General features: G+C 66.9%; 55 protein-coding genes (2 of these 55 cut by a window edge). 38 read left to right on the forward strand and 17 right to left on the reverse strand.

Annotation, left to right across the window (positions count from 1 at the left end):
* The 4 genes from SB771_RS22525 to SB771_RS22540 all read left to right on the forward strand — a co-directional run.
* Nucleotides 1-1,755, forward strand: the 3' portion of a protein-coding gene (locus SB771_RS22525; protein WP_175660077.1) for an acyl-CoA synthetase. The gene continues 216 nt to the left of window position 1, outside the view; the window shows 1,755 of its 1,971 coding nt (coding positions 217-1,971); its start codon lies beyond the left edge, outside the window; it ends in the stop codon at nt 1,753-1,755.
* A 139-nt stretch (nt 1,756-1,894) separates the two neighbouring features.
* Nucleotides 1,895-2,632: an OmpW/AlkL family protein gene (locus SB771_RS22530; protein WP_175660076.1), complete on the forward strand. Its 738-nt coding sequence runs from the start codon at nt 1,895-1,897 to the stop codon at nt 2,630-2,632.
* Between the two features lie 54 nt (nt 2,633-2,686).
* Nucleotides 2,687-5,665, forward strand: coding sequence for a molybdopterin-dependent oxidoreductase (locus tag SB771_RS22535; protein ID WP_175660075.1), 2,979 nt, complete (start codon nt 2,687-2,689; stop codon nt 5,663-5,665).
* A gap of 10 nt (nt 5,666-5,675) precedes the next feature.
* Complete coding sequence (locus tag SB771_RS22540; RefSeq protein WP_175660074.1) at nt 5,676-6,542, forward strand: 4Fe-4S dicluster domain-containing protein; 867 nt, start codon at nt 5,676-5,678, stop codon at nt 6,540-6,542.
* Nucleotides 6,543-6,635: 93 nt separating this feature from the next.
* Here the strand turns inward: SB771_RS22540 and SB771_RS22545 are convergent, their stop codons facing one another.
* Nucleotides 6,636-7,556, reverse strand: a complete 921-nt coding sequence (locus SB771_RS22545) for a LysR family transcriptional regulator (protein WP_175660073.1) — start codon at nt 7,554-7,556, stop codon at nt 6,636-6,638.
* A 110-nt stretch (nt 7,557-7,666) separates the two neighbouring features.
* Between SB771_RS22545 and SB771_RS22550 the strand changes: the two genes are divergently transcribed.
* The 6 genes from SB771_RS22550 to SB771_RS22575 all read left to right on the forward strand — a co-directional run bounded on the left by SB771_RS22550 (nt 7,667) and on the right by SB771_RS22575 (nt 13,327).
* Nucleotides 7,667-8,404: an SDR family oxidoreductase gene (locus SB771_RS22550; RefSeq protein WP_175660072.1), complete on the forward strand. Its 738-nt coding sequence runs from the start codon at nt 7,667-7,669 to the stop codon at nt 8,402-8,404.
* Between the two features lie 56 nt (nt 8,405-8,460).
* Complete coding sequence (locus SB771_RS22555) at nt 8,461-9,543, forward strand: alkene reductase (RefSeq protein ID WP_175660071.1); 1,083 nt, start codon at nt 8,461-8,463, stop codon at nt 9,541-9,543.
* 362 nt (nt 9,544-9,905) lie between these two features.
* Nucleotides 9,906-10,742, forward strand: coding sequence for an alpha/beta fold hydrolase (locus tag SB771_RS22560; RefSeq protein ID WP_175660070.1), 837 nt, complete (start codon nt 9,906-9,908; stop codon nt 10,740-10,742).
* A gap of 259 nt (nt 10,743-11,001) precedes the next feature.
* Nucleotides 11,002-11,640 (forward strand): TetR/AcrR family transcriptional regulator, encoded by a 639-nt coding sequence (locus tag SB771_RS22565; RefSeq protein WP_175660069.1) that lies wholly within the window; start codon nt 11,002-11,004, stop codon nt 11,638-11,640.
* Nucleotides 11,641-11,685: 45 nt separating this feature from the next.
* The gene (locus tag SB771_RS22570) at nt 11,686-12,669 is read left to right on the forward strand and encodes an MDR family oxidoreductase (protein WP_175660068.1); all 984 of its coding nucleotides are present in this window, start codon (nt 11,686-11,688) and stop codon (nt 12,667-12,669) included.
* A 79-nt stretch (nt 12,670-12,748) separates the two neighbouring features.
* The gene (locus SB771_RS22575) at nt 12,749-13,327 is read left to right on the forward strand and encodes a peroxidase-related enzyme (protein WP_175660067.1); all 579 of its coding nucleotides are present in this window, start codon (nt 12,749-12,751) and stop codon (nt 13,325-13,327) included.
* A 133-nt stretch (nt 13,328-13,460) separates the two neighbouring features.
* Here SB771_RS22575 and SB771_RS22580 read toward each other — a convergent pair whose 3' ends face one another.
* Nucleotides 13,461-14,342 (reverse strand): SDR family NAD(P)-dependent oxidoreductase, encoded by an 882-nt coding sequence (locus SB771_RS22580; RefSeq protein ID WP_175660066.1) that lies wholly within the window; start codon nt 14,340-14,342, stop codon nt 13,461-13,463.
* A gap of 174 nt (nt 14,343-14,516) precedes the next feature.
* Nucleotides 14,517-15,095, reverse strand: coding sequence for a TetR/AcrR family transcriptional regulator (locus SB771_RS22585; RefSeq protein WP_175660065.1), 579 nt, complete (start codon nt 15,093-15,095; stop codon nt 14,517-14,519).
* Between the two features lie 203 nt (nt 15,096-15,298).
* Here SB771_RS22585 and zwf point away from each other — a divergent pair, with 203 nt between their 5' ends.
* The gene (zwf, locus tag SB771_RS22590; protein ID WP_011659703.1) at nt 15,299-16,774 is read left to right on the forward strand and encodes a glucose-6-phosphate dehydrogenase; all 1,476 of its coding nucleotides are present in this window, start codon (nt 15,299-15,301) and stop codon (nt 16,772-16,774) included.
* Between the two features lie 121 nt (nt 16,775-16,895).
* Here the strand turns inward: zwf and SB771_RS22595 are convergent, their stop codons facing one another.
* Nucleotides 16,896-17,840: a LysR family transcriptional regulator gene (locus SB771_RS22595; protein WP_126226153.1), complete on the reverse strand. Its 945-nt coding sequence runs from the start codon at nt 17,838-17,840 to the stop codon at nt 16,896-16,898.
* A 112-nt stretch (nt 17,841-17,952) separates the two neighbouring features.
* Here SB771_RS22595 and SB771_RS22600 point away from each other — a divergent pair, with 112 nt between their 5' ends.
* From SB771_RS22600 to SB771_RS22630, 7 genes are all read left to right on the forward strand, one after another.
* Nucleotides 17,953-19,155, forward strand: coding sequence for an MFS transporter (locus tag SB771_RS22600; protein WP_175660064.1), 1,203 nt, complete (start codon nt 17,953-17,955; stop codon nt 19,153-19,155).
* 29 nt (nt 19,156-19,184) lie between these two features.
* On the forward strand, nt 19,185-19,508 hold the full coding sequence (locus tag SB771_RS22605; protein WP_175660063.1) for a MoaF-related domain-containing protein: 324 nt from the start codon (nt 19,185-19,187) through the stop codon (nt 19,506-19,508).
* 16 nt (nt 19,509-19,524) lie between these two features.
* On the forward strand, nt 19,525-20,475 hold the full coding sequence (locus SB771_RS22610; protein WP_011659706.1) for an LLM class oxidoreductase: 951 nt from the start codon (nt 19,525-19,527) through the stop codon (nt 20,473-20,475).
* Between the two features lie 153 nt (nt 20,476-20,628).
* Complete coding sequence (gene dkgB / locus SB771_RS22615) at nt 20,629-21,435, forward strand: 2,5-didehydrogluconate reductase DkgB (RefSeq protein WP_105830535.1); 807 nt, start codon at nt 20,629-20,631, stop codon at nt 21,433-21,435.
* A gap of 65 nt (nt 21,436-21,500) precedes the next feature.
* Entirely contained in the window at nt 21,501-22,616 is a 1,116-nt protein-coding gene (locus SB771_RS22620) for an alkene reductase (protein WP_175660062.1), read from the forward strand.
* A gap of 31 nt (nt 22,617-22,647) precedes the next feature.
* Nucleotides 22,648-23,652: an aldo/keto reductase gene (locus tag SB771_RS22625; protein ID WP_175660061.1), complete on the forward strand. Its 1,005-nt coding sequence runs from the start codon at nt 22,648-22,650 to the stop codon at nt 23,650-23,652.
* A gap of 190 nt (nt 23,653-23,842) precedes the next feature.
* Complete coding sequence (locus SB771_RS22630) at nt 23,843-24,379, forward strand: DUF3455 domain-containing protein (RefSeq protein ID WP_175660060.1); 537 nt, start codon at nt 23,843-23,845, stop codon at nt 24,377-24,379.
* 106 nt (nt 24,380-24,485) lie between these two features.
* Here the strand turns inward: SB771_RS22630 and SB771_RS22635 are convergent, their stop codons facing one another.
* Nucleotides 24,486-25,151, reverse strand: a complete 666-nt coding sequence (locus SB771_RS22635) for an O-methyltransferase (RefSeq protein ID WP_175660059.1) — start codon at nt 25,149-25,151, stop codon at nt 24,486-24,488.
* 93 nt (nt 25,152-25,244) lie between these two features.
* Here SB771_RS22635 and SB771_RS22640 point away from each other — a divergent pair, with 93 nt between their 5' ends.
* From SB771_RS22640 to SB771_RS22650, 3 genes are all read left to right on the forward strand, one after another.
* Entirely contained in the window at nt 25,245-25,877 is a 633-nt protein-coding gene (locus SB771_RS22640; protein ID WP_233410206.1) for a TetR family transcriptional regulator, read from the forward strand.
* Nucleotides 25,878-26,430: 553 nt separating this feature from the next.
* Nucleotides 26,431-27,819 carry an NCS2 family permease gene (locus SB771_RS22645; RefSeq protein ID WP_175660057.1) on the forward strand — a complete coding sequence of 463 codons (1,389 nt, stop codon included), beginning with the start codon at nt 26,431-26,433 and terminating at the stop codon, nt 27,817-27,819.
* A gap of 238 nt (nt 27,820-28,057) precedes the next feature.
* Entirely contained in the window at nt 28,058-28,651 is a 594-nt protein-coding gene (locus tag SB771_RS22650) for a hypothetical protein (protein WP_175660056.1), read from the forward strand.
* Nucleotides 28,652-28,661: 10 nt separating this feature from the next.
* On the opposite strand, the gene SB771_RS22655 is transcribed toward SB771_RS22650, so the two are convergent.
* Entirely contained in the window at nt 28,662-29,063 is a 402-nt protein-coding gene (locus SB771_RS22655; RefSeq protein WP_175660055.1) for a CopD family protein, read from the reverse strand.
* On the reverse strand, nt 29,060-29,368 hold the full coding sequence (locus tag SB771_RS22660; protein WP_175660054.1) for a DUF3817 domain-containing protein: 309 nt from the start codon (nt 29,366-29,368) through the stop codon (nt 29,060-29,062). Before SB771_RS22660 ends, SB771_RS22655 begins: the two co-directional genes overlap by 4 nt.
* A gap of 109 nt (nt 29,369-29,477) precedes the next feature.
* Between SB771_RS22660 and SB771_RS22665 the strand changes: the two genes are divergently transcribed.
* The 4 genes from SB771_RS22665 to SB771_RS22680 all read left to right on the forward strand — a co-directional run bounded on the left by SB771_RS22665 (nt 29,478) and on the right by SB771_RS22680 (nt 33,785).
* Nucleotides 29,478-30,425: a GlxA family transcriptional regulator gene (locus tag SB771_RS22665; protein ID WP_175660053.1), complete on the forward strand. Its 948-nt coding sequence runs from the start codon at nt 29,478-29,480 to the stop codon at nt 30,423-30,425.
* Between the two features lie 56 nt (nt 30,426-30,481).
* Nucleotides 30,482-31,402: a LysR family transcriptional regulator gene (locus tag SB771_RS22670; protein WP_175660052.1), complete on the forward strand. Its 921-nt coding sequence runs from the start codon at nt 30,482-30,484 to the stop codon at nt 31,400-31,402.
* A 226-nt stretch (nt 31,403-31,628) separates the two neighbouring features.
* A complete protein-coding gene (locus tag SB771_RS22675; protein ID WP_138849625.1) occupies nt 31,629-32,411 on the forward strand; it encodes an ABC transporter substrate-binding protein in 783 nt (260 codons plus the stop codon).
* 258 nt (nt 32,412-32,669) lie between these two features.
* Nucleotides 32,670-33,785: a succinylglutamate desuccinylase/aspartoacylase family protein gene (locus SB771_RS22680; RefSeq protein ID WP_175660051.1), complete on the forward strand. Its 1,116-nt coding sequence runs from the start codon at nt 32,670-32,672 to the stop codon at nt 33,783-33,785.
* Nucleotides 33,786-33,975: 190 nt separating this feature from the next.
* Here the strand turns inward: SB771_RS22680 and SB771_RS22685 are convergent, their stop codons facing one another.
* A complete protein-coding gene (locus tag SB771_RS22685; protein WP_011659720.1) occupies nt 33,976-34,782 on the reverse strand; it encodes a MetQ/NlpA family ABC transporter substrate-binding protein in 807 nt (268 codons plus the stop codon).
* A 307-nt stretch (nt 34,783-35,089) separates the two neighbouring features.
* Between SB771_RS22685 and SB771_RS22690 the strand changes: the two genes are divergently transcribed.
* The 10 genes from SB771_RS22690 (at nt 35,090) to SB771_RS22735 (ending at nt 44,545) form a co-directional block, all read left to right on the forward strand.
* Nucleotides 35,090-36,244 (forward strand): porin, encoded by a 1,155-nt coding sequence (locus SB771_RS22690; RefSeq protein WP_175660050.1) that lies wholly within the window; start codon nt 35,090-35,092, stop codon nt 36,242-36,244.
* A 208-nt stretch (nt 36,245-36,452) separates the two neighbouring features.
* Nucleotides 36,453-36,713, forward strand: a complete 261-nt coding sequence (locus SB771_RS22695) for a DUF2866 domain-containing protein (protein ID WP_006754283.1) — start codon at nt 36,453-36,455, stop codon at nt 36,711-36,713.
* A gap of 123 nt (nt 36,714-36,836) precedes the next feature.
* Entirely contained in the window at nt 36,837-37,220 is a 384-nt protein-coding gene (locus SB771_RS22700) for a DUF6232 family protein (protein ID WP_105830547.1), read from the forward strand.
* Between the two features lie 71 nt (nt 37,221-37,291).
* On the forward strand, nt 37,292-37,519 hold the full coding sequence (locus tag SB771_RS22705; RefSeq protein WP_006754285.1) for a hypothetical protein: 228 nt from the start codon (nt 37,292-37,294) through the stop codon (nt 37,517-37,519).
* 233 nt (nt 37,520-37,752) lie between these two features.
* Nucleotides 37,753-40,062: a TonB-dependent hemoglobin/transferrin/lactoferrin family receptor gene (locus SB771_RS22710; RefSeq protein ID WP_175660049.1), complete on the forward strand. Its 2,310-nt coding sequence runs from the start codon at nt 37,753-37,755 to the stop codon at nt 40,060-40,062.
* A gap of 49 nt (nt 40,063-40,111) precedes the next feature.
* A complete protein-coding gene (locus SB771_RS22715) occupies nt 40,112-41,203 on the forward strand; it encodes a hemin-degrading factor (RefSeq protein WP_175660048.1) in 1,092 nt (363 codons plus the stop codon).
* A complete protein-coding gene (locus SB771_RS22720; RefSeq protein WP_175660047.1) occupies nt 41,200-42,108 on the forward strand; it encodes a hemin ABC transporter substrate-binding protein in 909 nt (302 codons plus the stop codon). The genes SB771_RS22715 and SB771_RS22720 overlap by 4 nt, the downstream gene beginning before the upstream one ends.
* Before the next feature lie 15 nt (nt 42,109-42,123).
* Nucleotides 42,124-43,221 carry a FecCD family ABC transporter permease gene (locus SB771_RS22725; RefSeq protein WP_175660046.1) on the forward strand — a complete coding sequence of 366 codons (1,098 nt, stop codon included), beginning with the start codon at nt 42,124-42,126 and terminating at the stop codon, nt 43,219-43,221.
* Nucleotides 43,222-43,240: 19 nt separating this feature from the next.
* On the forward strand, nt 43,241-44,071 hold the full coding sequence (locus SB771_RS22730; RefSeq protein ID WP_175660045.1) for a heme ABC transporter ATP-binding protein: 831 nt from the start codon (nt 43,241-43,243) through the stop codon (nt 44,069-44,071).
* A gap of 90 nt (nt 44,072-44,161) precedes the next feature.
* On the forward strand, nt 44,162-44,545 hold the full coding sequence (locus tag SB771_RS22735; RefSeq protein ID WP_175660044.1) for a VOC family protein: 384 nt from the start codon (nt 44,162-44,164) through the stop codon (nt 44,543-44,545).
* A 31-nt stretch (nt 44,546-44,576) separates the two neighbouring features.
* Here SB771_RS22735 and SB771_RS22740 read toward each other — a convergent pair whose 3' ends face one another.
* Together SB771_RS22740 and SB771_RS22745 are read right to left on the reverse strand one after the other, a co-directional pair.
* Nucleotides 44,577-45,188 (reverse strand): trimeric intracellular cation channel family protein, encoded by a 612-nt coding sequence (locus tag SB771_RS22740; protein ID WP_175660043.1) that lies wholly within the window; start codon nt 45,186-45,188, stop codon nt 44,577-44,579.
* 8 nt (nt 45,189-45,196) lie between these two features.
* Nucleotides 45,197-47,323: a penicillin-binding protein 1A gene (locus SB771_RS22745; RefSeq protein WP_175660042.1), complete on the reverse strand. Its 2,127-nt coding sequence runs from the start codon at nt 47,321-47,323 to the stop codon at nt 45,197-45,199.
* A 215-nt stretch (nt 47,324-47,538) separates the two neighbouring features.
* Here SB771_RS22745 and SB771_RS22750 point away from each other — a divergent pair, with 215 nt between their 5' ends.
* Nucleotides 47,539-48,333 (forward strand): aminoglycoside phosphotransferase family protein, encoded by a 795-nt coding sequence (locus tag SB771_RS22750; protein ID WP_175660041.1) that lies wholly within the window; start codon nt 47,539-47,541, stop codon nt 48,331-48,333.
* A 277-nt stretch (nt 48,334-48,610) separates the two neighbouring features.
* The gene (locus SB771_RS22755) at nt 48,611-49,561 is read left to right on the forward strand and encodes a protein NO VEIN domain-containing protein (RefSeq protein ID WP_175660040.1); all 951 of its coding nucleotides are present in this window, start codon (nt 48,611-48,613) and stop codon (nt 49,559-49,561) included.
* Nucleotides 49,562-49,722: 161 nt separating this feature from the next.
* On the opposite strand, the gene SB771_RS22760 is transcribed toward SB771_RS22755, so the two are convergent.
* From SB771_RS22760 to SB771_RS22780, 5 genes are all read right to left on the reverse strand, one after another.
* A complete protein-coding gene (locus SB771_RS22760; protein ID WP_175660039.1) occupies nt 49,723-50,559 on the reverse strand; it encodes a bifunctional allantoicase/(S)-ureidoglycine aminohydrolase in 837 nt (278 codons plus the stop codon).
* A 697-nt stretch (nt 50,560-51,256) separates the two neighbouring features.
* Nucleotides 51,257-51,694, reverse strand: coding sequence for a hypothetical protein (locus tag SB771_RS22765; protein WP_011659738.1), 438 nt, complete (start codon nt 51,692-51,694; stop codon nt 51,257-51,259).
* 368 nt (nt 51,695-52,062) lie between these two features.
* The gene (locus SB771_RS22770; protein WP_175660038.1) at nt 52,063-52,722 is read right to left on the reverse strand and encodes a methyltransferase family protein; all 660 of its coding nucleotides are present in this window, start codon (nt 52,720-52,722) and stop codon (nt 52,063-52,065) included.
* A gap of 175 nt (nt 52,723-52,897) precedes the next feature.
* Nucleotides 52,898-53,062: a hypothetical protein gene (locus SB771_RS22775; RefSeq protein ID WP_175660037.1), complete on the reverse strand. Its 165-nt coding sequence runs from the start codon at nt 53,060-53,062 to the stop codon at nt 52,898-52,900.
* Between the two features lie 233 nt (nt 53,063-53,295).
* Complete coding sequence (locus SB771_RS22780) at nt 53,296-53,715, reverse strand: HIT family protein (protein WP_006760790.1); 420 nt, start codon at nt 53,713-53,715, stop codon at nt 53,296-53,298.
* Nucleotides 53,716-53,990: 275 nt separating this feature from the next.
* On the opposite strand from SB771_RS22780, the gene SB771_RS22785 reads away from it, so the two are divergent.
* A complete protein-coding gene (locus SB771_RS22785; protein WP_175660036.1) occupies nt 53,991-55,394 on the forward strand; it encodes a serine hydrolase domain-containing protein in 1,404 nt (467 codons plus the stop codon).
* 69 nt (nt 55,395-55,463) lie between these two features.
* Here the strand turns inward: SB771_RS22785 and SB771_RS22790 are convergent, their stop codons facing one another.
* Nucleotides 55,464-56,087 (reverse strand): glutathione S-transferase family protein, encoded by a 624-nt coding sequence (locus SB771_RS22790; RefSeq protein WP_138849639.1) that lies wholly within the window; start codon nt 56,085-56,087, stop codon nt 55,464-55,466.
* Nucleotides 56,088-56,227: 140 nt separating this feature from the next.
* Nucleotides 56,228-56,514, reverse strand: partial view of a DUF2269 family protein gene (locus SB771_RS22795; RefSeq protein WP_175660035.1) — the 3' portion only. The gene runs 184 nt beyond the window's last position; 287 of the gene's 471 nt are visible here — the last part of the coding sequence; its start codon lies beyond the right edge, outside the window; the stop codon is at nt 56,228-56,230.

Consider the following 56,514-nt stretch of genomic DNA (forward strand, 5'->3'; position numbering starts at 1 on the left):
CTGTTCACGCGCCTCGGCGTGAGCTCGCGTTCAGTGATCGCTTATGTGCTGCCCAATCTTCCCGAAACCCATTTCGTGCTGTGGGGCGGGCAGGCGGCCGGCATCGTATGTGCGATCAATCCGCTGCTCGAAGGCGAAGCGATCGGCAATCTGCTCAAATCGGCCGGCGCCAGCGTACTCGTGACGCTCGCGCCATTTCCCGGGACCGATCTCTGGCAGAAAGTCGCGGCGATCCTTCACCAGGTCGAGTCGCTGCAGCATCTCGTGCTGGTCGATCCGGCCGATCGTGTGCGGGGCACCGCGCAAGCAGCGGCCCGCATGCTCCAGCGTGACGCGTGCCATACGCTGCACGGCGACGATGGTTTGCGCGGCGCGGTGCCCGCGCCTATCCAGATCCACGACTTCGGGACGGAAATGGCGCGGGAATCCGGTACGGCGCTCGACACCGTGCGCCGCATTCAACCGGGCGACATGTCCTCGTTCTTCTGTACCGGGGGAACCACCGGGTTGCCGAAAATCGCGATGCGCAGCCACGGCAACGAAGTGGCGAATGCATGGAGCGCCGGCCGGTTCTTCGGCGACAGCATCGGCCCCGGCAAAACGACTTTCTGCGGATTGCCGCTCTTTCACGTCAATGCCGCGATGGTGACCGGCCTGCTGCCATTTTCCCGCGGCGCCCATGTCGTGCTCGGCACACCGCAAGGTTACCGAGGTGACGGTGTCGTCAAACGTTTCTGGGAAATCGTCGAACATCATCACATCAATTTCTTCAGCGGCGTCCCGACACTTTACGCGTCGCTGCTCGACATTCCTGTCGACGGTCATGTTATCGACTCGCTCGAATATGGCCTGTGCGGTGCGGCGCCGATGCCGGTCGGCGTCTTCAGGGCCTTCCAGGAAAAAACCGGCATCCGGATTCTCGAAGGCTACGGTCTGACCGAGGGAACCTGCGTGAGCAGCGTCAACCCGCCGACCGGCGAGCGCCGGCTCGGATCGATCGGGCTTCGCATCCCCTTCCAGGCGATGAAAGCCGTCGTCGTGGACGACGCGGGACGGTATCTGCGCGATTGCGCGGTGAACGAAGAGGGGCTGCTCGTCATCTCCGGGCCGAACGTTTTCAACGGCTACCTGCGTGCCGATCAGAACAGGGCGCTGTGGCTCGATCTCGGCGACGGCAAGCGCTGGCTCAACACCGGCGACCTCGGCCGCTGCGACGTCGACGGTTACTTTTGGCTGACCGGCCGCAAGAAGGAATTGATCATTCGCGGCGGGCACAACATCGACCCCGCGGCGATCGAGGAACCGCTTCATCGACATCCGGCGGTCCAGCTCGCCGCGGCAATCGGGCGTCCCGATGCGCATGCCGGTGAGCTGCCGGTCGCATATGTTCAGCTCAAGCCGGGGATGAGCGCGACCGAGCACGATCTGACGGCGTTCATGCAACAGGAGATCGCTGAGCGCGCCGCACTGCCCAAGCACGTCCGAATCGTAGACGCTATCCCGCTCACGGGCGTCGGCAAGATCTTCAAACCGGAACTCAAGCGCCGCGAGACGGGTGACGCGCTGCGCGCGGCATTGGCCCAGGGCGGCGCCCCCGGTGCATCGATCGACGTCACGACCGATCAATCGGGCGGAATGTCCGTGTCGGTCGAGCTGAGCGACCCCGGGCTCGAGCCTGCGGCGCGCGTGGTGCTGGGGCGTTTTCCGTTTGCGTTCTCGATCTCGATCGCCGCGCAGCCGACACGGTCATCCTGACCGACAGCAACAGATCCGCGGCGATGGAGGAGCGCGGCTAGCCTGGATCGCACCAACATCGGAAGCAGATCGCCGCATTCAATAAGGTATCCAAATTAGTTTTTATTCATGAGACGGATCGAGACAGAGGAGACACAAGATGAATTTCAGGCGGACGACGCGTTTCGCAGGCATGGCGGTTTGTATCGGCTCGGCTTTTCTTGGCGACGATGCGCAGGCCCAGTCGGCCGGAAGCATCACGACATCGGTAGGATGGCTACACATCGCCCCACAGGGAAGCGCAACGCCCCTGGTCGTGCAAAGTGTCGGCGGCGTCACGGTGAATCACGAACTGTCCGGTAGCAGCGCCCATGCCAGTTCGACGGATACGCTCGGCATTACCAACGAGTACTACGTCACCGACAACTTCGGCGTCGCGATGCTTTTTGGCATGCCGCTGAAAGTCAATCTGATTGGCGACGGGACGTTGCAGAAGTACGGCACGCTCGGCACGACAAGGCCGATGCCGCCGGCGATCGAACTTCGATACCACCTGTTTTCTGCCACATCGAAATTCCGGCCGTTCCTGGGCATTGGCGCGAACTATACGTGGTTCACCCAGGTTCGAGCCACCAACAGCCGGTTCGTCTCCGACAGCTTCGGGCCGGGCGGCTCGGCGCGCGCGACACTCAGCGCTTCGTGGAACCCCGTGTTCGAGATCGGGGCGAATTACGCGGTGACCAGACACTGGTCTGTCGGAACCTCCGTCGGCTACATGCCGGTGAAGACCCACCTCACGTTATACGGACAGACCGCGACGGGGACGCAGATCGTTTCCAAATCGACGCTCCGGCTCAATCCCGTCAGCGTTTTCCTGAACGTCGCCTATACGTTCTGACGAGCACGCCCGGATGCCAGCCCCCCGCATCAAAGCAACACATAGGATCGAACGATGAAACGACAGGTTCTCAAGACCATTCTGTTTGCATTGCCCAAGGTTCTGGACCTGACGGCGCGCCGCTTCCCCGCCTACCGGGAACGTCTCAAGGAGCGCAATCTCGTCGCGTGGATCGGGCTCATGGATCAAAGCATGGGTCGCGTCATCGAGTTCAGGAATGGCCGCATTCGGTCGCGCGCCGGCAAGCACCCGCGGCCCGACGTGCGCATGGCCTTCAAGGATGTCGCCACCGCGCTGAAGTTTCTTTCCCCCAGCCCGGACCAAGGCGAAATCATCCACGCCGCCAAGAACTTCAAGGTCGTCACGGAGGGCGAGGACGAACTGCTGGTCTGGCTCATGCAAACCCTGAGCATGATGCGCACCGTCGGTCTGCCGATGGGCACGCCCATGCGCGACGGCACCCGACGCTACACCACCTGTACCAATGGCGGGCCGCTGTTCGTCTACGTCAAGGATGACCGCATCGTCCGCGTGACCCCGATCGAGCTGGACGATACGGATGCGTCGAGCTGGGTGATCGACGCACGTGGGCGCCGCTTCAGCCCGCCACGGCGGGGCTTGGTCGCGCCGCACGCGTTGACGCTCAAGTCGCTGGTCTACTCCGACAAGCGCATCCTTCACCCGATGAAACGGGTCGACTTCGACCCCGACGGCGAGCGCAATCCGCAGAACCGCGGCAAGTCCGGCTATGTGCGCATCAGCTGGGACGAGGCCCTGGACATCGTCGCCAAGGAGATCAACCGGCAGAAGCGCGTTCACGGCCCCGGCTCCATCACGTTCCCGATGTCGTCTCACCATCAGTGGGGCAACGTGGGCTACTACCTCAGCGCGCTGACGCGCTTCGCCAACCTGATCGGCTTCACGCGGGTCGCCGCGAATCCGGACAGCTGGGAAGGCTGGTACTGGGGCGCCATGCATCATTTCGGCAACTCGATGCGCGTCGGCGTGCCCTCCGGCTATGGCGGACTCGAGGACGCTCTCAAGGAAGCCGAAATGATCGTCTTCTGGTCGTGCGACCCCGAAAGTACCAACGGGGCCTACGCGGGATTCGAGGGAACGCCGCGCCGTCTGTGGGCCAAGGAGCTCGGTATCGAGTTCGTTCATATCGACCCGCACTGCAATCCGACCGCGCAGCTGCTGGGCGGCCGCTGGATCCCGGTGCGGCCGCAAACCGATGCCGCGCTGGCTACCGCGATCATGTACGTATGGGCCGTGGAGGGCCTGTACGACAAGGATTACGTCGCGGCGCGCACGACCGGTTTCGACGATTGGAAAGCCTACCTTCTGGGCGAAACCGACGGTACGCCCAAGACGCCCGAGTGGCAGGAGAGCGAGACCGGCGTGCCGGCCAAGGACGTCCGCGCGCTGGCGCGCCTGTGGGGAAACAAAAAGGTTCATCTCGCCGTCGGGATGACCGGCGCGGGATTCGGTGGCGCGGGCCGCGGGGCGACCGGCGCGCAATGGGCGCGCTGCATGATCATGATGATGGCCATGCAGGGCTGGGGCAAGCCGGGGGTGAATTTCGGCTGCCTCGAAATCGGCGTCCCGCATGATCTCCAGTTCTACTTCCCCGGCTACGCGGACGGCGGCATTTCAGGCGACCTGGCGTGGACCGCCAACGCGGTGGACAACTACCAGCGCATGCCGCACATCCTCACCATGAATCCGGTCAAGCAGATGGTGCCGCGACAGCAGCTGCCCGATGCGATCCTCAACGGTCACGCCACCGGTTATCTGTGGGACGGCATGTCCCAGGAAGCGCAGTTCGCGCCGTTCACCTACCCGATGCCCGGCTATTCGCCGATCCACATGATCTATCGCTATGGCGGATCGTCGTTCAGTACCGTGACGAATTCCGGACGCTGGACCGAGGCCTACCGGCACTCGAGCATCGAGTTCGTGGTCAATCAGTCGATCTGGATGGAAGGCGAGGCCCAGTTCGCCGACATCATCCTGCCCGCGTGCACGTCGCTGGAGCGTTGGGACATCGGGGAATGGGCGAATTCGGGCGGCTACGCGCACCACGGGTATGGCACGGTCAACCATCGCATGCTGACGATGCAGCACAAGTGCATCGAGCCTTTGGGCGAGTCCCGCTCCGACTACGACATCTTCACCGCCATCCTGATCCGGTTGGGCCTCGGTGGCATCTTCACCGAAGGCTGCAGCGATCTCGACTGGGTCAAGCGCGTGTTCGACTCGTCGGATCTGCCCGGTCACATTTCGTGGCGCGAATTCTGCCGCAAGGGCTATTTCGTCGTGCCGCCCGAAAAGCCCGAGCTTCGCCATCCCGTGGACATGCGTTGGTATGCGGAAGACCGGAAGAAGGACCTGCCGGAACCCCATCCGCTGCCGTCGCAGTTCTCGGAAAAGTTCGGCAAGGGCCTGCAAACGCCAAGCGGCAAGCTGGAGTTCGTGCCCGAGTTGCTGAAGCGGCACACGGCGGACAATCCCGAGCGGCCGCCGCTCAACCGATATATCCCCTCCTGGGAGGGTCTGCGCTCGGACCTGGCCCGGCGCTATCCGCTGCAATTGATCGCCACCCACAGCCGCTACAGCTTTCATACCCATTGTGACGGCAAGAACTCCGCGGTGAACGGCATCGACGATCATCGCGCGCTGATCGCGGGGCACCGCTTCTGGCTGCTGAGACTCAATCCGGCCGACGCCGCCGCTCGACGCATTGCCCATCGCGATCTCGTCAAGGTGCACAACGACCGCGGCGCCGTGATCTGTGCGGCCGATGTCTCGCCGCTCGTGAACGCCGGCGTGGTGAAGTCCTACGAGGCGAGCGCCGAATTTCAGTTGATCGAAATCGACGGCGAGCAAGTCGAGATTGGCGGTTGCATGAACATGCTCACCCCTGACCGGCCGCAGACCGCCGGCACCAGCAGCATGAGCCCGAATTCCTGCCTGGTGCAGGTCGAGAAATGGCGCGGTGCCGAAGCGTTCATGCTCGGTCGCGCAGCGTGAGGAGTTTCAAATGAGCAAGTGGAACCTGATTATCAAGGTCGGACGTTGCGAGAACTGCCAGAACTGCGTGATCGCCACGCGGGACGAACACGTCGGCAACGACTTTCCCGGTTACGCCGCGCCGGCCTCGGCCAACGCCGAGAGCCCGATCCGCATCCTGCGTCGCGTACAGGGCGCCGCGCATATGGTCCAGACCACTTATTTACCGGTCATGTGCAATCACTGCGACGACGCGCCCTGCATGCGTGTCGGCGGCGGCGCCGTTCGCAAGCGTGCCGACGGCATCGTCATCATCGATCCGGACAAGGCACGAGGCCGCAAGGACATCGTCAAGGCCTGCCCTTACAAGGCAATCGTCTGGAACGAAGCGTTGCAACTGCCGCAGATCTGGATCTTCGATGCGCATTTGCTCGACCAGGGTTGGCCCCGCCCGCGTTGTCAGCAGTCGTGCCCCACCGATGTCTTCGAGGCGGTCAAGCTCGATGACACGGCGATGGCCGAGAAGGCCCGACGGGAGGGACTCAAGGTATTGCGAGCCGACCTAGGCACGAAGCCCCGCGTGTGGTACAGCGGCCTCGAGCGCTGGGAAACCTGCTTCATCGGCGGAAGTATCAGTGTCCAGGCAGGAGACGCGGTCGAGTGCGTCACGGATGCGGTCGTCGCGTTGTACTACGCTAATCTGCAGGTCGCCGAAACGGTGTCCAACGGATTCGGTGATTTCCGCTTCGATGGTCTTGCCAAGGGCAGCGGCCCCTACAAAGTCAAAATCCGGCACGCGCTCGGCACCGCCTGGCGCGAGTGCGAATTGGGCGAGAGCGTGTACCTCGGAGAAATCAGGCTCAGTCGGTCGAAAAGCGCCGTGGCGATCGAGTGCTGATGATCCGGGGAAGGCTGAACGCTGCGGGGCTCGCACTGATTTCCGGCACGCCGCCTTCCCGCGGCGAGCCACCCGAACATCATCGGACAGGCGTCACTTATCGGCCGCATACGAAGCAAACACCTTCGTCAGGTGTGCAACGAATGCTTTGACATTCGGGCTGCTGCGCCGGCTCTCCGGCCACAGCGCCGTGATCGTGGAGCGCGGTTCGACGAACTCGGTGAGGACCTGCACCAGCTCCCCGCGCTTGACGTAGGACGCGGCCACATAGGCCGGTGTAATGCCGACGCCTCCGCCCGCGACCATCACGGCGGCGACGGCATCGCTGGTATCGACCACGATGCCGGCGTCCGGTATCAGGTCGAGCGATCCGTCACCGGTGACAAAATTCCAGCGAAAGACCTGTCCTGAACTCTGAAATCGGAAATTCACGCAATCGTGATCCACGAGGTCGTCGGGGTGTTTGGGGACACCGCGCCGGGCCAGGTAGTCCGGGGATGCGTAGGCGCCGATATGGTGAGGGGAAAGCTGGCGCGAGATCAAACGGGAACCGCTTAGATCTCCTACTCGAATGGCCACATCGACGCCTTCACCGACCAGATCGACGAAATGGTCGCCCAGGCGCAGGTCGATGGACAGCTTGGGGAAACGCTTCCGAAACGCAGGTAGCGCAGGCGCGATCAGATGAATCCCGATCGGGAGCGGCGCGGTGACTTTCAGGGTGCCGGCCGGCTCGGATCGCGCCGAGACCGCGGCCTGCTCGATCGCCTCCATTTCCGCAAGCAAGCGCAACGTGCGTTCATGCAGCTCGCGCCCCTCCTGGGTCAGCGTCAATGATCGGGTGGTCCGGTTGAACAGTTTCAGCTCGAAGTGCTGCTCGAGACGCTGGATGCTCTTGCTCACGGCCGACGGTGTGACGCCAAGCGCCCGAGCGGCGGCCGAATAACTCCCTAACGACGCCGCACGGCTGAATGCGATGAGACCCGTCAGGCGGTCCAGGCTGATTTGTTCCATAGCGGAATGATTGAAGAGAGTTTGGCGCTGATTATCAATATCAATTGGCAAGTATAGAGTGCTGTCCAAGACGCCGCACTGGGTTGCGTCAGCCGACAGGACCTACTTTCATGACTACCGATTTCGCCGCCCGTTCACTCGATAACAAGTCCGTCCTCATCATTGGCGGAACCTCCGGCATTGGCCTTTCCGCGGCCAAACAAGCGAAGGCCGCCGGGGCGAACGTCACCGTGATCGGCTTCAACGCGGAGGGCGCTGAACGCGTCGCCACCGAGAATGGTTTTGCGGGTTGGCGCGCCGCCGACGTGACCAAGCCTGAGACCCTCACCGCGGCGCTGGCCGACATCGCACACGTCGACCATCTCGTCCTCCTCGCCGGGACCTTCGTGGCAGGCAAGGTGCTGGAAGCGGATGTCGACTATCTGCGTCGTGCGTTCGACGAACGTGTGTGGGCATCCGTGCACACGTTGCGCACGCTCGGTGATCGCCTGGCCGCCGATGGATCCATCACGTTCATTTCGGGTGTGCTGGCCGACCGACCCAATGCCTACGGCACGGCCATTCTTGCGTCGGCGTCCGCCGCGATGGAAGCGCTGGCCCGGGGCTTGGTGCTTGAACTGGCGCCGCGCCGCGTCAACACCGTCTCGCCCGGCACCACCGACACGCCGCTGCTTGCCCGCACGCTCGGCGACGGTCGCGACGCATACGTGAACGCATTGAAAGAAAAATTGCCGCTGCATCGTTTGGGTACCGCCGACGAAGTGGGCGCCGCGGTGGTGTTCCTGATGAGCAACGGTTTCATGAACGGCGAGACGATCCACATCGACGGCGGTGCCCGTCTCGTGTGATGTGGGCTGAAGGGCTCCCGGTATTTCAAGCTGACAAGGAACAAGAAGGAGGTTTGGTGCCTACGCTGTTTGATCCCATTCGACTGGGCGCGATCGAAGCGCCCAACCGTATCCTGATGGCGCCCATGACACGTGCCCGGGGAACACGCGAGCACGTACCCACCGCGATGATGGCCGACTATTACAGTCAACGCGCATCCGCAGGTCTCATCATCTCGGAGGCCATTGGCATTTCCCGGCAGGGGTTGGGTTGGCCCTACGCGACCGGCCTGTGGACGCCTGCCCAGGTGGCCGGCTGGCGAAAAGTGACCGACGCCGTGCACGAAGCGGGCGGCCGCATCATTGCCCAGCTGTGGCACATGGGCCGCGTGGTGCATCCGAGCTTTCTCGATGGCGCGCAGCCTGTGTCGTCGTCCATGACGACGGCACCGGGCCATGCCCATACTTATGAAGGAAAGCAGTCCTACGCGCCGGCGCGCGCACTGGCGACGCACGAAATTCCCGCCGTGATCGAACAGTTCGCCGCCGCTGCACGTAACGCACTGCAGGCCGGCTTCGACGGCGTGCAGTTGCATGCGTCGAACGGTTATCTGATCGACCAATTCCTGCGAGACAGCGCCAACTTCCGCGGCGACGCGTATGGCGGCTCGATCTCCAATCGGCTCCGGCTTCTGATCGAGGTAACCGAGGCTGTCGCGGATGTCGTGGGCGCCGATCGCACCAGCGTTCGCCTGTCTCCCAACGGCGAAACCCTGGGCGTGCGTGATAGCGATCCGTTGCCGCTGTTCATCGCGGCCGCCGAGGCGCTATCCACGGTCGGGATCGCGTTCCTGGAACTACGTGAACCGCCACTGAACGGCAGTTTCGGCGTCGGCTATCTCGATCCGCTCGCGGCGCGGATCCGCCCGGCTTTCAAAGGACCGCTGGTGCTCAACTCGGATTTCGACGCGGCCCGAGCCCAGGCTGAACTCGATGCCGGTATTGGCGATGCCGTGGCTTTCGGGCGCCCTTTCATCTCGAATCCGGACTACCCGCGCCGTCTAGCCAATTCGATTCCGCTTGCGTCGGACGACCCGACAACGTGGTTCACGCAAGGCGCGGACGGTTACGTCGATTACCCGGGCGCGACGTCGGCTTGACGACACGCTGCGTGACGGGGCTCAAGAGCGAACGGCGCCATCGGAAACGACGCACTGGTCGATCCGGCCGCGTTCGTTGACGGTCACTCGCGGACGCGGAATCTCATGCTCACGGTGGTATCCGCGGCGATCGTGCCGCGCATGTCTACATTCACCTCGTCGGTATCACCGTGCGAAAGCCGTGGCCTTGGTCGCATTTTTTTGACGCCACCCATCGCGAAGCCGAGCTGCCGTGCGCGCCCATCACGCGAGCTTCTTTTCGTCTGCATCCCGCATTGCCGACACAACGACCGCTCTAGGTTGCGACGGCTCCATTCGCAGCAACCGTTACTTCCCTGCAACCGTACGAAAGGAAAACCATCATGTCATTCGTTACCACGCAAGACGGCGTCCAGATTTTTTACAAGGACTGGGGCCCGAAAGACGCGCAGCCGATCGTCTTCCATCACGGCTGGCCGCTCTCGTCGGATGACTGGGATGCCCAAATGTTGTTTTTCCTGTCGAACGGGTATCGCGTCATTGCCCACGACCGGCGCGGACATGGGCGCTCCGCGCAAGTCGCCGAAGGTCACGACATGGACCATTACGCAGCCGATGCGTTCGCCGTTGTCGAAGCGCTGGATCTTCGGGATGCAGTGCATATCGGTCACTCCACCGGCGGCGGCGAAGCCGCCCGCTATGTCGCGACGCACGGCGAGCCGGCCGGGCGTGTCGCCAAAGTGATACTGGTCAGCGCGGTGACACCGCTGATGCTGAAGACGGAGGCCAACCCGGACGGCGTGCCGATCGAGGTATTCGACGGGTTGCGGGCCGGCACGGCGGCCAATCGCGCTCAGTTCTTTCTCGATGTGCCGAGCGGCCCGTTTTACGGATTCAATCGAACCGGCGCGAAGATCGATCAAGGCGTGATTCGGAACTGGTGGCGCCAGGCCATGATGGGCAGCGCCAACGCGCATTACGAGGGCATCAAGGCGTTCTCCGAGACGGACCAGACCGACGATCTCAAGGCGATCAGCGTGCCGACGCTTGTGCTACATGGCGAAGACGACCAGATCGTCCCCTATGAGAATGCTGCGCTGAAGGCCATCAAACTGCTCGAGAACGGCACATTGAAGACCTATCCGGGCTACGGCCACGGCATGCTGACGGTCAATGCCGATGTGCTCAATGCAAATCTGCTGACCTTCGTGAAGGCTTGAAGATTCTCGTATCGATTCGTTATCCGATGTTTCAGCGTGACGATCGTGACGAGGCCGGGGAAGCGCATTCCCGATGACGGGTCGCTTCCCGGTCAACGATCACCGACAGCCACGCGTTCGGGAAAGCGGTCGGCTACCGGGACCGTGGCCGCATTGCCAACCCGTGGCCTGGTGACATCCCGTCGACGATCCGACACGTTATCGGCCAGGTCGTCGACCGAGCTATTGATTTTTGAGACGAACGGTCTATTATTCGCCCATGGACGTTCGAACTGATCCGCCTCGCCGCCGCGGCAGGCCACCGAAGCAGCACGAAGACCTCGTCGCGACGCGCGACATGCTGTTGCGCACCGGGCTGGAAGTGCTCACCGAGAAGGGCTTTTCGGCTACCGGGCTCGACGAGATCCTCGGGCGCGCCGGCGTGCCCAAGGGCTCGTTCTATCACTACTTCGACAGCAAGGAGGCGTTCGGCCTCGAACTGATCGATCGCTACGCGGACTTCTTCGCCCGCAAGCTGGACCGTCATTTCAGCCAGCCCGAGCCGTCGCCGCTGGCACGCGTGCGCGCGTTCGTCGACGATGCACGCGACGGCATGGCGCGCCATGCATACAACCGCGGCTGCCTGATCGGCAACCTCGGCCAGGAAATGGGCGCACTGCCGGAGAGTTTCCGTGCGCGTCTGCGCGCGACGTTCGAGGACTGGCAACGCCGGCTGGCCGCGTGCCTCACCGCCGCCCAGCAAGCCGGCGAGCTCGCCGAGTCGGCAGACCCCGCCGAGCTGGCCGCGTGCTTCTGGATCGGCTGGGAAGGCGCCGTGCTGCGCGCGAAGCTCGAACGCAGCGACGTGCCGCTTGCGCTGTTCGCGCAGTTTTTCTTCAATGGATTACCTCGCCGCTGAATTTTTTTGCCATTAACTAGACGATCGGTCTAAAAAGGAGGACGCATGTTCCAGGGCATCGTGATCGACAAGGACGACACCGGCCAGCACGCGCGGCTGCAGACGCTGGACGACGCGCAGTTGCCCGCGGGCAACGTGACGATCCGGGTTGGCTATTCGACGTTGAACTACAAGGACGGGCTGGCGATCACGGGCAAGAGCCCGGTGGTGCGCAAGTTTCCGATGGTGCCGGGCATCGATCTGGTCGGCGAGGTCGAGCACAGCACGCATCCTGATTACCGCGCGGGCGATCGGGTCGTGCTCAACGGCTGGGGCGTCGGCGAAACGCACTGGGGCGGCCTGGCCCAGAAGGCACGCGTCGACGGCGACTGGCTGGTGCCGCTGCCGTCCGCGTTTTCGCCGCAACAGGCGATGGCCATCGGCACGGCGGGCTACACCGCGATGCTGTGCGTGATGGCGCTGGAACGGCATGGCGTGCGCCCGGACGACGGCGAGATCGTCGTGACCGGCGCGGCAGGTGGCGTCGGCAGCGTCGCCATCGCCCTGCTCGCGCGGCTCGGCTATCGCGTCGTCGCCGTGACCGGCCGCCCGGCCGATGCCGACTACCTGCGGCAGCTCGGCGCGGCGGAGATTCTCGACCGCTCGCAATTCGGCGCACCGGGCAAGCCGCTCGGCAAGGAACGCTGGGCCGGCGCGGTCGATGTCGCGGGCAGTCACGTGCTCGCCAACGTGTGTGCGACCACGCGCTATCGTGGCGTGGTGACGGCCTGCGGCCTGGCCGCCGGCATGGACTTTCCCGCCACCGTCGCACCGTTCATCCTGCGCGGCGTGACGCTCGTCGGCATCGACAGCGTGATGTGCCCGCGCGCCGAACGGCTGGAGGCATGGCGCCGGCTCGCGTCCGATCTCGATGTCGAGAAGCTGGGCGCGATCGGTCATCAGGTCGGCCTGGGCAACGCCATACCGCTTGCCGAGGAACTGATCACCGGCAAGATACGCGGCCGCATCGTCGTGGACGTCAACGCATGACGCCGGCAACCCGTCGTTTCATGTCCGGCCGGCGGCTCGCGTGTCGCGTTCGCTCGTGCCACTTTATCCAGGGGACCTCATGACCGCTGCACACAATGCGCCCGTCAGCCGCTTTCCGGTGCCGGCGCTCGACGACCTGCCCGACGACATTCGCGCACGGATCGCTGCCGTCCAGGAAAAGTCGGGCTTCATCCCGAACGTATTCCTCACGCTCGCGCATCGCCCGGACGAGTTTCGCGCGTTCATGGCGTACCACGACGCGCTGATGGACAAGCCGGGCAACCTCACCAAGGCCGAACGGGAAATGATCGTCGTGGCCACCAGCGCCGTGAACCAGTGCCAGTACTGCGTGATCGCGCACGGCGCGATCCTGCGCATTCGCGCGAAGGATCCGCTGATCGCCGACCAGGTCGCGACCAACTACCGCAAGGCCGACATCACCGTCCGGCAGAAGGCGATGCTCGACTTCGCGATGAAGGTGTCGCAGACCGCGCATCGGGTGGGCGAAGCGGACTTCGACACGCTGAAGTCGCATGGCTTCACCGAAGAGGACGTCTGGGACATCGCGGCGATCTCGGCGTTCTTCGGGATGTCGAATCGCATCGCTAACGTGACGAACATGCGGCCCAACGCGGAGTTCTACGCGCTCGGGCGCTGAGGGCGTGCCGGCCGCGCGCGGTCGGCGCAGCATGATCCGCCGAGCCGGACGCGGGGAACAGCGCGACACCGAACTGGATGTCCCGGTTCCGACGCGCCGGCTCACGGCAAGCAGGAGTAGGAGCAGGGGCGGATCAGCGCTCGGTCCACTCCTTCAACGCCTCCAACCCGTCCGGCAGCGGCGCGTCCGGGAACACCGTCGACAACGTCGCGTCCCGCCACCGTGCCGCCTCCTCCGCGCGCTGCGTTTCCGCCTGCTCGCACACGAACAGCGCATCGCTGCCGAGCAGCAGCCGCATCGGCACGTCGTCGCGACGCGACAGCTCGACGATCAGCGCCGCGATCCGTGCGGGATCGCCGACCTCGTGGCCGCCATACGAACCGAGCAGTTCGAGAATCTTCCCGACCGACGGCTGATAGTCGGGCAGCAGGCCGTCGACGTGGCGCTTCGCCTGCGCGGCCCATTCGGTGCGCATCCCGCCCGGCTCGAGCGTGCACACGCGCACGCCGAACGGCGCGACTTCCTTCGACAGCACGTCGCTGAACCCGCCAACCGCCCACTTCGCGGCCTGATACGCGGACAGGCCGGCCGTCGCCGTGCGCCCGCCGACCGACGACACCTGGAAGATGTGCCCCGCGCGTTGCGCCCGCATCGTCGGCAGCACCGCGCGCGTCAGGTTGACCACGCCGAACAGGTTCGTTTCGATCTGGTCGCGGAAGTCGTCGGCGCCCATCTGCTCGAACGGCGCCGTATGACCGTAGCCCGCGTTGTTCACCAGCACGTCGATGCGTCCGAACGCGTCGCGGGCGGCGGCCACGGCATGCGCGGCCGCCGCCGCGTCGGTCACGTCGAGCTCGATCGGCAGCAGCCGGTCGCCGTACCGCGCTTCCAGATCGGCGAGCCGCGCCGGATCGCGCGCGCCGGCTACCAGCCGGTCGCCCGCCGCCAGCACCGCTTCCGAGATTGCACGCCCCAGGCCGCGTGCGGCCCCTGTCACCAGCCAGACTTTCGACATTTCCATTTCTCCGTAAAGTTGAAACCGTCAAAAATGAATGATTACTCACTCATTAATATGGGCGCTGAACCGGTCGTTTTGACCGTGCATCGCCCTGCCTGAAACCGCCTTCCATCGTCGCGGCGACGCCCGAACCAAACGCGCCGCCGCTCATCCCTCTACAACTTTCCGCTATCACACCGCGTGCAACACGGCCCACAGCGCGCGAAACCCGGCTTCCCGGTACGCATCGGCGCGCGCCGGATCGCGTGCGATCGACTCCATCGCCGTTTCCGCGATCGACGTGAACAGCGCCGTGCAGAACGCATGCGCGTTGTCGGCGTCGAGCCCGCCCGCGGCGGCACTCTGCGCGCGCAGCAGCGCGGTGATCGCGCCGAAGCCTTCGGTGCCGGCAGCACGATGCGCGTCGTCGATGCGGCCGCTCACGTCGAGCTGTCGCAGCGCGCGCTGCCCGTGCGGATCCGCGACGCCCCACGACACATAGCTGTTCCACACATGCCGCATGGCCTGCTCGGCCGGCGCATTCTCCGGAAACCCGGTGATCATCGCGTCGCGCAGGTCGGCCTTCAGGCTCAGGTACAGCGCGTTCAGCAGCGCATCCTTGGTCTCGAAATAGGTGAACACCGTGCCTTCCGCGACGCCGGCGAGCCGCGCGATGCGCGCGGTGGTCGCACTCGCGCCGTCCTCCGCGAGCGCGCGGGCAGCCGCGGCGAGGATGGCGTCGTGCTTGTCGGGACTGCGCGGTCGGGCCACGTTCGATTCCTTAAATGAGTGAGCGCTCAATCATAATCGCGTCGACGGCTGGACTGCAAGCCCTGTTACATACGGGGGAACCCATCCGCAATCGGTCAAAAGCGTGCACTATTAGCGTTTCCACGTACTGGCGCGCCAACGCACCGGCGGCCGGCACTTCGATGTTCGTTCCACGCTCACCCGTTTCAGACCGCGATCCACTCATGACGAATCAGCCCAACCAGACCGAAGCCGACCAGCCCGTCGACATGATCATCTTCGGCGGCGGCGGCGACCTGGCCGCCCGCAAGCTGTTGCCCGCGCTGTATATGGCGCACCTGCACTGCAACCTGCCGCCGCAGACGCGCATCATCGCGGTCGGCCGGCGCGACTGGGGCATCGACGGCTACCGCAAGTTCATGGACGAGCAGTCGCGCCCGTTCATCGACGAGAAGGCGTTCGACGCCGACGCGTGGGCCCGTTTCCTCGACCTGTTCAAGTACGTGCTGATCGACGTGAACGCGCCGGAAGACTACGCGCGCCTCGCCGAAGCGGCGCGCCCCGACGCGATCCACGTGTTCTACCTGTCGACGTCGCCGGAGCTGTTCACGACGATCTGCGACAACCTGTCGGCCGCGCACCTCGTCGATGCGCGCTCGCGCGTCGTGCTCGAAAAGCCGCTCGGCCACGATCTCGCGTCGGCGCAGGCGATCAACGATGCGGTCGGCCGGCATTTCGCGGAATCGCAGATCTACCGGATCGACCATTACCTCGGCAAGGAAACCGTGCAGAACCTGATGGTGCTGCGCTTCGGCAACCCGATCTTCGGGCCGCTGTGGCAGGCGCCGAGCATCCGCAGCGTGCAGATCACGGTGGCGGAGACGGTCGGCGTCGGCAGCCGCGCGGGCTTCTACGACCATACCGGCGCGCTGCGCGACATGGTGCAGAACCACCTGCTGCAACTGCTGTGCATCGTCGCGATGGAGCCGCCGGTGTCCCTCGACCCGGACGCGGTGCGCGACGAGAAGCTGAAGGTGCTGCGCTCGCTGCGGCCGATGGCGCTGTCGGATGTCGCGCGCGATACCGTGCGCGGCCAGTACACGGCCGGCGCGGTCGACGGCCAGCCGGTCAAGGGCTATCTCGAAGAAGACAACGTGCCGGCGGACAGCCACGCGGAAACCTTCGTCGCGCTGCGCGCGCACATCAACAACTGGCGCTGGGCGAACGTGCCGTTCTTCCTGCGCACCGGCAAGCGGCTGCAGCGCCGCCAGTCGGAAATCGTGATCGAGTTCGCGGACATGCCGTTCTCGATCATCCCGACCGGCCCGCGCCACTACAGCAACCGCCTCGTGATCCAGCTGCAGCCGGAAGAATCGATCCAGCTGCAGATGCTTGCGAAGGAGCCGGGCAGCGGGATGAAGATGGTGCCGGTGAGCCTGAACCTCGATCTGCAGCAGGCGATTCCGGAACGGCGCGCGGAAGCCTACGAGCGGCTGCTGATCGACGTGATCCGCGGGCGCCTCACGCATTTCATGCGCCGCGACGAGCTCGAGGCCGCGTGGTCGTGGGTCGAGCCGATCCTCAACGGCTGGAAGCAGCTTGGCGACCGTCCGCGCCTCTACACGGCCGGCACGTTCGGGCCGGCGGCCTCGTCGGCGCTGCTCGCGCGCGACAACATGTCGTGGTCCGAGGAAGCCTGACCACGGCATGACGGCAGGCCCGCGGCGCAAGCGCCGTGCGGCATGCCGGATCACTCCGGGCGCCCGATCGGGCGCCCGCAGTCAGCCCCCCATCGCCCGCCACCCTTCCAGCTCTCCGCCGTTACAGCGGCTCCAGCCACGCAGCCTTGCGCCGCGCCGGCGCCCCGCTGCCGCCGCTGCTGCCGCCCAGCACCTCGATCATGTAATCGACGAACGACGCGATCCGCGACGAAATCGCGGTGTTCCGGTAATACACCGCGTTGATCGGCTGTTCGACGTCGAGCGTCTGCCGCGCGAGCACCTGCACGAGCCGCCCGGCCTCGCGATCCTGCGCGGTCATGAAATCCGACAGGCACACGACGCCCGCGCCCTCCAGCGCGAGCTGCCGCAGCGTCTCGCCGCTCGACGACCAGATGCCGGGCTCGATGCGGCACGGCTCGCCGTCCGCGCCGAGGATCGGCCAGACGTTCAGCGATTCGGGCTGCGTGAAGCCGAGCAGTGTGTGCCTGGCGAGATCCTCGACCTTGCGCGGCTGGCCGTGCGCTTCGATGTATGCAGGGCTCGCGAGGATGCGCAGCCGGCTGTTGCCGATGCGCCGGCTGTGCAGCGTCGAATCCTTGAGCCGGCCGATGCGGATCGCGACGTCGGTGCGCCGCTCCAGCAGATCGATGATCCCCTCGTTGCTGTTCAGCTCCAGTTCGACCTTCGGGAACCGTTCGCGGTAGCCGTGCACGAGCGGCACGATCACGTGCAGCATGAACGGCGTCGCGGCATCGACGCGCAAGCGCCCCGACGGCATCTCGCGCCGCGCGAGCATCTGCTCCTCGGCGTTCTCGACCGATTCGATGATGGCGCGCGCATCCTGCAGGAACGCACGCCCTTCCTCGGTCAATTCGAGCCGGCGCGTGGTCCGGCGCAGCAGCGTGGTCTTCAGCTTCTCCTCGAGCCGCGCGAGGGTGCGGCTCGTGGCCGACACCGTGAGGTCGAGCTGCTGCGCGGCAGCGGTGATCGAACCGGAGTCGACCACGGCGGCAAAGGCCTGGAGTTCGTCGAGTGTGATCTTCATTGCTGGATTATTGATCCAAAATCAAAACAATTTGGTTTATAGACCCATTTTTCCGCAAAAGTAAAGACGGCACACTGCGCTCCATTGTCACCAGACCCTGGAGCCCACCGTCATGCCACTCGCCCTACTTGCGCTGACCATCAGCGCATTTGCCATCGGCACCACCGAATTCGTGATCGTCGGGCTGATCCCGACGATCGGCGCCGACCTCGGCGTCAGCCTGCCGTCGGCCGGCCTGCTCGTCAGCCTCTATGCGCTGAGCGTCGCGATCGGCGCGCCGCTCCTTACCGCGCTCACCGGCCGCGTGCCGCGCAAGACGCTGCTCGCCGCGCTGATGGCGCTGTTCACCGTCGGCAACCTCGTGGCCTGGCAGGCGCCCGGCTACGAATCGCTGATCGTCGCGCGCGTGCTCACCGGCCTCGCCCACGGCGTGTTCTTCTCGGTCGGCTCGATCATCGCCACCACGCTCGTGCCGAAGGACAAGGCCGCCAGCGCGATCGCGACGATGTTCAGCGGGATGACCGTCGCGTTCGTCGCCGGCATTCCGCTCGGCACCTTCATCGGCCAGCACTTCGGATGGCGCGCGACGTTCCTGGTCGTCGCGCTGTTCGGCCTCGTCGCGTTCGTCGGCGCGGTCGCGTTCGTGCCGCGCGGCCTTCCGCGGACGCCGCCGGCGCCGCTCGCCCGCCAGTTCCGCGTGCTCGCCCAGCCGCGCCTGCTGCTCGTCTATGCGATGACGGCGGTCGGCTACGGCGGCTCGCTGATCGCGTTCACCTACATGGCGCCGCTGCTCGAACAGATCGCCGGCTTCACGCCGTCGCAGGTCAGTCTCGTGCTGGTCGGCTATGGCGTGTCGGTCGCGTTCGGCAACGTGTGGGGCGGCAAGCTCGCGGACGCCATCGGCCCGGTCAAGGCGCTCAAGCGGATCTTCCTGTTGCTCGCGATCGTGCTGCTCGCGCTGACCTTCACGGTGCACGTGAAGTGGCTGGCGGTGCTGACGATGCTCGCATGGGGCGCCGTCGCATTCGGCAACGTGCCGGGCCTGCAGGTGTATGTCGTCAAGCAGGCGCGCCACTTCGCGCCGGACGCCACCGACGTCGCGTCGGGCTTCAACATCGCCGCGTTCAACCTCGGCGTCGCGGGCGGCTCGTCGCTCGGCGGCCTGATCGTCGCGAACGTCGGCCTCGGCCATACGCCGTGGATCGCCGCCGCCGTCACGCTCGGCGCCTTCGCGCTGACCGCGTTGAGCGGCCGCCTCGACCGCGGCCAGGGCCTGCCCGAACGCACGGCCGAACCCGTCGAACTCGCCCATTGAACGTCACTTTCCCGCAGGAGCGCATCAGCATGAACGCATCGACCCAACGTCCGCCGTTCGCCGGCAGGACTTTCGAAGTCCGTTACGACGGCCTCACAGCGCTGAACGCGTATGACGAGGACGGCCTCCACATGCGCTACGAGATCACCGAAGGCGCGTACGCCGGCGCGAAGGGCGAAGTCGCGTACACGTGGCGGCACGTCGCCGGCGAGACCTACGCGATCTCGTGGCAGGAAGCCGACCGCGCAACCGTCGTGCACCTCGACGATTTCGCCGCCGGCACGTCGCACGCATTCTTCACCGCGGCTTCGCTCGATTTCTACCGGCTCGAAGGCAGCCTGCGCGCGCGCTGAACGGAGCAACCCGACCATGTCCACTTCACTCGACAAGCTCGCCCGCGGCGGCTTCAGCATTGGCATCGAACTGCCGCTCGACAACGACTGGTCGCTGGCTGGCGCCGCGAAGCGCCAGCATGACGGCCGCCGCCCCGGCGTGCCCGACCTGACACTTCATGCGACGCTCGCGCGACTGGCCGACACGCTCGGCTTCCGCGCGCTCTGGGTGCGCGACGTGCCGGTGTACGACCCGTCGTTCGGCGATGCCGCGCAAGTGTTCGAGACCTTCTCGTATCTCGGCTACCTCGCCGGCATCACCCGCGACATCCTGCTCGGCACGGCAGCCGTCGTGCTGCCGCTGCGCGAACCGCTGCTGACGTTGAAATCGGCCGCGACGATCCAGGAGCTGAGCGACGGACGCCTGCTGCTCGGCGTCGCGAGCGGCGACCGGCCGGTCGAATATCCGCTGTTCGGCCGCGACTTCGCGTCACGCGGCGCGAATTTCCGCGACCAGATCGCGCTGCTGCGCGACGGCGCGCGCGGGCACCTGCCGCCGGGCCTGGACGTGTTGCCGGCCGCGCGTTCGCCGGTGCCGCTGCTCGTCGCGGGCCTCGCGCAGCAGACGCCCGCATGGATCGGCGAACACATGGACGGCTGCCTCGCCTATCCGGGCACGCCGGACGATCACCTGCAGCGCGCCGCGAACTGGCGCGCGGTGGCCGGCGACAAGCCGTACGTGAGCTTCATCCACCTCGACCTCGCGGAAGATCCGCACGAACCGCTTCAGCGGCACCGCTTCGGCGCGCGCGCCGGGCGCATCGCGCTGACGGAAGAGCTCGCGGCGATGCGCGACGCGGGCGTGCAGCACATCGGCCTGCATTTGCGCCGCAATCGCCGGCCGCTCGACGAGACGATGGCCGAGATTGCCGCGGACGTGCTGCCGGCGTTCCATCCGGCTAGCAACCCGCACACGTGCGTCGCATGAGGCCGGCCACGGCCCGCCGCGCGCGCCACGGCCGGCACCCGATCCTTGAATTTGAATCAAATATTTTTGACCTCTGAAGGCGTTTATCTCATCAGTCCCGAACGCCAGAATGACTTCCATACCGAACCCGTTCCACTTTCCCAGGAGCCCACGATGAGCAACGTTCCCGCATTCGGCCTCGGCACCTTCCGCCTGCAGGGCCAGGTCGTCATCGACTCGGTCCGCAATGGCCTCGACGTCGGCTACCGCGCGATCGACACCGCGCAGATCTACGGCAACGAAGCCGAAGTCGGCGAAGCGATCGCCGCATCGGGCGTGCGCCGCGAAGACCTGTTCCTCACGACCAAGATCTGGGTCGACAACTACGCGCCGGAAAAACTGGCGGCCAGCCTCGAGGAAAGCCTGCGCAAGCTGCGCACCGACACCGTCGACCTGACGCTGATCCACTGGCCGGCGCCGGGCAACGGCGTGTCGATCCAGGCGTTCATGACCGCGCTCGCCGACGCTAAGGCGAAGGGCCTCACGCGCCAGATCGGCATCTCGAACTTCAACATCGAACTGACGAAGGAAGCGATCGCGGCCGTCGGCAAGGATGCGATCGCGACGAACCAGATCGAACTGAGCCCGTACCTGCAGAACCGCAAGCTGGTCGAGTTCCTGAACGGCGAAGGCATCCACGTGACGTCGTACATGACGCTCGCCTACGGCAAGGTGCTCGGCGACCCGGTGATCGGCGCGATCGCGCAACGTCACGACGCGACGCCGGCGCAAGTCGCGCTCGCGTGGGCGCTGCAGCTCGGCTACTCGGTGATCCCGTCGTCGACGAAGCGCGAGAACCTCGCGAGCAACCTGCTCGCGCAGACGCTGCGCCTGACCGACGAAGACATGGCGCAGATCGCCGCGCTCGAGCGCAACGGCCGCGAAGTCGACCCGGCCGGCCTCGCGCCGAAGTGGGACTAAGCGCACCACACCCGTAATCGATTCGTTCGCGGCCAGCCGGCCGCGGCACCCGACAGGACCTCACCATGACCCACGACCCGCTTTTTCAACCGCTGCGATTCGGCGCGCTGACGCTGCCGAACCGTATCGTGATGCCGCCGATGACGCGTTCGCGCGCCAGCCAGCCCGGCGACGAAGCCAACGAACTGATGGCCGCGTATTACGCGCAGCGCGCGAGCGCCGGCCTGATCGTCAGCGAAGGCACCTACATCGCGCCGCTCGGCAAGGGCTACGCGTGGACGCCCGGCATCCACACGCCGTCGCAGGTCGCCGGCTGGCGCCGCGTGACGGACGCCGTGCACGCCGCGCACGGCCGCATCTTCGCGCAGCTGTGGCACGTCGGCCGGCTCAGCCACACGAGCCTGCTCGGCGGCGCGCAACCGGTGTCGTCGTCGCCGATCCAGGCGAAAGGCGTGAACGTGTTCATCGCCGGCGAGGACGGCAGCACGCCGGGCTTCGTGCAGGCGTCCGAGCCGCGCGCGCTGTCCGTCGACGAGATCCGCGAGATCGTCGATCAATACCGCGCCGCCGCCCGCCACGCGATCGAGGCCGGCTTCGACGGCGTCGAGCTGCACGGCGCGAATGGCTATCTCGTGAACCAGTTCATCGACTCGAACGCGAACACGCGCACCGACGCGTACGGCGGCTCGCTGGAAAACCGGCTGCGCTTCCTGCGCGAAGTCGTGCAGGCACTGATCGAAGGCACCGGCGACGCGTCGCGCGTCGGCGTCCGCCTCGCCCCGCTGACCACGCTGAACGGCTGCGTCGACGACGATCCCGAAACGACCTACCTCGCCGCCGCGAAGCTGCTCGGCGAACTCGGCATCGGCTACCTGCACATCGCGGAAGCCGACTGGGACGACGCGCCGCTGATGCCGGTCGAATTCAAGCGCCAACTGCGCGCCGTGTTCCCGGGCGTGCTGATCTACGCCGGCGCGTACACGGCCGAACGCGCCCGCGAAGCGATCGCCGCCGGCTGGGCCGACCTGATCGCATTCGGCCGCCCGTTCGTCGCGAACCCCGACCTGCCCGAGCGCCTGCGCACCGGCGCCGCGCTCGCGCCGCACGATCGCAACACGCTGTTCGGCGGCGGTGCGAAAGGTCTGACCGACTATCCGACGCTCGCGCAGGCCGCGGCCTGAGCGGGCGGCCGCAACGACTCCGAGACTGCTCATGAGAATCACGCTCCCTTCCCGCCTGGGTTTCGGCACCGCGCCGCTGGGCAACATGTACCGAGACATCCCGCACGACGAAGCGCTGGCCACCGTCGATGCCGCGTGGCGTGGCGGCATCCGCTACTTCGATGCCGCGCCGCTGTATGGCGCCGGCCTCGCCGAGCTGCGTCTCGGTGAAGCGCTCGCCGGACGGCCGCGCGACGAATATTCGCTCGGCACCAAGGTCGGCCGGCTCGTCCTCGACGAACACGAGGACGCGTCGCAACGCGATCTCGGCGAAAAAGGCGGGCTGTTCCGTCACGGCCTGCCGAACCGGATCGTCTACGACTACACCGCGGACGGCACGCTGCGCTCGATCGAGGCCAGCCTCACACGGCTGCGCACCGACCGGCTCGACACCGTGTGGATTCACGATCCGGCCGTCGATTTTCACGGCGACGCATGGCGCGACGTGTTCGACGTCGCGATGTCGGGCGCGGCGAAGGCGCTCACGCGGCTGCGCGACGAGAAGGTCATCAAGGGCTGGGGGCTCGGCGTGAACCGCGTCGAGCCGTGCGAACTCGCACTCGAGCGTTCGGATCCGGACGGCTTCCTGCTCGCCGGGCGCTATACGCTGCTCGATCACGCGGGTGCGCTCGAACGGCTGATGCCGGAAAGCGCCGCGCGCGGGCTCGGGATCATCGTCGGCGGCCCGTACAACTCGGGCGTGCTGGCGGGCGGCACGCATTTCGAGTACCAGCCGGCCACGCAGGCGATGCTCGAGCGCGTCGCGCGGATTCGCGGGCTCTGCGAACGGTTCGGTGTCGACGTACGTGCCGTGGCGCTGCAGTTCTCGCTCGCCCATCCAGCCGTCGCAGCGGCGATCCCCGGCGCGAGCCGGCCGGAGCGCATCGACGAGAACCTGCGTCTCGCGGCAGCGCCGATCCCGGCCGCACTGTGGGCGGCGCTGAAAGCCGAGCACCTGATCGCCGAGCACGCACCGACGCCGGCCGGCGCGGATTGAAGCGGTCTCAAGCGGTCTCAAGCGGTCTGAAGCGGCCGCTGCGGCGCTCAGCCGTGGCGTTCGCGCGCCTGCAATCGCGGCGGCTATCGTCGCGATTGCCATTTCCGAATTGCAGCCTGCGCAATCGGCGTCTAGCGTTTACGGGTTCGACTCCGCACGATCGTCACCCGACCTGAAAGGACGCGCCGCCATGCCAAGCCCCTCCCCGACACGCGACATGTTGCTGGCCTTCGCGGCCGGTCTTTCATTCGCGGCCTGCGCCGCGCCGGCCTACGCCGACGATGCAGCCGGCCTCGCGCCGCCCGGCCCCGCGACACCCGTGCTGTCGACGACCGCGACCGGCGTGCAGATCTACGCATGCGAATACGATGCCGACCACCGGCTCGCGTGGGCATTCCAGCGCCCGGAAGCGATGCTGTTCGATGCCGGCGGCACGCTCGTCGTGCGGCACGGCGCGGGGCCGTCATGGGAAGCGCTCGATGGCAACCGCATTACCGGCAAGAAGCTCGCGGAAGCGCCGAGCGCGCGCGCCGGCAGCGTTCCTCAATTGCTGCTCGCCGCGACGCCGGCCGCAACGGGCACGAAGGCCACGACCGGCACGCTCGCAGGCGTGCGCTTCGTGCAGCGGCTCGACACCGCGGGCGGCACGCCGCCGGAACCCGCGTGTTCGACCGAGCACGCGGTCGGCCGCTTTCCGTATTTCGCGCGCTACGTGTTCCTGAAGTAACACACGACGGCGGCCGCCCGAATCAGGGCGCCGCCGTCACATGCAACTTGATCAGTTATCCTGCATTTTTACGCTATCGCTGCGGCTGCCACGCGATGACTCAGCCTCAGCGAATCCGCATCGACAGTTCGACATCGCCGCCGAACGGCACCGACAGATAGCCGTTCTGCGGCGCACGCACGTAGGCGAGATAGTCGGGGCTGTATTCGGCATTGTCCGCGACGACGAACGCGCCGGCCCGCAGCCGCGGCTCGACCCGTTCGAGTATCTCCGGATACAACGCCTTCGCGCCGTCGAGCAGCAGCAGGTCGACCGTATCCGGCAGATCGTTGGCCAGCGTGCGCAACGCATCGCCTTCCCGAATCTCCACCAGATCGTCCAGCCCGGCCGCCGCCAGATTGGCGCGCGCCCGCGCGACCTTCGACGCTTCGAACTCGCTCGTGATCACCCGGCCGCCGCCGTTGTCGCGCAGCGCGGCCGCGAGGTGCAGCGTCGAGATGCCGAACGACGTGCCGAACTCGACGATCGACCGTGCGCCGCAGCTGCGCGCGAGCATATACAGCAGCGTGCCCGTCTCGCGCGACACCGCGAGCGGATAGTCCTTCAGCCGTGCATAGAAGTCGGCGTAATCGGTCTTGCTGCGCATCAGCCGCATTTGCTCGTCGTGCGACACGTTGGCGAAATCCGGATTCGATGCGGGCGACGAGGCTTCGGCTTCGTCGAACAGGCGCGCGAGCAGCGACGCCAACGGGTCGTGAATCAGGGTGGTCATGCGAATCTCCGAAGTCAGGTTGAGTGCGTCAGTACGCCCGACTAGAATATGACGAATCATTCAGGTTTTACTATTCGCATTGGCAGATCCGTCATGACCGACCGCCGCAACGCCCCGATCGCCTCGCGCAAACAGCCCAAGCAGGCCCGCTCGACCCGTCTCGTCGACGACGTGCTGCAGGCCGCTATTCAGGTTTTGGCGACCGAAGGCGCGCAGCGCTTCACGATGGCGCGCGTGGCCGAGCGCGCCGGCGTGAGCGTCGGCTCGCTGTACCAGTACTTCCCGAACAAGGCGGCCGTGCTGTTCCGGCTCCAGCACGACGAATGGCGGCAGACGTCCGAGATGCTGCGACGGATGCTGGAAGATCCGCAAAAGACGCCGCCTGAGCGGCTGCGCACGGCCGTCCATGCGTTCATCCGCTCGGAATGCGACGAGGCGCGGATGCGCATCGCGCTCGACGACGCCGCACCGCTCTATCGCGACGCGCCCGAGGCGCAGGAGGCAAAGGCGGCCGGCAACCGGATCTTCAGCGCGTTCATGCGGGAGGCACTCCCCGATGTGCCGGACGCCGCGCGTGCGCTCGCGTGCGAGCTGATCACGACCACGCTCACGTCGGGCGGCAAGGCGTTTTCGGAAACCGAACGCACGCCGGATGAAATCCATGCGTACGCGACCGCGATGGCCGACATGTTCTGCTCGTACCTCGCATATCTCGCGCGCGTTTGATGTGAATTGATGCGGCGACGGGCGCGAGCGCAGCACCTGTCCGGCCCCGGTCTCATCCGGACGCAGATTGCGCGCGGCGGCGCGGCGCGTCACTCGCGGCCGTTTTCACGTACCGGCGCAGCCTCGATGAAAGACACTCGTAAGCCTCGATGCATCACCCGGCCCCGCCCGTCCCGCCGCCCGCGCATTCAAATAATCGCCTTAACGGATTCGAACTAGGCGTATACACGCGTTCCGCGACGACGAAGCCCCGTTGCACGCCGATATAAGCGCTGCGACATGCGCTGCATGCTCTTCCCCCAATGGGACGTGATGGGCCGTTCGCCTAACCTTCGCTACGGCAAAGCGCACGTGACGGGGGCGACCCCACCACGCGTCGTACGACGCGACACACTCGCGCCCGCTTCGAAGCGCGTACGACGACACGGCTCACGCGTCATGCGTCATGCGTCATGCGTCCCCACGACGTTGCCGACAATTTCAACCAGATACGAGACACCCTGACGACGGTCCGCTACAGGCCGTTTCAGCATGCTGATAAAGGAGCAAGCTCATGAGTGATACCCCGGTGCAGTCGACGGTCGGCGTCGGTGCGGAACAACCCGACTTCGGCACCAAGGGAGCCATCGACCGGTACTTCGACATTTCGTCGCGCGGCAGCACGCAGCGTCGCGAAATCGTCGCGGGCGTGACCACCTTCCTCGCGATGGTCTATTCCGTGTTCGTCGTGCCCGGGATGTTCGGCAAGGCCGGCTTCGACACCAGCGCGGTATTCGTCGCGGTCTGTCTCACCACCGCGTTCGGTTCGCTGCTGATGGGCCTGTGGGCGAAGCTGCCGATCGCGATCGGCTGCGCGATTTCGCTGACGGCGTTCACCGCGTTCGGTCTCGTGCTCGGCAAGGGCCTGCCGCCCACCGTCGCGCTCGGCGCCGTGTTCCTGATGGGCCTCGTGTTCACGGGCATCTCGGTCACCGGCGTGCGTTCGTGGATCCTGCGCAACCTGCCCGCGGGCGTCGCGCACGGCACCGGGATCGGCATCGGCCTGTTCCTGCTGCTGATCGCGTCGAACGACGTCGGCCTCGTGATCAAGAACCCGGGCGCCGGCCTGCCGGTCTCGCTCGGCCAGATCACCGCGTTCCCGGTCATCATGTCGGTCGTCGGCCTCGCCGCGATCTTCGGGCTCGAGAAGCGCCGCGTGCCGGGCGGCATCCTGCTCGTCGTGGTCGCGATCTCGCTGATCGGCCTCGTGTTCGACCCGGCCGTGAAATACCGCGGCATCTTCGCGCTGCCGTCGCTGAGCGCGCCGGGCCACGCATCGCTGATCGGCGCGATGGACATCAAGGGCGCGCTGTCGATGGCCGTGCTGCCGAGCGTGCTGGCGCTCGTGATGACCGCCGTGTTCGACGCGACCGGCACGATCCGCGCGGTCGCCGGCCAGGCGGGCCAGCTCGACGAGAACGGCCGCATCATCAACGGCGGCCGCGCGCTGACCGCCGATTCGATCAGCTCGATCTTCTCGGGCTTCCTCGGCGGTGCGCCGGCCGCGGCCTACATCGAGTCGAGCGTCGGCGTGGCCGCCGGCGCGAAGACGGGCCTCGCGGCCGCGGTGGTCGGCCTGCTGTTCCTGGTCGTGATGTTCTTCTCGCCGCTCGCGGGCCTCGTGCCGTCGTACGCGACCGCACCCGCGCTGATGTACGTCGGCCTGCTGATGCTCGGCAGCGTGAGCAAGCTGCACATGGACGACATGGTCGACGCGATGTCGGGCCTCGTGTGCGCGGTGTTCATCGTGCTGACCGCGAACATCGTGACGGGCATCATGCTCGGCTTCTCGACGCTCGTGATCGGCCGCATCGCCAGCGGCGAATTCCGCAAGCTCAACGTCGGCACCGTACTCATCGCGGCCGTGCTCGTCACCTTCTATCTCGGCGGCTGGGCGATCTGAGCGCGGCTCATGCGCGACGTCGCCTGCGAAAAGGGCGGCGCACAGCGGGACGACACCGTCTCCTCCCACCATCGTCGTTGATGGTCTCCCAGCCTGGAAACGCAAGTTTCCGGGCTTTTTTTGCGGATGCGCCACGGAGCTCCGGCGCCTCGCTCGGCCGGCACGGAGCGGCATGCGTCGTGTCCGTTCACGAATCCGCACGCGGTGCTACGATCGCGCTTTGTCCTCCGGAACCTTCATGAATCCGTTCGGCATCGTCTCCGAATCAGACACGCGGACCGCGGCGCACAAGCCGCCGTTCATCCCGTCGTTCGGCTTCGTCGAGATTCATGAATCGCGGCCGATCGACGCGCCGCCGTCGCGCATCATCGACGCCGTGGCCACGCTCGACATGCGGGCCGATCCGGTCATCGACGCGCTGCTGGCCGTGCGCGAAACGCCGGCGGCCGTCGCCCGCGCGCTGCGCAATCGTGCGCCCCAAGCCGCGCGCGAGCGCTTTGGCTTCGATACGTTCACCCTGCTGCACCGCGACGATACGTCGCTGTCGCTCGGCCTCGTCGGGCGCTTCTGGCACCCGACGCCCGACGTGCGAACGATCGCCGACGCCGCTGCCTTCGTGCGACACGACGATCCGCACGACGCCAAGCTGGTGCTGCGCTTCGAGGTGATCGGACTGCGCTCCGGCACGCGCCTGCTGCGCACCGAAACCTTCGTGCATTGTCCGAGCGCGCGCACGCGCCTGTTGTTCCTGCCCTACTGGCTCGCGATTCGACTGGGAAGCGGCTGGATCCGGCGGCGCACGCTGGCGGCGGTCGAGATGGCGCTCGCGTAGACCCGCCGCGTCAGAACGGCTTGATCACGACCAGCCCGACGACGATCCCCGCGGCCGCCACGACCGCGCCCGCCGCCTGCCCGAGCCATGCCGCGGGCACGACGAAGAGATCGTCGCGCTCCATGCGCCGCAGCGTGCCGGCCAGAATCCCGTGCAGCGCCGACAGCGCGGTGACGACGACCAGTTTCACCGACAGCCACGCGGCGCCGAACCAGTGACCGTTCAGCGCGATCGCGATCCCCGTGATCCAGACGAGCGCGAGTGCGGGCGCCGTCACCGTACGATCCCAGCGCCGCACCGCACGATGCACGGCCAGGTTGGCGATACGAACGCCGACGGACAGCATCAGCAGCCCGCCGACGAACGTGACGACGGCGGCGACATGCACGGCCTTCAGCACCAGGTAGATCATTGCGCATGCCTCCTGCGCGCGATCCAGCCGGCGCTCGCCAGCCCCGCAAACGGCACGACGGCCGACAGCACGAGCCGCGCGACCTCACCCTTGCTCCACAGCCCGCTCGACGCGGTGCCGACGACCGCCCACACGTACATCGCGAACGCGATGCCGTGAACCGGGCCCATGACCGATACCGCGACCGGATACCCGGCCAGATGCTTGAGCGGCACGGCCACGCACACCAGCACGACGAGCGTGGTCGCTTCCAGCGACGACAGGTATTGCAGGTTGCGCAACGCGTTGCGATCGTCTTGTTTCATCGACAGGCCCTCCAGGTTGGTCCGCCGCGATTGTCGCGCGTGGCGCGGGTTCGAGCCATTGGCTAGAATGACATCTTTCAACGGATTCTGGCCACGGGCCGCGAACGCCATGCATACGCTCGCCGTGCTCGCTTTGCCCGATGTCGTCCCGTTCGATCTGGGCGTGGCGTGCGACACGTTCGCGCGCGTGCGCTCGCCCGACGTCGCGCAGGCATACCGCGTGCGCGTGTGCAGCGAGCATCCGCGCGTCGCGGGCGATCTGTTCGAACTGCGCCCGCCGTTTCGTCTCGACGCGCTGGCCGATGCCGACACGATCGTCGTCCCCGGCACGTCCGCGCCGCTCGCGCCCACGTCGCGCCGCGCGATTGCGGCACTGCGCGCGGCCGCCGCGCGCGGTTGCCGGATCGCGTCGATCTGCAGCGGCGCGTTCGTGCTCGCGGAAGCCGGGCTGCTCGACGGCCTGCGCGCGACGACGCACTGGCTCGCGGCCGCCGAACTCGCGCGCCGCTACCCGAACGTCGAGGTCGACCCGAACGTGCTGTTCGTCGACAACGGGCAGATCCTGACGTCGGCAGGCGCCGCGGCCGGCCTCGATCTGTGCCTGCACATGATCCAGGCCGACTACGGCGCGGCGGCCGCCGTCGATGCCGCGCGCTGCGCGGTGGCGCCGCGCGTGCGCGAAGGCGGGCAGGCGCAGTTCATCGCGCCCGAATGGCCGGCCGGCAGCGACGGGCTCCAGGGCCTGATGGACTGGCTGCAGGCGAACCTGCGCAAGCCGCTGACGCTCGACGCGATGGCCCGCCACGCATCGACGAGCGTGCGCACGCTGACGCGGCGCTTTCAGGCGCACACGGGCACGTCGCCCCGGCAATGGCTGCAGACCGCACGCGTCAGGCACGCGCAGCAGTTGCTGGAGATGACGGAGCTGTCGATCGAGCATGTGGCGACGGAAGCCGGGTTCGGTTCGGTCACCGCGTTTCGCGAGCGGTTCGCCCGCATCGTCGGCACGTCGCCGCAGCGCTATCGGCAGGCGTTCCGCGCGCGCGCCGGCGCGTGACGTTCATCAGGAACGCGACCTGACGCCGCCCCCTTTCGCGCCAACCGGACCGATCGATGACCCGCATCCGCAACCACCTGAACACCGCGCAGCTCCACGCGTTCGTCTCCGCCGCGCATCACAAGAGCCTGCGCGCCGCCGCGCGCGAGCTCGGCGTCACGCAGCCGGCGATCACGCATACGATCCGCGAACTCGAAACGGCGCTGAACGCGGAACTGCTCGTGCGCAGCGTGCGCGGCGTCGAGCTGACCGCGTGCGGCCATGCGCTGCTGCCGCGCGCCGAGCAATTGCTCGGCGACATGCGCCGCACCGTCGAGGCCGTCGAGCAGGTGAAAGGGGAAATGTCCGGGCGCGTCGCGGTCGGCACGATGCCGTCGATCGCGCTGACCGCGCTGCCGCACGCGGTCACCGCATTCCGCCGGTCGATGCCGAACGTCAGCCTGCATCTCGAGGAAGTGACGGTGCCCGACGCGCTCGCGCAGCTGCGCAACGGCACGCTCGACATCGCTGCGATGCACCATGTGCCTGCGCTCGACCGCGATTTCACGCAGGTGCCGCTGTTGTCGACCGAATTCACCGTCGTGATGCGCGAAGGCCACCCGCTCGCCCGCGCGCGCCGGTTAGAGGAATTGCTCGACGCCGAGTGGATCGTCACGGTCGGCGCCGAGCAGTTCCCGCACAGCGTGATGAGCGCGATGTTCGACGCGCGCGGGCTGCCGCTGCCCAAGCGCCTGCTGCGCTCGCCGATGTCGTTCGCGGTGACGCTCGGGCTGGTCGCGCGCTCCGACGTGATCGGCTGTTTCACGCGCCCGCTGGCCGCGATGGTGGCGCCGCTCGGCATCCGCACGGCCGAACTCGACGAAAGCATGCCGCGCTTCGACCTGTCGATCATCGCGCGCCGCGACCTGCTGCCGACGCCCGCCGTCTCGGAATTCGTCGGTTGCCTGCAGCGCGCGGTCAACGAAACGCTCGGCTGAACCGTTCCTAGGTCTGAAACGGTCGCGCGCCGCATGCGCGGGCGTCGGGTCCGGTATCGGGGCTTGTCCTAGGCGCCCTCCGGGTATTTTGTCTTGATAATCTTGCGCACGTCGCGCGCCCGCATCGGGCAGGCGAAACGGACAGTCCGATGCGAAACCGCGCCGGACCGAAGGCTTACGGCGCGGCACAACCGCGCACCCATCGAACAAAACGAGGAGTGACCGAGTGAAAAAGATTCTTGCGGCTGTGACCGTGGCCGTGCTCGCCGTTTCGGCCGGCACCGCGTACGCGAAGGACTGGACGACCGTGCGCTTCGGCGTCGACGCAAGCTACCCGCCTTTCGAATCGAAAGACGCGAGCGGCAAGGTGGTCGGTTTCGACGTCGATCTCGGCAACGAGATCTGCCGCCGCATGAACGCGAAGTGCGTGTGGATCGAAAACGACTTCGACGGGATGATCCCGGCACTGAAGGCACGCAAGTTCGACGGCGTCCTGTCGTCGATGTCGATGACGCCGGCACGCCAGGAACAGATCGCGTTCTCCGAGAAGCTGTTCAACACGCCGACGCGCCTCGTCGCGAAGAAGGGCTCGGGCCTGATGCCGACCGCCGAATCGCTGAAGGGCAAGTCGGTCGGTGTCGAGCAGGGCACGATCCAGGAAACCTATGCGAAGACGTACTGGGCCGCGAAGGGCGTGAAGGTCGTGCCTTACCAGAACCAGGACCAGGTCTACGCCGACCTGATCGCGGGCCGTCTGGACGGCGCGCTGCAGGATGCGGTGCAAGCCGAGATCGGCTTCCTGAAGACGCCGCGCGGCGCGAACTTCGATTTCGCCGGCAAGGACATCGACGATCCGAAGACGCTCGGCAACGGCGCGGGCATCGGCCTGCGCAAGGAAGACACCGACCTGAAAGCGAAGATCGACAGCGCGATCACCGGCATGCGCAAGGACGGCACGTACCAGAAGATCGCGAAGAAGTACTTCGATTTCGACGTGTACGGCAAGTAATACCGCGTAAAAGCGCGCTTCTCATCCGCGCAGACGGGCTCCGCAAGGAGCCCGTTTTTTTTGCCCGCGTGCGACCAAACGCTGCGGACAACGCATGCGCGCAGGCCCGCCGGACCGTTATTTTTTACGCGCCAACCCGATGATTCGCAAAGGGAAACGACGCGCCGCTCGCGTGGTTTGATAGGTTCGCGGAAGGCAACGTACAATCGATCTTCCACGCATACGGATCACTCGCGGCTGCGCCGCCCTCCCCTCATCATGCAAACGCAGACCCATCCGCTCATTTCCCCCGCCGTCGGCACCGAACGCCAGATCACGAGCTTCCACTACGGCCCGCGCGGCGGCAAGAAGGTCTACATCCAGTCGTCGCTGCACGCGGACGAACTGCCCGGCATGCTGGTCGCCGCGTTGCTGCGCCGCAAGATCGCCGCGCTCGAGACGGCCGGCAAGCTGCGCGGCGAAGTGGTCATCGTCCCGGTACCGAACCCGATCGGCCTGTCGCAGCACGTGTTCGGCGATCACCTCGGCCGCTTCGAGCTGGGCTCGATGCAGAACTTCAACCGCAATTTCTACGATCTCGCGGCGCTCGTGCTGCCGCGCATCGAAGGCCGCCTGACGAACGACGCGCAGCGCAACCTCGCCGCGGTACGCGCCGCGATGCGCGAGGCGCTCGACGAGCAGAAGCCGCGCACCGAGCTGGATTCGCAGCGCCTCGCGCTGCAGAAGCTGTCGTTCGACGCCGACATCGTGCTCGACCTGCATTGCGACAGCGACGCGGTGCTGCACCTCTACACGAACCCCGATCTGTGGGAAGACGTCGAGCCGCTGGCGCGCTATCTGGATGCGCAGGCGTCGCTGCTCGCGCTGAATTCGGTCGGCAATCCGTTCGACGAGATCCACAGCTTCTGCTGGTCGGATCTGCGCAACCGTTTCGGCGATCGTTTCCCGATCCCGAACGGCGCGATTTCCGTCACGGTCGAACTGCGCAGCGAGCGCGACGTGTCGTACGAATTCGCCGAGAAGGACGCGCAGGGGATCATCGAATACCTGACGGAACGCGGCGTCATCGACGGCACGCCCGCGCCGCTGCCGCCGCTGTCGCATCCGGCCACGCCACTCGCGGGCACCGATCCGCTCGTGGCGCCGGTGTCGGGCGTGATCGTGTTCCGCACGCCGGTGGGCGCCTGGATCGAGGCCGGCCAGGAAGTGGCCGACATCGTCGATCCGCTGACCGATCGCGTGATCACGCTGAAGAGCAGCGTGTCGGGCGTGCTGTACGCACGCCAGATCGTGCGCTTCGCGACGGCCGGGATGGAAGTCGCGCGCATCGCCGGCGCGACGCCGATCCGCACCGGGTCGCTGCTGTCGGCCTGAGCGACCTGAACGGCTGGGGCGGCCTGGGCCGCGAGCCCGCGCGCCGCCTCGCAGTACGCGCCAACGACATCGCCCGCTTGCGCGGGCGATGTGCTTTTGGGCCCGGCGGGAGGCCCGGCGGGAGGCCCGGCGGGAGGCCTGGCGGGAGGTCCGGCGCACCAGCCGGGCCGCGGCTTGCTTGCGTCGGCGTTCAGAACGCCGGCACGATCGCGCCGCCGAACTTCTGGTCGATGAACTTGCGCACGTCGTCCGACTCATAGGCCGCGACGAGCTTCTTCACCCACGGCTTGTCCTTGTCCTGCGCGCGCACCGCGATCAGGTTCGCGTACGGCCCGCGCAGATCCTCGATCGCGATCGCATCCTTCGCCGGCGTGAGCCCGGCCTTCACCGCGTAGTCGGTGTTGATCGACGCGGCGTCGAGGTCGGGCAGCGCGCGCGGCAGTTGCGCGGCGTCGAGCTCGACGATCCTGATCTTCTTCGGATTCTCCGCGACGTCGAGCGGCGTCGCGTTCACGCCGTTCGTGCCGGCGCCCGCCTTCAGCTTGATCACCCCGTATTTCTGCAGCAGCAGCAGCGCGCGGTTGCCGTTCGACGGATCGTTCTGGATCCCGACCTTCGCGCCGGCCGGCAAGTCCTTCAGCGACTTGAGCTTCTTCGAATAGAAGCCCATCGGCGCCGTGTAGGTCAGCCCGACATTGACGATCCGGTAGCCGCGCTGCTTGATCTGGCTGTCGAGAAACGGCTGGTGCTGGAAGCCGTTCGCATCGAGGTCGCCCGCGTCGAGCGCGGCGTTCGGCTGCACGTAATCGTTGAATTCGATGACCTTGATCGCGAGGCCCTCGCGTGCGGCGACTTTCGTCACCTCGGTCCAGATCTGCGCGTCGGGGCCGCTCATCGTACCGATCTTCAGCGTCTGCGGATCGGCGTGCGCGCCGGGCGCGGCAAAGGCCAGCGCCGCGGCAAGCGCGCCGAGGCCGGTCAGGATCGAACGTCGCATGGTGTCCTTTTGTCCCGTGTGGTTGTCGAAGCGCGCATCGTGGCACGGGGCCGGAACAGCACCAACCAAGCTTATTTCATGTGCATATTCCGGATCCCGATCGAATCTCAGTCGGAATCGGTATAACTCCGCGCTGTACAACCGGGCAGAATCCAGTGTCGCTTCGGCGCCACACATTGGTCATATGACAGTCGCTGTCATATTCATTACGTGGCCCGCCGATAAAGTTGCCGCCGGTCCGTGAAAGCGCCCGCAGAGAGCGCCGGAACCGCAACTGGACACGCCATTCATTCGCTCGGAGAATCCTTTGAACAAGAAACTGTTGACCATCGCCATCCTCGCAGCAACGGCCGGCACGGCACACGCGCAAAGCAGCGTGACCCTGTACGGCGTGATCGACGCCGGTATCAGCTACGTGAACCACAGCAAGACCGCAAACGGCGGCAGCGGCAAGTTGTTCAAGTACGACGACGGCGTGGCCCAGGGCAGCCGTTGGGGCCTGCGCGGCACCGAAGACCTCGGTGGCGGCCTGAAGGCGATCTTCGTGCTCGAAAACGGCTTCAACAGCGGCAACGGCACGATCGGCCAAGGTGGCGCGATCTTCGGCCGCCAGGCTTACGTTGGCCTGAGCCAGTCGCAATTCGGTACGGTCACGCTCGGCCGTCAGTACTCGTTCTCGACCGACATCCTCGGTTCGAACTACTCGACGGGCGGCAACACGGTCGCGGGCAACTACGCGTACCACGTGAACGACGTCGACCAGCTCACGTCGAGCCGCATCAACAACTCGGTGAAGTTCCAGAGCGCGAACTACGCCGGCTTCACGTTCGGCGCGTTGTACGGCTTCTCGAACTCGACCGACTTCGCTGGCGCAGCGGGCACGGGCGCCACGAACACGGGCGGCTCGTCGCGTGCATACAGCTTCGGCGTGAACTACGCGAACGGCCCGTTCGCCCTCGGCGCGGCCTACACGGACATCCGCTTCCCGAGCCAGTCGTCGCCGGCATTCTCGACGACGATCGCGAACATCAGCACGGGTAACATCCGCGACCTGCGCACGTACGGCGTCGGCGGCCGCTACATCTTCGGCCCGGCAACGGCATGGGCCCTGTGGACGCGCACGCAGTTCACCCCGGTCGCAGCGGGCGCATCGGGCACGTTCTACAACGCATACGAAGCTGGCGTGAAGTACGCGTTCACGCCGGCCCTGTCGGCAGCAGCGGGCTACACGTACACGAACGCCACGCAAAACGGCGGCTCGGCACACTGGAACCAGGGCAACCTGGGTCTGGACTACGCGCTCAGCAAGCGTACGGACGTGTACGGCCTGGTCGTCTATCAGAAGGCGTCGGGCAACAACGTGCAAGCGCAGATCGGCTCGAGCACGAGCTACTTCAACACGTCGGGCACGGGTTCGTCGAACCAGCTGGCCGCTCGCGTCGGTATCCGTCATAAGTTCTAAAGCATCCGCTTAACTCGCGGATCACGACGGCAAGAAGCGCCCCGCTCCATGCGGGGCGCTTTTTTATGGGCTTTTAAGTTTCGCTTAATTCTGGGCTGAGAGGATGCTTCCACCCCCCCTGTTGGCCGCCTGAGCATCGGCGGCTTTTTTTTTGAGAACCGCTACGGCACCGCCATCAACTGCCCACAAGACAGGATCGGAGGCCAAGATGATCGAAGATACCGTTTACAGCCATCTGCACGCGCTTCTGACGCGCCAGCATTCGCTACCGGTCCAGAGCTGCCGCGTGTCGGTGGAAATGCAGCGCCCGTGGGGCCGCCCGTACCGGCTCGTCGAATGGACGATGCATCTCGACGCGCCCGCGCGGCGCCAGATCGTGCCGGCCGAATCGACCGACGAAGAGATCGCCGAGGTCGTCGCGTCGCACGTGCCGGGCCGCCTGTACGGCGACGGCCGGCTGCAGTTCTGATTCCCTCCTGAGCGCGTCGCTGCCCGCGTCGCCACCGGCCCGCACGCATCGTGCGGCACTCGGTCTCGTTTGACGCGGCAACGAAGTCTGCTACGCTGCGCGTTTTCGTCCACGCAACACACGATGGAAAACGCATTCAACGAACGCGGCGTGACGATCACGCGCAACGGCCTGTCGGCGGCAGGCCAAGTCTTTCCGCTGCGTGACATCCGCAACGTCGACGTCGTCAAGATCCCGAAGAATCGTGTCGTGCCCTGGCTGATCTCGCTGATCGGCGTGGCCGCCGCCATCGCCGGCGGCATCGGCGGATCGAGCGGCGCGCTGGTCGTCGGCGTGATGCTCGCCGTCGTCGGCTATCTCGCCTGGACCACGCAGGACATCACGTACCGGCTGATGGTCGAGATGCCCGACGGCAAGCGCGAAGCGCTGTCGAGCGTCGACGCCGAATTCGTCGAGCGCGTCGCGCAGATCGTGCGCGATGCACGCGCCGCGACGGCCGCCGGCTGATTTCCGCTGCGCGCGCCCACCACCTACTATGAATTGAGCGGCACGCCGCCGCATCGTTCGAGGAGGTGGGCATGAACCCCCAATCGCTGTCCGGCATGCTGCGCGCGCAGGAGTTGCTGCTCGTCTCGATGATTCGCACGCTGCCGCCCGACACACGCCGCGCGCTCGTCGACCTCTACGCCGAACAGCTCGCGTTCGCCGAACAAACCGGCTTCGAAGGCCACGGCGATCGCGCGACGCACGATGCGTTCATCGCGCATGCGCGCAACCTGCTGATTCGCATCGAAGCGCTGGCCTAGGGCCCATCTTTCCCGAATTCATCCCCGCGCGGCTCGCCCGACCCGCGCCGACGGCGCGTGTCCGCATCCGCCGTTTTCCGTTCTTGTATTGATAATGATTCTCATTTACACTGAGAAAATCATTCGTTCCGTTCAATTCGCCGTTCGCCGCTTGTCGCGCGCGAACGGGCCAGCCAGGTGAACCCGTCACCCAGCCAGCCTTCGGGCTCGTTATCGTCAATGGGAGACCACCTGTGCATTGCTATTCGCTGGCGCGGCGGCCGATCTGTGCCGCGCTGTTCGGCGTGTTCGGCCTGTCCGCCGCCCCCGCTTACGCCCATTCCACCGCTAACGCCGCTAACGCCACTTATGTCGATTCGTCGTCGAAGGGCGCCAACCCGCCGTCTGCCGTCCTAGTCGCCGCATCCACGCGCGGCGATGCGGCGCTGCTCGACCCCGTCACCGTCACGGCCACCCGTACCGCCACCGCCGCGAGCCGCACGGCCGCGTCCGTGTCGGTGATCACCGACGACGATCTCGAGGAACAGCAGGCCACCAACATCAAGGACGCGCTGCGCTACGAGCCGGGCGTCACGGTGCGCCGCACCGCGTATCGCCCCGGCAGCGCCGCGCTCGGCGGCGGCCGCGACGGCGATTCCAGCATCAACATTCGCGGCCTCGAAGGCAATCGCGTGCTGCTGATGGAAGACGGTATCCGCCTGCCGAACGCGTTCTCGTTCGGGCCGCTCGAAGCCGGGCGCGGCGACTACGCGGATCTCGACACGCTCAAGCGCATCGAGATCCTGCGCGGGCCGGCATCGGCGCTGTACGGCAGCGACGGGCTGACCGGCGCGGTGAACTTCATCACGAAGGATCCGCGCGACCTGCTGTCGATCTACGGCAAGCCCATTTACTTCTCGTTCCGGCCGAGCTACGACTCGGCCGACCGCAGCATCGGCGCGACGGTGTCGGCCGCGGGCGGCAACGACCGCGTGCAGGGGATGATCATCGCCGACGGCCGGCGCGGCCACGAAGTCGACACGCGCGGCAGCAACAATTCGGCGAGCACGCTGCGCACGACATCGAACCCGCAGGACGTCTATTCGGAATCGCTGCTCGGCAAACTCGTGCTGACGCCCACCACGCGCGACACGATCAAGTTCACCGCCGAAACCGTGCAACGCCGCGTGAGCACCGACGTGCTGTCCGCGATCAACCCGCCGACCACGCTCGGCCTCTCGACGCACGACCGGCTCGAGCGCAACCGCTTCAGCGTCGATTACGACTTCCGCGACGATGCGTTGCGCTGGTTCCAGACCGCGCACGTGCAGTTCTACTACCAGGACGCGAAGCAGGACCAGTACGCATTCGAGACGCGCGGCCGGCAGCCTTCGCGCTCCCGCGACAACGAGTACCAGGAGCGCACGTTCGGCGGCTCCGCGTTCGCCGAAAGCGGCTTCGCGACCGGCCCATTCGCGCACAAGCTGCTGTATGGCGTCGACGGCAGCCTGTCGCGCGTGACGAACCTGCGCGACGGCACGGTGCCGGGCGTCGGCGAGGCGTTCCCGAACAAGGCGTTTCCCGACACCGACTACACGCTGTTCGGCGCGTTCGTGCAGGACCGGATCGGTTACGGCCGCCTGCTCGTCACGCCGGGCCTGCGCTTCGACACGTACCGGCTGAGCGCGTCGCAGAACGATCCGTTGTTCACCGGCACCGCGGTGTCGACGAGCGCGAACGAAGTGTCGCCGCGCGTCGCGGTGCTCTACGAGATCACGCCCGCGCTGATTCCGTATGCGCAATACGCGCACGGCTTCCGCGCGCCGACACCCGACCAGGTGAACAGCAGCTTCTCGAACCCGGTGTACGGCTACACGTCGATCGGCAATCCGAACCTGAAGCCGGAGACCAGCGACACGTTCGAAGCGGGCCTGCGCGGCAAGGCCGGCACCGGCTACGGCGTCGTGCGCTACAGCGCGGCCGCGTTCAACGGCCGCTACCGCAACTTCATCTCGCGCACGACGATCGCGGGCAGCGGCCGGCCGGTCGACCCGTTCGTGTTCCAGTACGTGAACTTCGCCGACGCGCGCATCCACGGCTTCGAAGGCCGCGCCGAATGGGTGATGCCCAACGGCCTCACGCTGAAGACGGCGATGGCGTTCACGAAGGGCTCGACGCAGAACAACGGCGCAGCCAGTCAGCCGCTCGATACGGTCACCCCGTTCTCGGCCGTGTTCGGTGTGCGCTACGAACCGGGCGAGCGCTGGTTCGTGCAGACCGACCTGCTGTTCCAGACCGCGAAGCGCGACAAGGACATCCCGGCAGATGCGTGCCCCGGAGCCAGAACGTCGTGCTTCGCGCCGCCGTCGTCGTTCGTCGTCGACCTGCGCGGCGGCTACCGCTTCAACAAGCACGTGAGCGCGACGATCGGCATCCGCAACCTGTTCGACCGCAAGTACTGGAACTGGTCGGACGTGCGCGGCCTTGCGTCCGATGCGCAGGTGCTCGACGCGTACACGTCGTCCGGACGCACCGTCGCCGTCAGCATGAAGGTGGATTTCTGAAGCGCGCCACCGCGCGTTCCTGCCCAACCGTTACTTGAAGGAGTCCGACATGATGCATTCCGCCCTTCCCGGTCAGCCGGCCACGCCGGCCCGCGCGGTCGCCGCGTTGCGCGACGCGTTCGTCAAGCTCAAGACCGAGCGCCAGCTGCGCAACCGCGACGTCGCACAGGCGCTCGGCGTCAGCGAAGGCGAGGCGCTCGCGGCGTTCGTCGGCGAGCACGTGGTGCGGCTCGACGCACGCTTTCCGGCGATGTTCGAGGAAATGCCGCGCCTCGGCCGCGTGATGGCGCTCACGCGCAACGACACGGCCGTGCACGAGAAGGACGGCGAATATGCGCAGATGAGCCACGACGGCCCGGTCGGCCTCGCGCTCGGCGACATCGACCTGCGCATCTTCTACCGACACTGGGCGTCGGCGTTCGCGGTGCGCGACCAGACCGCGCACGGTCCGCTGAAGAGCCTGCAGTTCTTCGACGCGCAAGGTCATGCGATCCACAAAGTCTACCTGCGCGCGCACAGCGATCACGCGGCGTACGACGCGTTCGTCGAACGCTGGCGTGCGGCAACGCAGGAGCCGGGGCTCGACGTCGTGCCCGCCGCGCCGAAAACGCCCGAGCGCGCCGACACCGAGATCGACGTCGCGGGTTTTCGCGCGGCGTGGGACGCGATGACCGACACGCACCAGTTCTTCGGCATCACGCAGCGCTTCGGCGTGAGCCGCATGCAGGCGCTGCGTCTCGCCGATCCGCACTACGCGTATCCGGTCGAAACGGAGCGCGCGCTGCGTCACGTGCTCGAACGCGCCGCGCTGAGCGGTCAGCCGATCATGGTGTTCGTCGGCAACGCGGGAATGATCCAGATCCACACGGGGCCCATCGCGAACGTGCGCGAGGTCGGCGCATGGATCAACGTGCTCGACCCGAGCTTCAACCTGCACGTGCGCGAGCGGCTGATCGCAGCCGCCTGGGTCGTGAAGAAGCCGACGAGCGACGGCATCGTCACGTCGCTCGAGCTGTTCGACCGGCAGGGCGACCACGTCGCGCTGCTGTTCGGCGAACGCAAGCCCGGCAAGGTCGAACGCGACGACTGGCGCACGCTCGTCGCGACGCTGCCGTCGGCCGCACACGGGGACGCGCGGTGAGCGCGCGATCGTTCTCGCCGCGACGTCGCGTCGTGCTCGCGAGCGCGGTTGCCGGCGCGCTCGCGGGCGCGCTGCCCGGCCGCGCGCTGCCGCAGGCTGTGCAGAAGCGCGTCGTCGTGATCGGCGGCGCGCTCGCGGAAACCGCGTTCGCGCTCGGCGGCGCCGACGCGCGCGGCTACCGGCTCGTCGGCGCCGACACGACCTGCACGTACCCGGACGCCGCAAAGCGCCTGCCGAAGGTCGGCTACCAGCGCGCGCTGTCGGCCGAGGGGCTGCTGTCGCTGCGCCCCGATCTCGTGCTCGCGTCGGCGGAAGCCGGCCCGCCCACCGCGATCGCGCAGGTGAAAAGCGCAGGCGTCGCGGTGACGACGTTCGACGAGCGCCACGACGTCGACTCGGTACGCGCGAAGATCACCGGCGTCGCGCGGGCGCTCGACGTGCGCGATGCCGGCGGCGCGCTGCTGCAACGCTTCGACCGCGACTGGCAGGCCGCGCGCGACGCAGTCGCCGCGCGCGTGCCCGGCGGCGCGCAGCCGCCGCGCGTGCTGTTCGTGCTGAACCATACCGGCAACCAGGCGCTCGCGGCCGGCCAGCGCACGGCCGCCGACGCGATGATCCGCTATGCGGGCGCGCGCAATGCGATGCAGGGCTTCGATCACTACAAGCCGCTGACGAGCGAAGCGCTCGCCGCCGCCGCACCCGATATCGTGCTGATCTCCGACGAAGGGCTCGCGGCCGTCGGCGGCCGCGCCGCGCTGCTTGCCGCGCCCGGTTTCGGCGCGACGCCGGCCGGCCGCGCGCAGCGCGTCGTGTCGCTCGATGCGCTGTTCCTGCTCGGCTTTGGCCCGCGCCTGCCGCTCGCCGTCACGACCTTGCACCGACGCCTGTCGGATGCGCTTGCCTGATTCCGGATCGTCCTGATGCCCGCTCATGCTTCGCCTTTCCCCGCGCCGTCGCCCACCTCACCCACCTCGCGCACCGGCGCCGCGCGCGTCGGCGCGTCGCGCCGCTTCGCGCCGTTCGCGCTGGCCGCGCTCGCTTGTCTCGTGTGCGCGATGTCCGTCGTCGCGCTGTGCGTCGGCGCCTATCGCATTCCGCTCGCGCAAGCATGGGCCGCGCTGACCGGCGATCCGGCCGCGCAGCAGGCGCGCGCGGTGCTGTGCGACATCCGCGCGCCGCGTGTCGTGCTCGCGCTGCTGGTCGGCGGCGGCTTCGGTGCAGCCGGCGCCGCGATGCAGGCGCTGTTCCGCAATCCGCTCGCCGACCCGGGCCTCGTCGGCGTGTCGAGCGGCGCGGCACTCGGCGCGACGACGACGATCGTCCTCGGCCCCGCGCTGTTCGCCGCGCACGCGAGCGCCGCCGTGCTGCCCGTCGCCGCGTTCGCGGGCGCGCTTGCCGTCGCGGCGCTCGTCTACCGGCTCGCCGCGTCGCGCGGCCGGCTCGCGCTGCCGCTGCTGCTGCTCGCGGGCATCGCGATCAACGCGCTGGTCGGCGCGGCGATCGGGCTGCTCACGTTCGTCGCCGACGATGCGCAGTTGCGCTCGCTGACCTTCTGGAGCCTCGGCAGCCTCGGCGGCGCGCAATGGTCCGCGCTGGCGGCCGTCGCGCCGTGCGTCGCAATCGGCTGCGTGCTGCTCGCGCGCGAACGCGATGCGCTGAATGCACTGCAGCTCGGCGAAACCGAAGCGCTGCATCTCGGGGTACCCGTGCAGCGGCTGAAACGGCGCGTGCTCGTCGCGGTCGCGCTCGCGGTCGGCGCACTCGTGTCGTGCGCGGGCATCATCGGCTTCATCGGGCTCGTCGCGCCGCATTGCGTGCGCCTCGCGTGCGGCCCCGACCAGCGCGTCGTGCTGCCCGGCGCCGCACTGCTCGGCGCGCTGCTGACGCTCGCCGCCGATCTTGCCGCACGCACGATTGCCGCGCCCGCCGAAATTCCGCTCGGCGTGCTCACCGCGCTGCTCGGCGCGCCGTTCTTTCTCGTGCTGCTGTGGAAGAACCGCGGTGCGCTCGGCGGGTAATCCTTTCTTCACGACGATCATGCTGACTGCCCACCACCTCGACGTCGCCCGCCGACACAACGTCATTCTGCGCGACCTGTCGCTGTCGATCGAACCCGGCCGCGTGACCGCGCTGCTCGGCCGCAACGGCGCGGGCAAGAGCACGCTGCTGAAAACTTTCGCCGGCGAACTGACCGGCAGTGTCGCGCCGAACGGCGTGCGTGTGACCGGCGACATCACGCTGAACGGCGAACCACTTGCGCGCATCGACGCGCGGCGTCTCGCGTGCCTGCGCGCGGTGCTGCCGCAGGCCGCGCAGCCGGCGTTTCCGTTCAGCGTCGACGAGATCGTGCTGCTCGGCCGGTATCCGCATGCGCGGCGGGGCGGTGCGCGGCATGTGATTGCACACCGCGATCGCGACATCGCGTGGCAGGCGCTCGAACGCGCGGGCGCCGATGCGCTCGTCGGTCGCGACGTCACGACTTTGTCGGGAGGCGAACTTGCCCGCGTACAGTTCGCGCGCGTGCTCGCGCAGCTGTGGCCGGACGACGATGCGATGGAAGCCGGCCCGCGCTACCTGCTGCTTGACGAACCGACCGCTGCGCTCGATCTCGCGCATCAGCACCGGCTGCTCGATACCGTGCGCGCCGTTGCGCGCGAATGGCGGCTCGGCGTGCTCGCGATCGTGCACGATCCGAATCTCGCCGCGCGGCACGCGGATTCGATCGCACTGCTCGCGGACGGCACAATCGTCGCGCACGGCACGCCGCGCGACGTGATGACACCCGCCCATATCGCGCAGTGCTACGGATTCGCGGTGAAGATGGTGGAAACCGGCGACGGTGCGCCGCCGGTGATGGTTCCTGCGTAGCGCAGGCGCGTGCCGCATCGATGTCCCGCCTTGCCGATCGCCATGCGTTTCACATCGCATCATTCGCGCTTCCCCTTCGAGGAGACTCACATGCCGCTTCCGATGACCCGCGTCATCCTGTACGTCCGCGACGTCGCGTCGCTGAAGGCGTTCTATCAGCGGTATTTCGCGCTGCCCGTCATCGAGGAAATCGACGGCGAATGGGTCGTGCTCAATGCGGGCGCCGTCGAACTGGCGCTGCATCTGGCCGGCCCGACGTTCCGCCGCGCGGCCGCTCCCGCGAACGCGAAAGCGGACTCCAGCACCGTGAAGTTCGTCTTCCGGATCGACACTCATATCGACGCGCATCGCGACCGCCTCGCCCGCGACGACGTGACCGTGCGTGATCTCAAGCGCTACGACGGCTATCCGTACCGGATGTACGACGGCATCGATCCGGAAGGGAATGTCTTTCAGGTGATGCAGCCGGAATGAACGCCGGCGCGGCGAAGCGGGAAGGCCGCGCTCAATGCCCGACGTCCGCCGCGCCGAACGTCCGCATCTTCCATCCGAGCCGCACGGCAAGCATCCGCATCGTGAATCCGGCCGCCAGCGCGACCACCGTCGCGAAGCCCGCATCGACGCCGAGATACTGCATCCCGACATACAGCGCGCCCGTGAAGAACGCGACGCTCGCATACAGCTCCTCGCGCAAAATCAGCGGCATCTCGTTGCACAGCAGGTCGCGCAACATTCCGCCGCACACGCCGGTGATCACGCCGGCCAGCACGACGATGATCGGCGCGGTGCCCGTCGACGCGCCGATGTCGCAGCCGATGATCGTGAACGCCGCGAGGCCGATCGCATCGACGGTGACGAACAGCGCCTTCATGCGCGCGACGTGCCGCGCGGCCCACGACGCGACGGTCGCCGCGGCGAGCGTGAGCACGAGGTACTCGGGACGCGCGATCCAGCCGAGCGGATAGTGGCCGAGCAGCACGTCGCGCACGGTGCCGCCGCCGAGCGCGGTCACCGCGCCGACGAGCGCGAGCCCGAAGCGGTCCATCCCGCGCCGCATTCCCATCAGCGCGCCCGACATCGCTTCCGCGACGATCGCAATCAGATAAAGCGTATGCATCGCGCGCCTCAGTCCTCGGTACGGAACAGGTCGAGCACGCGTTCGCGCTCGGCCGCATCGACGGCCGCGGGCATCGGCTCGCCGCGCTTGCCGTGCGCGTCCGGTGCGTCCGTCGCATCGGTTGCCGGCGCGCCGCCGCACGCGAAGCGGCTGCGGATGTACGGCGGCACGTCGGCGGTGCAGGTGCCGCGCGTGTATTCGGCGTACACGAAATCGCCGTCGACGAGCGCGAGGTCCTGCGGCGGCGTTGCGTCGACCGGCGTACGTCCGGCAACCGCCGTCTTCATGTAGTCGAGCCAGACCGGCAGCGCAAGCGTCGCGCCGGTCGCGCGCCCCATCGGCCGCGGGGTGTCGTAGCCGAGCCACGCAACCGCGACGATGCCCGACGAATAGCCCGCGAACCACACGTCCTTCGAGCCGTTCGACGTGCCGGTCTTGCCGGCCGCGTCGTCGCGGCGCAGCGCGAGCGCGCCGCGCGCGGTACCGGCCCGCACGACGTCGCGCAACATGCTGTCCATCACGAACGCATTGCGCGCCGACACGACGCGCGTGCCGTCCGGCGCCGGCGCGTCGTATAGCGCGCCGCCGTGACGCTGCTTCACCGACAGGATCAGCCGCGGCACCATCCGTCTCCCGCCGTTCGCGAACACGCCGTACGCGCTCGCGAGTTCGAGCGGCGTCACGGCGCCCGCGCCGAGCGCGAGCGGCAGCGACGCCGGATTGCGCTGCGCGTCGAAACCGAAGCCCACCGCGTGCTGCTGCACATAGCGCGCGTCGGCGGCCTGCATCAGGCTGACCGCGACGAGGTTCTTCGAGCGCACGAGCCCGCGCCGCACCGGGATGAAGCCCTCGTACCGGTTGCCGTAATTGCGCGGACGCCACGGCCGAGCGCCGGTTTCCGCATGCGTGAGCGTGCGCTGCGTATCGTCGACCAGCACGCCCGGGAAATAGCCCTTCTCCAGCGCCGCCGAATAGACGAACGGCTTGAAACTCGACCCCGGCTGGCGATACGCCTGCAATGCGTGATCGAACACGTTGCCGTTGAAATCCGCGCCGCCGACGAGGGCCAGCATGTCGCCGGTGGCCGTATCGAGCGACACGAGCGCACCTTCGAGCCCGTTGCGTGCATCGCGCTTCGCGCGTGGCTGCCGGCTCAGCGTGCGGTCGAGCGCGGCTTCGGCCGCGCGCTGGTCGCGCATCGAAATCGTCGTCGTCACGTCGAGGCCCAGCGTGTAGGCGTCATCATGGAATCGCTCGACCATCATCCGGCGCGCGCGCTCCGCGACGTACGGCGCCGCGATGATGCCGGGCGGCGGCGTGGTCGCCAGCGTGATCGGCGCGGCGACGGCCGCGCGATACGCCGCATCGTCGAGCTCGCCGAGCGCATGCATGCGGCCGAGCACGTAGTTGCGCCGCGCGGTCGCGCGTGCCGGGTTGACGACCGGGTTGAACGCGGACGGCGCCTTCGGCAGCCCGGCGAGCACGGCCGCCTCGCCCGCGCTCAGCGCGTCGAGCGGCTTGCCGAAATAGACGTTCGCGGCCGCCGCGAAACCGTACGCGCGCTCGCCGAGATAGATCTGGTTCATGTACAGCTCGAGCAGCTTGTCCTTGCCGTATTCGCGCTCGAGCTTGATCGCCATCAGGATCTCGGCGAGCTTGCGGCTCAGCACCTTGTCGCGTGTCAGGTAGAAGTTGCGCGCGACCTGCATCGTGATCGTGCTGCCGCCCTGCCCCGGCTGCCCCGTCACGAGGTTCGCGAACGTCGCGCGCGCGAGGCCGCCGACATCGATCGCGCCGTGCTGATAGAACTTCGCGTCCTCGGCCGCGAGCAGCGCGTGCCGCATCAGCGGGGGAATGCGTTCGAGCGGCACGAACTCGCGGCGCTCGACGCCGTACTCGGCCAGCAGCTCGCCGTCACGCGAGAAAATCCGCAGCGGCAGCGCGGGACGGTACGCGGCCAGATGTTCGACGGACGGCAGTTGCGTCCAGATGCGATCGATGGTCCATGCGCCGATGCCCGCGCATGCGAGCGTGAGGCCGAGCAGCGCGCCGGCGAGGATGCTCCATGCACGGCGGCGCGGCGAGGTGGGAGGCGGTGCCGGTGGCGGCGGAGGGTTGGCGGTGTGGTCGGTCATGCGGGCTCCTTCTTCGATGCGGCGACCGCAGGCGCTCGAGTGGCGCCCGTCGGTCACGGAAGGCGCGCATTGTCGAAGGGATGCCGGAATACCGGAACATTCTTTAGCCAAAGTTTGGCTGGCTAAATTTTATTAAGGAAAGGATGCGCATGGCCGGTAGCGGCGCCAGTCGAACCCCGCTGCGAATGAGCCGGTTCGCTTGTACCATCATCTGCATGTTCGACACGTACCTGCGGCTGTGGGACCTCGTTCCCGACGGCGGCCCGATCCTGACCGCAAGTGGCGGCGTGCTGCCCGTCGTGTGGCACGCGCGGCCCGCGATGCTGAAAGTCGCCACCTGCGACGAAGAGCGCCGCGGCAATGCGCTGATGACCTGGTGGAACGGGGACGGTGCCGCACGCGTGTGGCTGCACGACAGCGACGCGGTGCTGCTCGAACGCGCGCAGCCGGTGCCGACGCTTGCCGGCTTGTCCGCCGCGGGCCACGACGACGATGCGATCCGGATCGCGTGCGCTGCCGTCGCGCGGCTGCATGCGCATCGCGCTCCGGCGCCGCCCGTGGTCGTCCCGCTGCACGACTGGTTCTACGCGCTGCTGTCGCACGACACGGACGACGACGTGCTGCGCCGTTCGGCCGCGACGGCGCATCGGCTGTTGGCCGTGCAATCCGTCGACGAAGTCGTGCTGCACGGCGACATCCATCACGGCAACGTGCTGCACTTCGGCGATCGCGGCTGGCTCGCGATCGACCCGAAGGGTTTGCGCGGCGACCGCGCGTTCGACTACGCGAACCTGTTCTGCAATCCCACGCACGATATTGCGGTCGATCCCGCGCGCTTCGAGCAGCGCGTCATGCTCGTCGCCGAGGTCGCGCGGATCGACCGGCGCCGGTTGCTGCAATGGATCCTCGCATGGGCCAGCTTGTCGGCGGTCTGGATGATGGAAGATGCGCTGCCGGCGGATACGCGGGTGCAGGTCGCGAGGCTGGCGGCGGGCGTGCTCGATCGATAGCGATACGCATCGGCCATGAGAACGGGTTCGTGGGGAATTTCGGGCGGAACGCGGCGAAGACTGGCGGCTCGCGGCCAGGAGCGGGCCGTTCGACATAAATGCCTGGATGGCTGACAATTCAAGCCATTTGCAGCGCCACCGCTACCAGTTAATGATCGTTCTATAGCCGATCAACATCTACCTCTAATCGTAGCCGACGTGGCATCGACTATCGCAGATAGCATGGGCGCACGGGAAAAATATGGATGAGCGATTAGTGTTCGTAAACGTGGGTTGGATGGTCTCATATCAAGGACCGACCAACGACCCGACGCTAGGTGGCCATGGTTGGCTTAAGACGCACGACTATGGGCATGAAGCCTGGAACTATCTTCCGCATGACGGGAACGTCTACGGCTACGTGCCACGCTCTGCGCGCATCGACATCAAGAAACTTGGAGCGGGGCGGAACGACGAGCAACTTGACGGTGTAACGGTCGTTTGGATAGCGCGGAACCCACGAAATAAGGTTACCTACGTGGCAGGTTGGTACCGTGAGGCGTCAATACACCGCGAAAGTCGCTATTTCAGGGTAGCGCGCCCATCCGGCGATGTTATCGAGTATCAAATTCGGGCACCTCTGGCTCGGGCCAGACTACTATCACCAGATCAACGAACCATCGCTGTTCCAACTGCGAAAAAGCCAGGCAATCTCGGGCAGAGTCCCGTCTGGTACGGAAACGATGCCTTCGTCGCGCGAGTTCGCGACTACCTTGCGTCGGACGGGATGAATCGCGCCCCCAAAAAATCTGACGGCAGCGGTCGAAAGGAGATTGACCCAGCTACGCGAAAGTTGATCGAGGTAGCGGCGATTCGGCATGCAATTCGCTACTACGAGTCCGAGGAAGGTGGAAATCGGACGGTTAGTTCGGTCGAGGAAGATAACGTGGGTTGGGACCTGACCGTGACTGGAGGCGACGTTACGCTCAAAGTGGAGGTCAAAGGGTTGTCGGGTCACGAACTATGTGTCGAACTCACGCCGAATGAGTACAAGCAAATGGTCTCCCCGGAGCACAGAGCAATGTACGCGGTTTATGTCGTGACGGGAGCACTAAGCTCCACGGCTATGGCTCATATCTTCTACTACAACGCTGAGGCCAGCCGCGGAGGCAGTCATGTTTGGAACAGCGTAGATGGACGAATATTGAACGTTCAGCAGATTGTAGGAGCTCGGCTAACGGCGAGTTAGCTCGCTGAAGTCGATTCTGGCGTCCATAGCAGTCGCCGACCGACCGAATGGTCAACCGCTTTGGCTCGACAAGCAACCTCCCCGAACATCCACAAACACCTGAAATGAAAAAACCCGCCGACTTCCACCGGCGGGCTTTCCTATCCGACTTTGCGCGACGTTCAGCGCGCCGGATTCAGCGTCAGGTTCATGTGACGGTTCACATCCTTGTACAGCAGATATCGGAACCGCCCCGGCCCCCCCGAATAGCACGCCTGCGGGCAGAACGCGCGCAGCCACATGAAGTCGCCTGCTTCCACCTCGACCCAGTCCTGGTTCAGGCGATAGACGGCCTTGCCTTCGAGCACGTACAGCCCGTGCTCCATCACGTGCGTCTCCGCGAACGGAATCACGCCGCCCGGCTCGAACGTCACGATGTTCACGTGCATGTCGTGACGCATGTCGCTCATGTCGACGAAGCGCGTCGTCACCCATGCGCCGTTGGTGCCCGGCATCGGGATCGGCTCGACGTCCTGCTCGTTGGTCACGAACGCGTCGGGCAGCGCGATGCCGTCGACGGCCTGGTAGTGCTTGCGCACCCAGTGGAAACGCACGGCGGCATCGCTGACGTTGTGCAGCGTCCAGTCGGCGCCCGGCGGAATGAACGCATAGCCGCCCGGCTTCAGCGTGTGCTTGGTGCCCTGCAACGTCAGCTCGGCCTCGCCTTCGACGACGAACAGCACGGCTTCGGCATTCTTGTCCTGCTCGGGCTTGTCACTGCCGCCGCCCGGGTTCACTTCGACGATGTACTGCGAGAAGGTTTCGGCGAAACCCGACAGCGGACGCGCAATCACCCACAGGCGCGTGTTGGTCCAGAACGGCAACCAGCTCGTGACGATGTCGCGCATCACGCCCTTCGGAATGACCGCGTACGCCTCGGTGAACATCGCGCGATCGGTCAGCAGATCGGTCTGCGGCGGGTGGCCGCCATGCGGCGCGTAATACGTTGTCTTAGACATAAAGCATCCAGGCAATGGGTTGGTCCGGCCCCGGGTCGCAACGGCCAAGCGCGGCACGCGCGTGGGGCACGCATGCGGCGGCGGGACATCGTTGCCGGGGTGGCTTGAAAGCGCGGGCGCCTTCGTTCGGTCGGCCAGGCTTCGCGACGGCTCCGCCCGGTTCAGCGGGCGGGGCGCCCCATGCTTGTGGGTCCGGCGGCCGGGCCACGGACACTCGGCGTCATGCGGCGGGGCACGGGGGACGGCACGGGTCGATTCCGTACGCGAGCAGCGTTGACGATAGCGAAGCCGACTCCGATCGACCAATTAAATGTTGCGATGACATTCATTCGATTTCGCACTACCCGCCAGCGCCTGCGAAGACCGGTGCACGCGTGTCGCGCACGTTCGGTGCGTCAGGGAAATCCTGATCACGGACGGCAACGCGTCGATCTGCGATATCGAATGACGTTGGCCGAACCAGGCGATTGCATGTCAATGCAACTGGCGATGTCGTCTATCAGCGGGAAAGGTACAGCGGGAGGGAATGTGCCAACCCGTCGAGCGGGGCCGGGCATGAACTGCGGAAGGAAATGAAGTCGCCGGTCTTGCCGGCGACGGCGGCCCGGCTGAGGCCGCCGGGCCGAATGTCGAATGGGGTGCCGACGCGTCGGGCGTGCCGGTGCGCAAGTCGCGCACCGTGCCGCGCCCGCGGCGATCAGTCCCAGTCGCGGTGGTGACGATGCTTGCGGTGACGATAGCCGCGATCGCCGTGATCGCGCTCGTACGAGCTGCGCGACATGTTGCCGCCCAGCGCCGCGCCTGCGCCACCGCCGACGGCCGCGCCCAGCAGGCCGCCCGTGCGGCCGCCCATTGCGTTGCCGGCTGCGGTACCCGCGCCGCCGCCGAGGGCGCCGCCGATGATTGCGCCGGTGCGCTCGCGACGGTTCGACGTCACTGCGCCGCCTGCGCCGCCGCCGATCGCGCCGCCGATGACGGAGCCGGTGCTGCCACCGACCGCGCCGCCGACCGCTGCGCCGGCAACCCCGCCGAGCGCGCCGCCAAGGGCATTGTTCAGGTCACCGGCCATTGCCGGCAATGCGGTCGCGCCGGTCAGCACGGCGACGACGAGAGTGGGGGCAATTTTCTTCCACATTCCCGTATTCTTCCTTGTTCGCAATCTGGTTATTGAAGGTCCGCTCGATACGACGATCTGAATCGATCGACGTCGAGACCGGCATTGTGCCGAATCTCGGACCAATTCATTTCAATGAGCTTGCGGCGAAGAATAGCACCGGTCGAGCCCCGTTGCAGTCGACATTCTCGTAACAAGTTGTTTACCGAAACAGGACTCGGAAAGGCTTGCCGAAATCGCCGCCAAGGCCCGCCGGTAAAGGCTCGGGCAACGGGCGACCGGTCGCGGGGACGGTACGGGAAGCGTCGGTGTCGCGCGTTCGGACACAGGTGGCAACACATCGGCGAGCGCCGCGGGGCGCCAGTCGGTTTTCCGATGGTGAACGAGGGTCAATACACGCCCGGAAGCAGCCGCCAGGTATGCGCGCAGTACGCGTCGTATTCGGCGCCGAACTGCGCGCGCAGCAGCGCTTCCTCGGAACGGATGCGCGCGACGAGCGGCACCATCGTCAGCGCGACGAGCAGCAGCCCGACGCCCGAGCGAAACGCGAATGCCCAGCCGAGCGCATTCACGATCAGGCCGAGATAGCTCGGATTTCGGATCCTGCGATAGATGCCGTCCGTGACCAGCGTGTGGCCCGGCTGGATCGCGACCAGCCCGCTGAAGCGCTTGCCGAGCACGAACACGGGCCAGAGGCGCAGCACGCCGCCGGCGACATACAGCACCACGCCGATCCATCGCACCATGTCGCCGCCGAAGGTCCACACGTCGAGCCGGTCGGTCAGCGCGGGCAGATAGGCGAGCAGAAACCCGCTGGCCGCGAAGGCCGGAAGCACCCAGCGGTTGTCGCGGTCCTCGCGTTCGCCGGCGCTCAGGTTGCCTTCGGTCAACAACGCGGCGGCGGCCAGCGCCAGCGTCGCGACGGCGATGACGATCAGTTGTGGATGCGAAAAGAAGGCGGCGAACCCGCCGATGCCGAGCACGGCGAGCCCGAGGTAGACGAGCGCGGACACGCTCGACACGATTGCGACCTTGCGCGTAACGGCCATGGCTGCCTCGCCGGGGTGGGTTTTCCTGTGAAGTATAGGAACCCGGGCGGCCGATGCGCACGCGCGCCGTCATGCGGCGCGCGAAGTGTTGTTGCGAGAAGCGGCGGCGCGGCGTCGAACGACGCGGCCGATCGATGTGATCGACGCGCGGGACAGGCCCGCGCCCGCCGGCTGGTCAGCGAATGCGGAAGTGGCCGCCGATCCCGACGGTGACGGGCGGTGCGTAATACGCGGGCGCATAGCCGTAGTAGACCGGCGCGGGTGCGTAGCCGTAAGGCGGCGCGACGTAGCAGCCGGACAGGCCGGCGATCAGCGCAAACGTGATGAGAACTTTGTACATGGCTCGATTCCCGGCGAAGAGGACACATTGCATCTCGCGGCGGCCGGCACGACGGGGCGGTCCAGCCTTCCTGTCGCTCGATGCGGTAATGCGCGGGAGTCTAGCGCCGGGGGCGGCGCAACGAGTTTCGCGACCGGTTACACGTGTTACGTCGCGTGACCGCTGAAACAGGTGCGTGCGGCGCGACAGCACACGGGCACTGGCGCCGCCCCGCATGACGAGCCCGACACGCGTTACACGAAACGTTCACGGATGCGCTGCGCGACCGATTCGAGCGCGGCCGCGTCGGCGATGTCGCGCGCGTGCAGCCGCAGCTCGACGCCTTCCCAGCGCGGGATCACGTGGAAATGCACATGCGGGACCGTCTGGCCCGCCGCCGCGCCGTTGAACTGGCCGATGAACACGCCGTCCGGCCCGAGCGCCGCGCGCACGGCCGCCGCGACGCGCTGCGTCATCCGGATGCCGGCCGCGGCCGCATCGCCGGACAGCTCGAAGATCTGCGCGGCCGGCTCCTTCGGGATCACGAGCACGTGACCGTCGGCCTGCGGCATGAGATCCATGATCGCGAGGGTTGCGTCGTCTTCGGCGACCTTCACGCACGGCAGTTCGCCGCGCAGGATCCGGGCGAACGGGTTGTTGTTGTCGTAGGACATGGCGTTTTCCGATTGTTCGATGGGCGGTTTGACTGGGAACGATGCCGGACGATTATCGGCCGACGGCCGGTCGGATTTCAACTTGCCGGCGCGAACCTGCGCGTTCGACACATGCGACACACATGCGACACACGCGATTCGCACACGCCGGCCAGCATATCGCCCAAGCGACGCCGCCCTCGGCGTCGTCACTCCCCCGCGATTGCCACCGCTTGCCCGAACCTGCGACACTGCCGGATCGTTGCCGGCCGGCACGCCACCGAGGACGCTCGCGCATGACGATCCCCTTCAAATCGCTGATCCTGCGCGGCGTCGCGGTCGCACTCGTCGCCGCGCTTGGCTACACCGGCTACATGCTGTCGCGGCTCGCCCCGATCGCGACGGGCTATGCCGCGAAGGCGCTGTGTTCCGGCGTGTTCGTGTCTGGCCGTCCGGCCGCGTCGGTGATCGACGTCGACATCATGGCCGGCGTGCATCCGCTGCTGAAACTGGTGCACCCGTCGCTCGATCCCGAGCATCATCGCGCGATCGCGACGTTCGCCGGTTTCGCGCGACGCGAAGCGGATTTCCGGCCCGGGCTCGGCTGCACGCTCGCGCTCGGGCCGTCGCCCGGCGTGCTGCCGGCCGCGCTGCCGCCCGTCGCCGATCCCCCATCCGTGAACGATGCCGCGCCGGCCGCACAGCCCGCCGGCATCGACACACGCAAGCTGCACATCGCGCTCGACCGCGCGTTCGACGAACCCGATCCGGCGCGGCCGCGGCGCACCCGTGCGGTCGTCGTGATGTGGCGCGGCCACGTGATCGCCGAACGCTACGCCCCCGGCTTCACGGCCGACACGCCGCTGCCCGGCTGGTCGATGACGAAGACCGTGACGGCCGCGCTGGCCGGCGTGCTGGTCGCGCAGCACAAGCTGTCGCCGGATGCGTCGGCGCTGCTGCCCGAATGGCGCGGCAGCGGCGATGCGCGCGCGGCAATCACGCTCGACGAGCTGCTGCGGATGACGAGCGGCCTGCAATTCAACGAAGACTACGACGACCCGCTGTCCGACGTCGCCGTGATGCTGTTCACGCAGCCCGACACCGCGCGCTTCGCGTCGGCCAAGCCGCTCGCCGCGCAGCCCGGCACGCAGTGGTACTACTCGAGCGGCACGAGCGCGATCGTCGCGCGCGTGATGCGCGAAGCGCTGGGCGGCACCGAGGCCGACTACCTCGCCTTTCCGCGCCGTGCGCTGTTTGAGCCGCTCGGGATGCACAGCGCCGTGTTCGAGCCCGATGCGGCCGGCACGCTCGGCAGCCCGTCTTATCTGTATGCGAGTGCACACGACTGGGCGCGCTTCGGGCAGCTTCTGCTACAGGACGGCGTGTGGAACGGGCAGCGGCTGCTGCCGGAAGGCTGGGTGCGCTACCTGACGCGAGCGACGCCGCAATCGACGCACCAGGAATTCGGCGCGCATCTTTGGGTGAAGGTGCCGGAGCCGTTCAACGATCGCGATCCGCATGCGAGCGCGATGCCCGCCGACGCGTTTCATGCGGTCGGTCATGAAGGCCAGTTCGTGAGCGTGGTGCCGAGCCGCGAGCTGGTGGTCGTGCGGCTCGGGTTGTCGCGGCCGGAATCCGCGTGGAACCACGAGGCGTTTCTCGCGCGCGTGCTCGACGCCGTACCGGCATCCGGCTCGTGACGTGACATGCCGCGGCGCGGCGGCAGCAGTCGCACCACCCCGCCCGCCCCGCCCGCGGCTTGCGATCCGTTACGGGTTCGCGCTGCCCGCGTACTGCTTGAAGCCCTCGCGCGTCGCCAGACGCTCGATATAGCGCTTCGCCGCCGGGAAGTCCGGATGCTCGAACGGCGTGCCGAACCAGCGGTTCACCGACAGGCCGATCGGAATGTCGGCGAGCGTGAAGTGGTCGCCGGCCACGAACGCGCCGGTCGCTTCGAGCTGCGCGTTCAGCACCTGCATATGCTTCGTCCAGCCCGCGATCGACTGCGCGATCGCCGCCGGATCCTGGTGGTCGGGCGACTTGCGCACGAGGCCGAGGAACGCGCCGACCCACGAACGGTTCAGGTCCGAGCCCTGCCAGTCGATCCACTGATCGACCCGCGCACGCGCCTGCGGCTCGGCCGGATAGAGCGCGTCGCCGCCGTAGCGGTTCGCGAGATAGCGGATGATCGTGTTCGACTCCCACAGCACGAAGCCGTCGTCCTTGATGACGGGCACGAGGCCGTTCGGATTCAGCGCGAGATAGGTCGGGTCGTTGGTCGTGCGAAAGCCCGCGCCCCAGTCTTCCTGCTCGAACGGCAGGTTCAGCTCGGTGCACAGCCACAGCACCTTGCGGACGTTGATGGACGGGATCTTGCCGAGGATGTGCAGCATGCTGTCTCCTTCTGAGGTCGGATGCGGAGCGTTCGGGATGCCCGAAACGGCTCGAACGCGCTCCCGTCGAATTTATACACGAGCGCGTGGAAATCGACAGGGCCCGCACGCGAGATCGGCATTAGCGGCCCGCCGCCCGCTTACATCGGCTTGAGCACCATCAGGAAATAGACCGTCAGCATCGCGAAGAACGCCGGGTAGCCGAGCAGTTCCCAGCGCTTCGCATAGCGCCAGTAGCGCGCCGGCAGCGTGGCCTCGCCGTTCGCATGCGCGAGGTTCGCCAACGCGGCCAGCTCGATCTGCAGCCACACGACCGGCAGCCAGCACGCGCCCGCGACCGCATACAGCACGATCGACGCGACGAGCCACGGCGTATGCCACGGCCAGCCGGCCGTATGCGCGAGCCACAACCCGGACGCCGGCTGGA

Origin of the sequence: Burkholderia sp. SIMBA_051 (genome assembly GCF_046534915.1) — a bacterium.
In the GTDB taxonomy this organism is placed as follows: domain Bacteria; phylum Pseudomonadota; class Gammaproteobacteria; order Burkholderiales; family Burkholderiaceae; genus Burkholderia; species Burkholderia ambifaria.

Bases quoted from the DNA above. Each gene is read 5' to 3' on its own strand.
- SB771_RS22530 (WP_175660076.1), top strand. From the start codon at position 1,895: ATGAATTTCAGGCGGACGACGCGTTTCGCAGGCATGGCGGTTTGTATC.
- SB771_RS22535 (WP_175660075.1), top strand. From the start codon at position 2,687: ATGAAACGACAGGTTCTCAAGACCATTCTGTTTGCATTGCCCAAGGTT.
- SB771_RS22540 (WP_175660074.1), top strand. From the start codon at position 5,676: ATGAGCAAGTGGAACCTGATTATCAAGGTCGGACGTTGCGAGAACTGC.
- SB771_RS22545 (WP_175660073.1), bottom strand. From the start codon at position 7,556: ATGGAACAAATCAGCCTGGACCGCCTGACGGGTCTCATCGCATTCAGC.
- SB771_RS22550 (WP_175660072.1), top strand. From the start codon at position 7,667: ATGACTACCGATTTCGCCGCCCGTTCACTCGATAACAAGTCCGTCCTC.
- SB771_RS22560 (WP_175660070.1), top strand. From the start codon at position 9,906: ATGTCATTCGTTACCACGCAAGACGGCGTCCAGATTTTTTACAAGGAC.
- SB771_RS22565 (WP_175660069.1), top strand. From the start codon at position 11,002: ATGGACGTTCGAACTGATCCGCCTCGCCGCCGCGGCAGGCCACCGAAG.
- SB771_RS22570 (WP_175660068.1), top strand. From the start codon at position 11,686: ATGTTCCAGGGCATCGTGATCGACAAGGACGACACCGGCCAGCACGCG.
- SB771_RS22575 (WP_175660067.1), top strand. From the start codon at position 12,749: ATGACCGCTGCACACAATGCGCCCGTCAGCCGCTTTCCGGTGCCGGCG.
- SB771_RS22580 (WP_175660066.1), bottom strand. From the start codon at position 14,342: ATGTCGAAAGTCTGGCTGGTGACAGGGGCCGCACGCGGCCTGGGGCGT.
- zwf (WP_011659703.1), top strand. From the start codon at position 15,299: ATGACGAATCAGCCCAACCAGACCGAAGCCGACCAGCCCGTCGACATG.
- SB771_RS22595 (WP_126226153.1), bottom strand. From the start codon at position 17,840: ATGAAGATCACACTCGACGAACTCCAGGCCTTTGCCGCCGTGGTCGAC.
- SB771_RS22600 (WP_175660064.1), top strand. From the start codon at position 17,953: ATGCCACTCGCCCTACTTGCGCTGACCATCAGCGCATTTGCCATCGGC.
- SB771_RS22605 (WP_175660063.1), top strand. From the start codon at position 19,185: ATGAACGCATCGACCCAACGTCCGCCGTTCGCCGGCAGGACTTTCGAA.
- SB771_RS22610 (WP_011659706.1), top strand. From the start codon at position 19,525: ATGTCCACTTCACTCGACAAGCTCGCCCGCGGCGGCTTCAGCATTGGC.
- dkgB (WP_105830535.1), top strand. From the start codon at position 20,629: ATGAGCAACGTTCCCGCATTCGGCCTCGGCACCTTCCGCCTGCAGGGC.
- SB771_RS22620 (WP_175660062.1), top strand. From the start codon at position 21,501: ATGACCCACGACCCGCTTTTTCAACCGCTGCGATTCGGCGCGCTGACG.
- SB771_RS22625 (WP_175660061.1), top strand. From the start codon at position 22,648: ATGAGAATCACGCTCCCTTCCCGCCTGGGTTTCGGCACCGCGCCGCTG.
- SB771_RS22630 (WP_175660060.1), top strand. From the start codon at position 23,843: ATGCCAAGCCCCTCCCCGACACGCGACATGTTGCTGGCCTTCGCGGCC.
- SB771_RS22635 (WP_175660059.1), bottom strand. From the start codon at position 25,151: ATGACCACCCTGATTCACGACCCGTTGGCGTCGCTGCTCGCGCGCCTG.
- SB771_RS22640 (WP_233410206.1), top strand. From the start codon at position 25,245: ATGACCGACCGCCGCAACGCCCCGATCGCCTCGCGCAAACAGCCCAAG.
- SB771_RS22645 (WP_175660057.1), top strand. From the start codon at position 26,431: ATGAGTGATACCCCGGTGCAGTCGACGGTCGGCGTCGGTGCGGAACAA.
- SB771_RS22650 (WP_175660056.1), top strand. From the start codon at position 28,058: ATGAATCCGTTCGGCATCGTCTCCGAATCAGACACGCGGACCGCGGCG.
- SB771_RS22655 (WP_175660055.1), bottom strand. From the start codon at position 29,063: ATGATCTACCTGGTGCTGAAGGCCGTGCATGTCGCCGCCGTCGTCACG.
- SB771_RS22660 (WP_175660054.1), bottom strand. From the start codon at position 29,368: ATGAAACAAGACGATCGCAACGCGTTGCGCAACCTGCAATACCTGTCG.
- SB771_RS22665 (WP_175660053.1), top strand. From the start codon at position 29,478: ATGCATACGCTCGCCGTGCTCGCTTTGCCCGATGTCGTCCCGTTCGAT.
- SB771_RS22670 (WP_175660052.1), top strand. From the start codon at position 30,482: ATGACCCGCATCCGCAACCACCTGAACACCGCGCAGCTCCACGCGTTC.
- SB771_RS22680 (WP_175660051.1), top strand. From the start codon at position 32,670: ATGCAAACGCAGACCCATCCGCTCATTTCCCCCGCCGTCGGCACCGAA.
- SB771_RS22685 (WP_011659720.1), bottom strand. From the start codon at position 34,782: ATGCGACGTTCGATCCTGACCGGCCTCGGCGCGCTTGCCGCGGCGCTG.
- SB771_RS22695 (WP_006754283.1), top strand. From the start codon at position 36,453: ATGATCGAAGATACCGTTTACAGCCATCTGCACGCGCTTCTGACGCGC.
- SB771_RS22700 (WP_105830547.1), top strand. From the start codon at position 36,837: ATGGAAAACGCATTCAACGAACGCGGCGTGACGATCACGCGCAACGGC.
- SB771_RS22705 (WP_006754285.1), top strand. From the start codon at position 37,292: ATGAACCCCCAATCGCTGTCCGGCATGCTGCGCGCGCAGGAGTTGCTG.
- SB771_RS22715 (WP_175660048.1), top strand. From the start codon at position 40,112: ATGATGCATTCCGCCCTTCCCGGTCAGCCGGCCACGCCGGCCCGCGCG.
- SB771_RS22725 (WP_175660046.1), top strand. From the start codon at position 42,124: ATGCCCGCTCATGCTTCGCCTTTCCCCGCGCCGTCGCCCACCTCACCC.
- SB771_RS22730 (WP_175660045.1), top strand. From the start codon at position 43,241: ATGCTGACTGCCCACCACCTCGACGTCGCCCGCCGACACAACGTCATT.
- SB771_RS22735 (WP_175660044.1), top strand. From the start codon at position 44,162: ATGCCGCTTCCGATGACCCGCGTCATCCTGTACGTCCGCGACGTCGCG.
- SB771_RS22740 (WP_175660043.1), bottom strand. From the start codon at position 45,188: ATGCATACGCTTTATCTGATTGCGATCGTCGCGGAAGCGATGTCGGGC.
- SB771_RS22745 (WP_175660042.1), bottom strand. From the start codon at position 47,323: ATGACCGACCACACCGCCAACCCTCCGCCGCCACCGGCACCGCCTCCC.
- SB771_RS22750 (WP_175660041.1), top strand. From the start codon at position 47,539: ATGTTCGACACGTACCTGCGGCTGTGGGACCTCGTTCCCGACGGCGGC.
- SB771_RS22755 (WP_175660040.1), top strand. From the start codon at position 48,611: ATGGTCTCATATCAAGGACCGACCAACGACCCGACGCTAGGTGGCCAT.
- SB771_RS22760 (WP_175660039.1), bottom strand. From the start codon at position 50,559: ATGTCTAAGACAACGTATTACGCGCCGCATGGCGGCCACCCGCCGCAG.
- SB771_RS22765 (WP_011659738.1), bottom strand. From the start codon at position 51,694: ATGTGGAAGAAAATTGCCCCCACTCTCGTCGTCGCCGTGCTGACCGGC.
- SB771_RS22770 (WP_175660038.1), bottom strand. From the start codon at position 52,722: ATGGCCGTTACGCGCAAGGTCGCAATCGTGTCGAGCGTGTCCGCGCTC.
- SB771_RS22775 (WP_175660037.1), bottom strand. From the start codon at position 53,062: ATGTACAAAGTTCTCATCACGTTTGCGCTGATCGCCGGCCTGTCCGGC.
- SB771_RS22780 (WP_006760790.1), bottom strand. From the start codon at position 53,715: ATGTCCTACGACAACAACAACCCGTTCGCCCGGATCCTGCGCGGCGAA.
- SB771_RS22785 (WP_175660036.1), top strand. From the start codon at position 53,991: ATGACGATCCCCTTCAAATCGCTGATCCTGCGCGGCGTCGCGGTCGCA.
- SB771_RS22790 (WP_138849639.1), bottom strand. From the start codon at position 56,087: ATGCTGCACATCCTCGGCAAGATCCCGTCCATCAACGTCCGCAAGGTG.